The sequence below is a fragment of the Panacagrimonas sp. genome (assembly GCF_965216805.1).
Classification (GTDB): Bacteria; Pseudomonadota; Gammaproteobacteria; order Nevskiales; family Nevskiaceae; genus Panacagrimonas.
Genome location: NZ_CBDCGN010000003.1, coordinates 345,350 through 401,764, shown reverse-complemented (window position 1 = coordinate 401,764; position 56,415 = coordinate 345,350). Strand labels below are relative to the sequence as shown.

At 65.3% G+C, this 56,415-nt stretch carries 56 protein-coding genes (1 of these 56 running past the window's edge); 31 read left to right on the top strand and 25 right to left on the bottom strand.

The window, feature by feature from the left end; translation table 11 throughout:
* Positions 1-73 precede the first annotated feature (73 nt).
* The gene (gene glyQ / locus ACOOHP_RS15045) at positions 74-982 is read left to right on the top strand and encodes a glycine--tRNA ligase subunit alpha (protein WP_420467299.1); all 909 of its coding nucleotides are present in this window, start codon (positions 74-76) and stop codon (positions 980-982) included.
* Positions 983-986: 4 nt separating this feature from the next.
* On the opposite strand, the gene ACOOHP_RS15040 is transcribed toward glyQ, so the two are convergent.
* Positions 987-1,310, bottom strand: coding sequence for a cupredoxin domain-containing protein (locus ACOOHP_RS15040; protein WP_420468723.1), 324 nt, complete (start codon positions 1,308-1,310; stop codon positions 987-989).
* Positions 1,311-1,583: 273 nt separating this feature from the next.
* On the opposite strand from ACOOHP_RS15040, the gene ACOOHP_RS15035 reads away from it, so the two are divergent.
* The 11 genes from ACOOHP_RS15035 to ACOOHP_RS14985 all read left to right on the top strand — a co-directional run bounded on the left by ACOOHP_RS15035 (position 1,584) and on the right by ACOOHP_RS14985 (position 12,841).
* The gene (locus ACOOHP_RS15035) at positions 1,584-1,952 is read left to right on the top strand and encodes a hypothetical protein (protein WP_420467298.1); all 369 of its coding nucleotides are present in this window, start codon (positions 1,584-1,586) and stop codon (positions 1,950-1,952) included.
* An 84-nt stretch (positions 1,953-2,036) separates the two neighbouring features.
* Positions 2,037-2,474 (top strand): hypothetical protein, encoded by a 438-nt coding sequence (locus tag ACOOHP_RS15030; RefSeq protein WP_420467297.1) that lies wholly within the window; start codon positions 2,037-2,039, stop codon positions 2,472-2,474.
* 118 nt (positions 2,475-2,592) lie between these two features.
* Positions 2,593-3,051 carry a hemerythrin domain-containing protein gene (locus tag ACOOHP_RS15025; protein WP_420467296.1) on the top strand — a complete coding sequence of 153 codons (459 nt, stop codon included), beginning with the start codon at positions 2,593-2,595 and terminating at the stop codon, positions 3,049-3,051.
* Positions 3,052-3,226: 175 nt separating this feature from the next.
* Positions 3,227-3,538 carry a hypothetical protein gene (locus tag ACOOHP_RS15020; protein ID WP_420467295.1) on the top strand — a complete coding sequence of 104 codons (312 nt, stop codon included), beginning with the start codon at positions 3,227-3,229 and terminating at the stop codon, positions 3,536-3,538.
* A gap of 252 nt (positions 3,539-3,790) precedes the next feature.
* A complete protein-coding gene (glyS, locus tag ACOOHP_RS15015) occupies positions 3,791-5,866 on the top strand; it encodes a glycine--tRNA ligase subunit beta (protein ID WP_420467294.1) in 2,076 nt (691 codons plus the stop codon).
* A 151-nt stretch (positions 5,867-6,017) separates the two neighbouring features.
* Positions 6,018-8,156 (top strand): VWA domain-containing protein, encoded by a 2,139-nt coding sequence (locus ACOOHP_RS15010; protein WP_420467293.1) that lies wholly within the window; start codon positions 6,018-6,020, stop codon positions 8,154-8,156.
* Positions 8,153-8,617 (top strand): hypothetical protein, encoded by a 465-nt coding sequence (locus tag ACOOHP_RS15005; RefSeq protein WP_420467292.1) that lies wholly within the window; start codon positions 8,153-8,155, stop codon positions 8,615-8,617. Before ACOOHP_RS15010 ends, ACOOHP_RS15005 begins: the two co-directional genes overlap by 4 nt.
* A 75-nt stretch (positions 8,618-8,692) precedes the next feature.
* Positions 8,693-9,424, top strand: a complete 732-nt coding sequence (locus ACOOHP_RS15000) for a VOC family protein (RefSeq protein ID WP_420467291.1) — start codon at positions 8,693-8,695, stop codon at positions 9,422-9,424.
* 41 nt (positions 9,425-9,465) lie between these two features.
* A complete protein-coding gene (locus ACOOHP_RS14995) occupies positions 9,466-10,692 on the top strand; it encodes a hypothetical protein (protein WP_420467290.1) in 1,227 nt (408 codons plus the stop codon).
* Positions 10,682-11,533 (top strand): hypothetical protein, encoded by an 852-nt coding sequence (locus ACOOHP_RS14990; RefSeq protein ID WP_420467289.1) that lies wholly within the window; start codon positions 10,682-10,684, stop codon positions 11,531-11,533. Before ACOOHP_RS14995 ends, ACOOHP_RS14990 begins: the two co-directional genes overlap by 11 nt.
* A 306-nt stretch (positions 11,534-11,839) precedes the next feature.
* Positions 11,840-12,841: a calcium/sodium antiporter gene (locus ACOOHP_RS14985; RefSeq protein ID WP_420467288.1), complete on the top strand. Its 1,002-nt coding sequence runs from the start codon at positions 11,840-11,842 to the stop codon at positions 12,839-12,841.
* A 51-nt stretch (positions 12,842-12,892) separates the two neighbouring features.
* Here ACOOHP_RS14985 and ACOOHP_RS14980 read toward each other — a convergent pair whose 3' ends face one another.
* Positions 12,893-14,878 (bottom strand): ligand-binding sensor domain-containing protein, encoded by a 1,986-nt coding sequence (locus tag ACOOHP_RS14980; RefSeq protein ID WP_420467287.1) that lies wholly within the window; start codon positions 14,876-14,878, stop codon positions 12,893-12,895.
* Between the two features lie 119 nt (positions 14,879-14,997).
* On the opposite strand from ACOOHP_RS14980, the gene gmhB reads away from it, so the two are divergent.
* A complete protein-coding gene (gene gmhB, locus ACOOHP_RS14975; protein ID WP_420467286.1) occupies positions 14,998-15,531 on the top strand; it encodes a D-glycero-beta-D-manno-heptose 1,7-bisphosphate 7-phosphatase in 534 nt (177 codons plus the stop codon).
* A 4-nt stretch (positions 15,532-15,535) separates the two neighbouring features.
* On the opposite strand, the gene folB is transcribed toward gmhB, so the two are convergent.
* Entirely contained in the window at positions 15,536-15,913 is a 378-nt protein-coding gene (gene folB, locus ACOOHP_RS14970) for a dihydroneopterin aldolase (protein ID WP_420467285.1), read from the bottom strand.
* 184 nt (positions 15,914-16,097) lie between these two features.
* On the opposite strand from folB, the gene ACOOHP_RS14965 reads away from it, so the two are divergent.
* Positions 16,098-16,877, top strand: coding sequence for an inositol monophosphatase family protein (locus ACOOHP_RS14965; RefSeq protein ID WP_420467284.1), 780 nt, complete (start codon positions 16,098-16,100; stop codon positions 16,875-16,877).
* A 91-nt stretch (positions 16,878-16,968) separates the two neighbouring features.
* Positions 16,969-18,420 (top strand): aldehyde dehydrogenase family protein, encoded by a 1,452-nt coding sequence (locus tag ACOOHP_RS14960; protein WP_420467283.1) that lies wholly within the window; start codon positions 16,969-16,971, stop codon positions 18,418-18,420.
* Positions 18,421-18,483: 63 nt separating this feature from the next.
* Here the strand turns inward: ACOOHP_RS14960 and ACOOHP_RS14955 are convergent, their stop codons facing one another.
* Entirely contained in the window at positions 18,484-19,131 is a 648-nt protein-coding gene (locus tag ACOOHP_RS14955) for a TetR/AcrR family transcriptional regulator (RefSeq protein ID WP_420467282.1), read from the bottom strand.
* Between the two features lie 250 nt (positions 19,132-19,381).
* Between ACOOHP_RS14955 and ACOOHP_RS14950 the strand changes: the two genes are divergently transcribed.
* On the top strand, positions 19,382-20,713 hold the full coding sequence (locus ACOOHP_RS14950) for a S41 family peptidase (RefSeq protein ID WP_420467281.1): 1,332 nt from the start codon (positions 19,382-19,384) through the stop codon (positions 20,711-20,713).
* A gap of 18 nt (positions 20,714-20,731) precedes the next feature.
* On the opposite strand, the gene ubiB is transcribed toward ACOOHP_RS14950, so the two are convergent.
* The 9 genes from ubiB to rpmH all read right to left on the bottom strand — a co-directional run bounded on the left by ubiB (position 20,732) and on the right by rpmH (position 28,254).
* Positions 20,732-22,348 (bottom strand): ubiquinone biosynthesis regulatory protein kinase UbiB, encoded by a 1,617-nt coding sequence (gene ubiB / locus ACOOHP_RS14945; RefSeq protein ID WP_420467280.1) that lies wholly within the window; start codon positions 22,346-22,348, stop codon positions 20,732-20,734.
* Between the two features lie 118 nt (positions 22,349-22,466).
* Positions 22,467-23,096, bottom strand: a complete 630-nt coding sequence (locus tag ACOOHP_RS14940; RefSeq protein ID WP_420467279.1) for a ubiquinone biosynthesis accessory factor UbiJ — start codon at positions 23,094-23,096, stop codon at positions 22,467-22,469.
* 25 nt (positions 23,097-23,121) lie between these two features.
* Positions 23,122-23,886, bottom strand: a complete 765-nt coding sequence (gene ubiE / locus ACOOHP_RS14935) for a bifunctional demethylmenaquinone methyltransferase/2-methoxy-6-polyprenyl-1,4-benzoquinol methylase UbiE (protein ID WP_420467278.1) — start codon at positions 23,884-23,886, stop codon at positions 23,122-23,124.
* Entirely contained in the window at positions 23,883-24,314 is a 432-nt protein-coding gene (locus tag ACOOHP_RS14930) for a gamma-butyrobetaine hydroxylase-like domain-containing protein (RefSeq protein ID WP_420467277.1), read from the bottom strand. Before ACOOHP_RS14930 ends, ubiE begins: the two co-directional genes overlap by 4 nt.
* Positions 24,315-24,333: 19 nt before the next feature.
* Positions 24,334-25,692, bottom strand: coding sequence for a tRNA uridine-5-carboxymethylaminomethyl(34) synthesis GTPase MnmE (gene mnmE / locus ACOOHP_RS14925; RefSeq protein ID WP_420467276.1), 1,359 nt, complete (start codon positions 25,690-25,692; stop codon positions 24,334-24,336).
* A 16-nt stretch (positions 25,693-25,708) separates the two neighbouring features.
* A complete protein-coding gene (gene yidC, locus ACOOHP_RS14920; protein WP_420467275.1) occupies positions 25,709-27,472 on the bottom strand; it encodes a membrane protein insertase YidC in 1,764 nt (587 codons plus the stop codon).
* Between the two features lie 38 nt (positions 27,473-27,510).
* A complete protein-coding gene (gene yidD, locus ACOOHP_RS14915; protein WP_420467274.1) occupies positions 27,511-27,744 on the bottom strand; it encodes a membrane protein insertion efficiency factor YidD in 234 nt (77 codons plus the stop codon).
* Positions 27,729-28,109: a ribonuclease P protein component gene (rnpA, locus tag ACOOHP_RS14910; protein ID WP_420467273.1), complete on the bottom strand. Its 381-nt coding sequence runs from the start codon at positions 28,107-28,109 to the stop codon at positions 27,729-27,731. Before rnpA ends, yidD begins: the two co-directional genes overlap by 16 nt.
* Positions 28,110-28,119: 10 nt before the next feature.
* Positions 28,120-28,254: a 50S ribosomal protein L34 gene (rpmH, locus tag ACOOHP_RS14905; RefSeq protein WP_420467272.1), complete on the bottom strand. Its 135-nt coding sequence runs from the start codon at positions 28,252-28,254 to the stop codon at positions 28,120-28,122.
* 166 nt (positions 28,255-28,420) lie between these two features.
* Here rpmH and dnaA point away from each other — a divergent pair, with 166 nt between their 5' ends.
* The 4 genes from dnaA to gyrB all read left to right on the top strand — a co-directional run bounded on the left by dnaA (position 28,421) and on the right by gyrB (position 34,604).
* Positions 28,421-29,746: a chromosomal replication initiator protein DnaA gene (dnaA, locus tag ACOOHP_RS14900; RefSeq protein WP_420467271.1), complete on the top strand. Its 1,326-nt coding sequence runs from the start codon at positions 28,421-28,423 to the stop codon at positions 29,744-29,746.
* Positions 29,747-29,983: 237 nt separating this feature from the next.
* Positions 29,984-31,084, top strand: a complete 1,101-nt coding sequence (gene dnaN, locus ACOOHP_RS14895; protein ID WP_420467270.1) for a DNA polymerase III subunit beta — start codon at positions 29,984-29,986, stop codon at positions 31,082-31,084.
* On the top strand, positions 30,966-32,171 hold the full coding sequence (gene recF / locus ACOOHP_RS14890; protein ID WP_420467269.1) for a DNA replication/repair protein RecF: 1,206 nt from the start codon (positions 30,966-30,968) through the stop codon (positions 32,169-32,171). Before dnaN ends, recF begins: the two co-directional genes overlap by 119 nt.
* Positions 32,172-32,186: 15 nt before the next feature.
* Complete coding sequence (gene gyrB / locus ACOOHP_RS14885) at positions 32,187-34,604, top strand: DNA topoisomerase (ATP-hydrolyzing) subunit B (RefSeq protein ID WP_420467268.1); 2,418 nt, start codon at positions 32,187-32,189, stop codon at positions 34,602-34,604.
* A gap of 95 nt (positions 34,605-34,699) precedes the next feature.
* On the opposite strand, the gene ACOOHP_RS14880 is transcribed toward gyrB, so the two are convergent.
* On the bottom strand, positions 34,700-35,158 hold the full coding sequence (locus ACOOHP_RS14880) for a nuclear transport factor 2 family protein (protein ID WP_420467267.1): 459 nt from the start codon (positions 35,156-35,158) through the stop codon (positions 34,700-34,702).
* A gap of 338 nt (positions 35,159-35,496) precedes the next feature.
* Between ACOOHP_RS14880 and ACOOHP_RS14875 the strand changes: the two genes are divergently transcribed.
* Positions 35,497-36,045 (top strand): cysteine hydrolase family protein, encoded by a 549-nt coding sequence (locus tag ACOOHP_RS14875; protein ID WP_420467266.1) that lies wholly within the window; start codon positions 35,497-35,499, stop codon positions 36,043-36,045.
* A gap of 10 nt (positions 36,046-36,055) precedes the next feature.
* Complete coding sequence (locus tag ACOOHP_RS14870; RefSeq protein ID WP_420467265.1) at positions 36,056-36,877, top strand: class I SAM-dependent methyltransferase; 822 nt, start codon at positions 36,056-36,058, stop codon at positions 36,875-36,877.
* Between the two features lie 184 nt (positions 36,878-37,061).
* Here ACOOHP_RS14870 and ACOOHP_RS14865 read toward each other — a convergent pair whose 3' ends face one another.
* The 4 genes from ACOOHP_RS14865 to sufT all read right to left on the bottom strand — a co-directional run bounded on the left by ACOOHP_RS14865 (position 37,062) and on the right by sufT (position 40,734).
* Entirely contained in the window at positions 37,062-38,219 is a 1,158-nt protein-coding gene (locus ACOOHP_RS14865) for an alpha/beta fold hydrolase (RefSeq protein ID WP_420467264.1), read from the bottom strand.
* 49 nt (positions 38,220-38,268) lie between these two features.
* The gene (locus ACOOHP_RS14860) at positions 38,269-39,252 is read right to left on the bottom strand and encodes a CobW family GTP-binding protein (RefSeq protein ID WP_420467263.1); all 984 of its coding nucleotides are present in this window, start codon (positions 39,250-39,252) and stop codon (positions 38,269-38,271) included.
* Positions 39,253-39,464: 212 nt separating this feature from the next.
* Positions 39,465-40,091: a YdbL family protein gene (locus ACOOHP_RS14855; RefSeq protein ID WP_420467262.1), complete on the bottom strand. Its 627-nt coding sequence runs from the start codon at positions 40,089-40,091 to the stop codon at positions 39,465-39,467.
* Positions 40,092-40,185: 94 nt separating this feature from the next.
* Positions 40,186-40,734: a putative Fe-S cluster assembly protein SufT gene (gene sufT, locus ACOOHP_RS14850; RefSeq protein ID WP_420467261.1), complete on the bottom strand. Its 549-nt coding sequence runs from the start codon at positions 40,732-40,734 to the stop codon at positions 40,186-40,188.
* 65 nt (positions 40,735-40,799) lie between these two features.
* Here sufT and ACOOHP_RS14845 point away from each other — a divergent pair, with 65 nt between their 5' ends.
* The 4 genes from ACOOHP_RS14845 to ACOOHP_RS14830 all read left to right on the top strand — a co-directional run bounded on the left by ACOOHP_RS14845 (position 40,800) and on the right by ACOOHP_RS14830 (position 44,243).
* Positions 40,800-41,579, top strand: a complete 780-nt coding sequence (locus ACOOHP_RS14845) for an SIMPL domain-containing protein (protein WP_420467260.1) — start codon at positions 40,800-40,802, stop codon at positions 41,577-41,579.
* Positions 41,580-41,675: 96 nt separating this feature from the next.
* Complete coding sequence (gene purE, locus ACOOHP_RS14840) at positions 41,676-42,197, top strand: 5-(carboxyamino)imidazole ribonucleotide mutase (protein ID WP_420467259.1); 522 nt, start codon at positions 41,676-41,678, stop codon at positions 42,195-42,197.
* A gap of 10 nt (positions 42,198-42,207) precedes the next feature.
* Positions 42,208-43,287, top strand: coding sequence for a 5-(carboxyamino)imidazole ribonucleotide synthase (locus ACOOHP_RS14835; RefSeq protein ID WP_420467258.1), 1,080 nt, complete (start codon positions 42,208-42,210; stop codon positions 43,285-43,287).
* On the top strand, positions 43,284-44,243 hold the full coding sequence (locus tag ACOOHP_RS14830; RefSeq protein WP_420467257.1) for an MBL fold metallo-hydrolase: 960 nt from the start codon (positions 43,284-43,286) through the stop codon (positions 44,241-44,243). Before ACOOHP_RS14835 ends, ACOOHP_RS14830 begins: the two co-directional genes overlap by 4 nt.
* A gap of 49 nt (positions 44,244-44,292) precedes the next feature.
* Here ACOOHP_RS14830 and ACOOHP_RS14825 read toward each other — a convergent pair whose 3' ends face one another.
* The 5 genes from ACOOHP_RS14825 to rpoZ form a co-directional block, all read right to left on the bottom strand.
* Positions 44,293-45,039 (bottom strand): ParA family protein, encoded by a 747-nt coding sequence (locus tag ACOOHP_RS14825; RefSeq protein ID WP_420467256.1) that lies wholly within the window; start codon positions 45,037-45,039, stop codon positions 44,293-44,295.
* 229 nt (positions 45,040-45,268) lie between these two features.
* Positions 45,269-46,093: a transglutaminase-like domain-containing protein gene (locus tag ACOOHP_RS14820; RefSeq protein WP_420467255.1), complete on the bottom strand. Its 825-nt coding sequence runs from the start codon at positions 46,091-46,093 to the stop codon at positions 45,269-45,271.
* 90 nt (positions 46,094-46,183) lie between these two features.
* Entirely contained in the window at positions 46,184-46,972 is a 789-nt protein-coding gene (locus ACOOHP_RS14815; RefSeq protein ID WP_420467254.1) for an N-formylglutamate amidohydrolase, read from the bottom strand.
* A gap of 3 nt (positions 46,973-46,975) precedes the next feature.
* A complete protein-coding gene (locus ACOOHP_RS14810; protein ID WP_420467253.1) occupies positions 46,976-47,350 on the bottom strand; it encodes a hypothetical protein in 375 nt (124 codons plus the stop codon).
* Position 47,351: 1 nt separating this feature from the next.
* Complete coding sequence (gene rpoZ / locus ACOOHP_RS14805) at positions 47,352-47,621, bottom strand: DNA-directed RNA polymerase subunit omega (protein WP_420467252.1); 270 nt, start codon at positions 47,619-47,621, stop codon at positions 47,352-47,354.
* Between the two features lie 156 nt (positions 47,622-47,777).
* On the opposite strand from rpoZ, the gene ACOOHP_RS14800 reads away from it, so the two are divergent.
* Genes ACOOHP_RS14800 through siaD form a run of 5 tightly spaced genes read left to right on the top strand, consistent with a single transcriptional unit; the run spans position 47,778 to position 53,400 of the window.
* The gene (locus ACOOHP_RS14800) at positions 47,778-49,610 is read left to right on the top strand and encodes a thioredoxin domain-containing protein (RefSeq protein WP_420467251.1); all 1,833 of its coding nucleotides are present in this window, start codon (positions 47,778-47,780) and stop codon (positions 49,608-49,610) included.
* 54 nt (positions 49,611-49,664) lie between these two features.
* The gene (siaA, locus tag ACOOHP_RS14795; protein WP_420468722.1) at positions 49,665-51,659 is read left to right on the top strand and encodes a biofilm regulation protein phosphatase SiaA; all 1,995 of its coding nucleotides are present in this window, start codon (positions 49,665-49,667) and stop codon (positions 51,657-51,659) included.
* A 19-nt stretch (positions 51,660-51,678) separates the two neighbouring features.
* Positions 51,679-52,221, top strand: coding sequence for a biofilm regulation protein kinase SiaB (siaB, locus tag ACOOHP_RS14790; RefSeq protein ID WP_420467250.1), 543 nt, complete (start codon positions 51,679-51,681; stop codon positions 52,219-52,221).
* Positions 52,222-52,235: 14 nt separating this feature from the next.
* A complete protein-coding gene (siaC, locus tag ACOOHP_RS14785; RefSeq protein WP_420467249.1) occupies positions 52,236-52,616 on the top strand; it encodes a biofilm regulation phosphoprotein SiaC in 381 nt (126 codons plus the stop codon).
* A 4-nt stretch (positions 52,617-52,620) separates the two neighbouring features.
* The gene (siaD, locus tag ACOOHP_RS14780; protein WP_420467248.1) at positions 52,621-53,400 is read left to right on the top strand and encodes a biofilm regulation diguanylate cyclase SiaD; all 780 of its coding nucleotides are present in this window, start codon (positions 52,621-52,623) and stop codon (positions 53,398-53,400) included.
* A gap of 60 nt (positions 53,401-53,460) precedes the next feature.
* On the opposite strand, the gene rpoD is transcribed toward siaD, so the two are convergent.
* Positions 53,461-55,311, bottom strand: a complete 1,851-nt coding sequence (rpoD, locus tag ACOOHP_RS14775; RefSeq protein WP_420467247.1) for an RNA polymerase sigma factor RpoD — start codon at positions 55,309-55,311, stop codon at positions 53,461-53,463.
* A 72-nt stretch (positions 55,312-55,383) separates the two neighbouring features.
* Positions 55,384-56,415, bottom strand: partial view of a DNA primase gene (gene dnaG / locus ACOOHP_RS14770; RefSeq protein WP_420467246.1) — the 3' portion only. Its footprint extends 711 nt past the window's final position; only the last 1,032 of its 1,743 coding nucleotides appear in the window; its start codon lies off the right edge, out of view; the stop codon is at positions 55,384-55,386.

The window sequence follows — 56,415 nt, the reverse complement described above, 5'->3', positions numbered from 1 at the left end:
CGTCATCTGGCGCGATCCTGGCAGGCGATGGCTTCGTATACTGCCGACCCTTCGAAACTGCGTCGCCACCGACATGACTTTCCAGGACCTCATTCTCAAGCTCCAGGCCTTTTGGGCCGGGCATGGCTGCACCCTCGTCCAGCCCATGGACATGGAGATGGGCGCCGGCACGTTCCACTGGGCCACCTTCCTGCGTGCCCTGGGCCCCGAGCCCTGGAACACCGCCTACGTGCAGCCCAGCCGCCGCCCCACCGACGGCCGCTATGGCGAAAACCCCAACCGGCTGCAGCACTACTACCAGTTCCAGGTGCTGATGAAGCCCAGCCCACCCGATATCCAGAAGCTGTACCTGGCGTCGCTGGAAATGCTCGGCTTCGACCCGCTCACCCACGACATCCGCTTCGTCGAAGACAACTGGGAATCCCCGACCCTGGGCGCCTGGGGCCTGGGCTGGGAGGTCTGGCTCAACGGCATGGAAGTCACCCAGTTCACCTACTTCCAACAGGTCGGCGGCATCGAGTGCAAGCCGGTCTCCGGCGAGATCACTTACGGCCTTGAACGGCTGGCGATGTACATCCAGGGGGTCGAGAGCGTCTACGACCTGATCTGGTCACGCGACCCCAAGACCGGGCGTGAAGTCACCTACGGCGACGTCTACCACCAGAACGAGGTCGAGCAGAGCACCTACAACTTCGAGCACGCCGACGTGGCGACCCTGTTCGAGCGCTTCAACAAGGCCGAGGCCGAATGCCAGCATCTGCTGGGCCTTGAAGTGCCGCTGCCGCTGCCGGCCTACGAGCGCACCATCCAGGCCAGTCACGCGTTCAATCTGCTGGACGCGCGCGGTGCCATCAGCGTCACCGAACGCCAGGCCTACATCCTGCGCGTGCGCACCCTGGCCCGCGGCTGCGCCGAAGCTTATTTCAAGGCGCGCGAGGCGCTGGGCTTTCCGATGCTGGCGCCGCCGCGCAAGGCGGCGTGATCGCCTACTCCACCACGACCCGACCCTTCATGCGGTCGCCGTGGATCGAGCACTGATAGTCAAAAGTGCCGGCCGCAGTGAAGGTGCGCTGATAGGTCGCATCGTGGCGCATGCGCCCGCTGGTGGTGGTGTCGGCGAACACCACGTTGTGATTGGAGCCGTCGTTGTTGACCCAGGTGACGGTGGTGCCGACGGGCACCGTCAAGGTCTCTGGCAAAAACACGTTGAAGCCGATGGAGACCTCATGCGGCCCGGAGGGCGGAACATTCGGCTTCGGCCCACCGGGGATACCGGTCGCAACGGCGAGTGGGCTGGCCGTCAGGGCCACAGCCAAGTACGCAGCCAGGTACGAAACGTTATAACAGGGGGCGGCGAAAGCGCATCTTCACGTCAGGGATCCTCGACAAATGCTCGATGGGGGATGCCCGCTTCATTGCACGGCTGGCTGCGCTGCGCTGCGCCGGTCTGTCAAAGCAAACTCTGAGCCACGGGCCGGCGAACCCGGGCACCCCAGAACCGGCCCCTGCGGCGCGGCCACAATCTTTTACGCCCCGGAGCGGCGCGGCTATGCTCGGGTGGTTCGAGCTGCCGGCCTTTCGTGATGAAACGATTCCTCCACATTCCTGCCTGCGGTGTGGTGTTACTGCTCGCCGCCTGCGCCAGTGCGCCCACCTACGGCCCGGCGGATGATGAAGCCATGGCGCCGGTGCGACAGGCGCATCAGGACTGCCTGCAAACGACCATCCAGGCGCTCATCGACGGCTCCGACGACGTCAACTTCCTGACCCAGCACATCGTCAAGCAGTGTGACGACACCCTGACGCCCGCCGCGGACTATCTTGCCAAGCGCGGCTTCAACAGCTACCAGATCGGGCAGTTCATGCAGCAGCAGCGGCAGATCGGCGCGGATGCCACCGCCAACGTCATCCTGCGGGTCAAGGCGATGCAGAACGACGGCGGCGCGTTCTGACCAGCGCCCGAGAGACGATGATCCTGTTCGGCATGTTCGATTCGCGCTACGCGCGTCGTGTGGCGGCGAGCCAGCGCTGGCTCGATGAGCGGCATGCCGGCTGACTTTCCGCCACGCCGCGCCTTGCGTTGCAGCGCGATCAATCCCGCCGCCTGGCTGTTGACGTGGGCATTGCTGGCGGTGGCCGCTGGCAACCCTTCTGCGGCGGCCGACAAGCCGTTCGCCCAGCACGCCTACGAGCACATGCTGTCGGCGATTGCGTCCAATTCTTTCGAAGACTTCACCGCGCTCGGCGATGTCGTGTTCCAGTCTCTCAAGCGCGAAGAGTTCGACAAGGTATGCCAGCACTTCATCCCGCTGCTGGCGGCGGGACAGCGTTCCACCTATCTGGGCTCGTTTCAGTTGCACGGCATGACAGTGCACTACTGGCGCCTGAGCTTTGCCGGAGAGCGCGACGACTGGCTGGCCAAACTGGCGGTCAAGGACGAGCGCGTGCGCGGCTTCTTCATCTCGCCGCCCTGAGTCGCTCCAACCGCAGTGCGCGGGCGATTCGATATCGCCCATGACAGCGCTCGTTCAGCGCGCAGCGAGTTGGCGTTCGGACAATCGCGGTCCGGCACAGCCCAGGAGCGCCCATCGAATGACCGAAACCATCTACGACGCCCTGCGCGAGAGCCACGAGCGCCAACGCAAGCTGTGCAAGAAACTGCTGCGAACGCGGCCGCGCACCGAGTCGCGCATCGCAACCTTCACCGAACTGCGCATCGAACTGGCCGCCCATGCTGCCGCCGAAGAACGGTATCTATATGCGCCGATCCTGATGGACGACATGGGGCTGTCGTCGTCACGCCACGCCTTGCACGAGCATCACCAGATCGACGAACTGATCGAAGACCTGCAGGTGGTGGATCACGCCGGCACTGCGTGGATGGCAAAGGCCAAGGCCTTGTCGCACAAGGTGCATCACCACCTGCGCGAAGAGGAGAAAAAATTCTTCCAGGTGTCCGGCAAGATTCTCGGCGACACCCAAAAGTCGCAGCTCGCCAAACGCTACCGCAAGGACTACGCGCGGATGCTCAAGACGCTGCAGCAGGGTTGAGCAGATCAACGCCGCGCACGCGCCGCACCCGGCCGCGAAAGACTTTGGGTTGGCGCACCCTAGCCGAAGCCTTCGCCGAGCACAGTCGTAAACATCAGATCAAACTACCCACCGTTGCACTTGGTTCTTGAAACCGACCCTCGTATTTCTGGAATGAATTTCCGTAATTGCAAGGATGATCGCGCGCGGCCTGTACCCCGAAATCGACGATGCACTAACCGAATCACCGGCGGTCGCCCTGCTGGGTCCAGGTCGGGTCGGCAAGACCACCCTGGCGCTGGAACCGACCGGCACGCGGCCTTCGGAGTATCTCGATCTGGAGTCCTCAGCGGACCGCGCCAAGCTCGCCGAGCCGGTGATGTACCTGCAAGCCAAGGAACACCTACGGTATCGCCATCGCCTGCGAGATAGGGACGCTCTGGACCGCACAGAATCTTCCATGGTCCACCCACAACATGGATGTCGCGGCGCTGGATCGCCTGCCTGAGACGCAGACGCTGAGCGACTTCGATCTGGCGCAACTCGAAGGTCTGCTGAGCACCCCACTGCCCGCGACGCTACGGGACTTGGCATTGGCCATGCGTGTACGCAGCATCAAGGGGGAGCAGGAAGGGCTGCGAGGCACTTCGAGCGCGCAGAGCAGTCCAATTCCGGGCAACGACGTTCGTCCAACGTGACGGCCGGCGAGTCGTTCAACGACAATGGCGGACTAAGAATCCCAAACGCCCACTGCTGAACCATGGCCGCCAGCCCGACCCGAGATCTCCTGCTGGAGATCGGCACCGAAGACCTGCCTGCCCGATTCGTCGTGCCCCTGGCCACCGCGCTGTCGCGCGGCCTTGCCGAAGGGCTGGGCAAGTGCGGCCTCGCCGCCGCCAGCGCGTCTATCTACGCCACCCCGCGACGCATCGCCTGCAGGCTTGCCGGGTTGGCCGAGGAGCAGCCCGAGCAGACGGTGGAGCGCCTGGGTCCGGCGCTGTCCGCGGCGCTGCGGGACGGTCAGCCGACGCCCGCTGCGCTGGGCTTCGCCAAATCCTGCGGCGTCAACTTCGACGCCCTCGGGCAGAAGGACGGCAAACTGTATTTCGCCCGCACCGCGCCGGGCCGGGCCACCGTTGCGCTACTGCCGGAAGTATTCGAGGAGACGCTCAAGCAGATGGACGAACTGGTGCCCAAGCGCATGCGCTGGGGTGCCGGCAGCGAAACCTTCGTGCGACCGGTGGAATGGCTGCTGTGTCTGTTTGGAACCGACGTGGTGCCGCTGCAGCGTTTTGGTTTGACCGCGGGCCGCGTCACCTATGGCCATCGTTTTCACGCACCGGCGGCCATCGAGCTGCCCGCGCCCGCGGCGTACGAACCCGCCTTGCGCGAGGCACAGGTGTGGGCGGACGTGGGCGCACGCAAGACGGAGATCCGTCGCCAGATCGAAGCCGCCGCCGCCGAGCTTCAGGGTCACGTGCGCATCACCGAGGATCTGCTGGACGAGGTGACCGCGTTGGTGGAGCTGCCGGTCGCAATCAGCGGCCGCTTCGAATCGCGCTTTCTGGAACTGCCGCCGGAAGTCATCGTGGCCACGGTGGAAACCAACCAGCGCTATTTCACCGTGTTTCGCGACGTGGCGATGACGCAACTCACCGAGCACTTCATCACCGTCTCCAACATCGCCTCGCGCGATGTGACGCAGGTGATCTCGGGCAATGAGCGCGTGGTGCGACCGCGGCTGAGCGACGCACTGTTTTTCTACGAGCAGGACTTGAAGCAGCCGCTGCCGGCCTACGTCGAGAAGCTCGACAGCGTGACCTTCCAGAAGGACCTGGGTTCCACCGGTGACAAGCTGCGCCGCGTCACCGCGCTGGCCGCTGAAATTGCGGGTGTGCTGGGCGAGGACGTCACGACGGTGTCGCGCGCCGCACAACTCTGCAAGGCCGATCTGGTCACCAAGGTGGTCTACGAGTTTCCGGAACTGCAGGGATTGATGGGCGGTTACTACGCCGCACGCTCGGGAGAATCAGAGGCAGTCGCGCAGGCGATCCGCGAACACTACCTGCCGACCCAGCAGGGCACGCCGATTCCGTCCACGCGCACGGGGCAGATCGTGGCGCTGGCGGACAAGCTCGATACCCTGGCCGGTATCTTCGCCATCGGCCAGAAGCCGACCGCGAGCAAGGATCCCTTCGCGCTGCGGCGTGCCGCGCTGGGCGTGTTGCGCATCTGCATCGAAGGCGGACTGGCGCTGGACCTGCGCCAACTTCTGCATTTCGCGCTGTCGCTGCAACCGGCCGGCCAGCGCGACGCGTCGGTGCTCGAGACGCTGCTCGAGTTCGTGATGGAGCGCCTGCGCGCCTGGGTCGTCGGTCAGCCGCAGCAGGGTCGCGCCATCGCGATCGAAACCTTCGAGTCGGTGCGGGCGCTGGCGATCACGCAGCCGCTGGACGTCCATCACCGCGTGCTGGCCGTGCATGGCTTTGTGCAGCACGCGGCAGCACCCAATCTGGCCGCCGCCAACAAGCGCATTCGCAACATCCTCAAGCAGGCCGGCTCGGTGACCGGCGGGATCGATCCGGCACGCTTCGAACATGCCGCGGAACCCGCCTTGTTCGATGCGATGAATGCGCTACCGCAGCTGGCCGGCAGCGGGCGCTACACCGAGCAGTTGGTGAATCTTGCCAGTCTGCGCGAGCCGGTGGACGCCTTCTTCGACGGCGTGATGGTCAACGCCGACGACGAAGCGGTGCGGGCCAATCGCCTGGCCCTGCTGGCGCGCCTGGACACGATGTGCCGCGAGGTGGCCGACCTGTCCTGCCTGCCGGGCTGAGCGCGACGTCATCCTTCGCATCGGTACGGCGATGAAGCTGCGCAGCCGGAAGTGCGCCCCGGCCCGAAGGTGCGGTGTCCTCATTCAGCGGTAGCGGCTCACAGCGCGCTGTGGTATCCCGTTGCCAAACCCCGAATCGGTGCACGGCGCGATGAAAGTATTGAAGGATCGGCCTGGTCTCGCGTCACGGGCCTGCGGCGCCCTTGCCGCCATCGCGCTGGCCGGACTTGCGGCACAAGCGGTATCCGCGGCGGAAGGTGCGCCCAAGGACAGCCTGCTGGTGCTCGACGCTTCCGGCTCGATGTGGGGCCAGATCGACGGCGTCAACAAGATCGTCATCGCCAAGGATGTCGTCGAGGCACTGACCTTCGAGCTTCCCGCGCAGCAACGTCTGGGCCTGGTCGCCTACGGCCATCGCCGCAAGTCGGACTGCAAGGACATCGAAACCCTGGCCGAGGTCGGCACCGACCGCGAGGCGCTGCGCCGGCAGATCCGCAGCCTGACGCCGCGCGGCATGACGCCGTTGTCGGCCGCGGTGCAGCATGCCGCTGACAAGCTGGACTACACGCGCCAGGCGGCAACCGTGATCCTGGTCTCCGACGGTGAGGAGACCTGCGACGCCGACCCTTGCGCGCTGGGCCGCACGCTCGAAGAGAACGGCCTGGACTTCACCGTGCACGTGATCGGCTTCGACGTCACCGTCGAGCAACGCAAGGGCCTGCAATGTCTGGCCGCGGAGACCGGCGGGCAGTTCCTTGCCGCGGACGATGCCGCGCAGCTCGCAGACGCGTTGAGCACGGTGGCGATCAGCACGCCGCCGCCGGAGCCGCCGCCGGCCGCGCCGGCCACGGTGGTGCTCAAAGCCACCATCCTTGACGGCGGACCGCTGATCCAGTCCAAGCTGGACTGGTCGATGACGCCGGCAGATCCCGCACCGCCGACGGATGCGGACGGCGCGTTCACGGGCTTCGAAGCCGGCGGCGTCGGCGTCGTCGAAACCGAGCTGCCCGAAGGCCGCTACCGGCTGCGCGCCACCTGGCACGGCTGGAAAGACGGCAATCCGAAGCAGGGCCAGCGCGAGGTGCAGGTCTCCGCCGGCAAGACCCATGTGTTCACGATCCCGGTGGATCTCGCGCTGCCGGTCAAGCTGGATGCCCCCGCCACGGCCCATGAAGGCGCGGTGATCAATGTTGGCTGGCATGGCCCGGATGACCTCAGCACGATGCTGCTGGTGACCGAACCCGACGCCGCGCCGGACGATGCGATCTTCTTCGTCTCGCCGAGCAAGGTGGCGGCCGCCGAACCGCTCAAGCGTGCGCCGCTGCAGATGCCGCCGCGCGCCGGTCGCTACGAACTGCGCTACACCCTGCGCCAACCGCAGGTAGTGCTGGCGCGCCAGGACATCGAGATCACGCCGCAGAATTTCACCTTGCAGGCGCCGGAGCGCGCCAGCATCGCCAGCCCCATCGACATCGTCTGGGACGGCCCGCTGAGCGAGCACGATCTCGTCACCATCGTGCCCGCCGGCGATACGCGGGACTTCGACAACGCGCGCTACAGCGCGCGCCTGGTCTCGGGCACGCCGGTGCAACTCACCACGCCGGGCGAGGCGGGCGACTATGAGATCCGCTACGTGATGGGCGCGGCCTACACCACGTATCCCGGCATGCAGTACGCGATCAAGGCCACGCGGCCGCTGCGGGTCGAGGACGTCAGCGCCAGCGTGTCGGGTCCTGCGACGGCCGAGGGCGGCGCCACCATTTCCGTGACCTGGACCGGGCCGGACGGCTGGGACGACGACTGGATCAGCGTGGTGCCTGCCGGGGAAGGCTTCAATCGCGACAGCTATGTGGCGCTCAAGCGCGGTGCCAACGCCGCGCCCGACAGCGAGCAGATCCGCGTACCGGCCATTGCCGGCGACTACGAGATCGCCTACCTGGTCAACCCGGGGCGCAAGGTGATCGCGCGCACACCGATCCGCATCGAGGCCTCTACCGCCCGCGTCGAGGCGCCGGCGACGATCAAGGCCGGGCAGGAGATTCCGGTGCGCTATCGCGGCGCCGGCTTCGCAGGGGATCGCGTGGTGATTGCGCCGGCCGATGCCCCCGACGGCAAGATGTGGGGCTACACCGTCAACCACGGGTTTGCGGCCAAGCCGGCGCGCGAGGCCGACGGCGAAGGCAAGATCCCCGCACGCCGCACCGCCGAACCCGGCCAGTACGAGCTGCGCTACGTCACCGGCCTGCAACACCAGGTGCTGGCGCGCACGCCGGTGGAGATCACGCCATGAAGATCGCCGCCGTGATGCTGAGCGCGCTGCTGCTCGCCGCCTGCGGCAAGCCCGCCGGCTCGCCCTGCAGCATCACTGGCAGCGGATTCACCTCCAGCCACGACTGCTCGACGAAGTGCCTGTCACGCTGGGCGGTGAACTGCCCCGACGGCAGCCGCGTCACGCCCGGCGTCTGTGCCGGCCGCGAGGGCTGCGAGCCGGGGTCCTGCCCCCAGGGTCAGGCTTGCTACGCCTTCGATGATCCGTTCGAGGACCGCAGCTACTGCCTGCCCGACAACGTCTGCGGCCAGACTTTGAGCGACGCGGATCGCCAGCGCTGGGAGCAGGATTCATTCACCGCCGCCGCAGCCATGCGCGCGCGTTACGACCGCAAGCGCGCCCAGCACAGTGGCGCGGTGACAGCACCGGGCGAGCCGCCGCACTCGCCGACCGACATCACCGCCGAAGAGCCTGCCCCATGAAGCTTTCTGGCCGCCGCACCGGTTCCGCGCAACGGCCACACGGGCTTGCCATGAACCGGCGGGCCGATCACCAGGGTGTCGGGCGGTGACACGCCAATGACGGTAGAAGCGGTGCATTTTCGCGTGCCGGCCAATGTCGCGGGTTCGCTGTCGCGCACCTACGTGGAAGCGCTGGGGATGCGGACGCTGGGCGCGCTGCGCTTCGGCTATGGCGAGACCGAACTGGTCTTCGCGGATGACGCGCCGGGACCACACGTCGCGGACGACGCCGACCTGTACTGGAAGATCGGGGTGACGGTGGCAGATCTGGACGCCGCCGTGGCGCAGGTGCGCCGCGCGGGCGTCGAGGTGTCATCGCCGTGGTCGCTGGCGGGCATCGGCTATCTGTGTCATCTGCGCGATCCCGCGGGATTGCAGATCGAACTGCTGCAGCGGCGATGGGAAGGGCACGCGGAGCCGAATGGCGAGCATGCCTTCGAGTCGGCGAGGCTGGCGCACGTCAGCCTGCGCGTCACCGCGGGCCATGCTGCGCGGACATGGTGGCGCGCGCTGGGGCTGTTCGAGCTCGATGCGATGGACCTGCCCGGGCGTGCATTCTCACTGTCGTTTCATGGCCCGGTCGCGGCGGTGGCGCCGGTCGGGCCGCTGCGCGCGCGGAGGGAGTGGCTTTGGTCCCGGCCCGAGACGCTGATCGAACTGCAGCACCGGCCGGGACCGGTGCGGGCGTCGCCCGGCACTGGCTTGACGGGTCTGGTGATCGACGGGTCGTGGGTGGGTGCCGAAACCTTGACGACTGCGGCCAACTGATGCGAACCCACGCGAGTCAGGGCCTGCAGCATGGTGTGCGCATGAGATACGCGCGCCGGTTGTTGCTGACGTCGGTCTTGGCGGTTCTCGCGCTTCCCGCAGGAAACGCGCTCCGGGCCGCGCAGGACTTCCACACCACGCCGGCCTACTGGGATGCCCCGCGCGTGTTTCACGCCGGCCCGCCTTCGGCAGAGTTTGCCAACCGCCTGCATCTGATTGAGGTGCCTCGCGCAGCGACGCCGGCCGGCGAGCTGATGGCTTCGCCCGACGGCGCCACGCGATTGTGGGCGCGCAATCCCGATACCACACAACCCGGCCCCTGGGGTGCGGCATTGATCGTCGACGCGCCGGGGGCTCCGCGCCGCAGCCTGCTGATCGAGGACGTCGGCGCGCCGATCGCGCCGCGCTGGCTCAACGAGCGCTTGATCTTTCTGCGCATCGCCTGGGGCCGCGCGGTGTTCAGCGACGTCATCCTCGACACCCGCAGCGGCACGCTGCGCTATCACGAACAGGCGCACGACGGACGCAATGCGTTCGATCAGTACCAGGCGATCTGTCGCGGCGCCTGCCCCTGTGATCCCGAGGCCGCGATGAACCCGGATGATCCTTCGCGCTTCAGCGTCGAGGCGCCACCACCGGCCGCACGTCCCGGCGCGCGGTCGATGATCGGCCTGCTGTTGTTGCCGAACATCTTCGGTCCGCCCGAGACCGGCGGCGTGATTCCAGCCGACGATCCGCAGCCGCTGGCCGTGTACGCCGCACCGGATCCCAAGGCCGAACCGGCACTGCGGCTTTCGGAACTGGCGCACTTCGAATATCGCGAATACACCTACGAAGGCGCCGCGGCCGTGGTCTACGAACAACGTCCCGGCTGGTACGCAATCAGCCTGCGCGAACAGTCGCTGACGCGCGGCTGGGTGCGAGCCGCCGACGCCGGCGAATTCCTGCCGCTGGCACGGCTGCTGCCGAATCGCCTGGCCTACCTCAACGCGCACTGGGACGGGCACCTGTGGTCGCAGCCGGCGGGTGGGCGGCGCACCGGGCAGGTCTCGCGCCTGGTCGAAGGCCACGCACCCGATGCCAGCGACGAGCACGCGGTCAACATTCTCGAGGCGCGCAGCATCGGCGACGGTATGTGGCTGCACGTCGAGACCCTGGAGCATTCGCCCTGCAATGGCGGCACGCCGAACGTGGTCGATCGCGGCTGGATTCCGGCCTACGCCGCCAGCGGTGAACTCGTCGCCGGGTATTACAGCCGTGGCTGCTGAGCGCGCCGCTTCGAGCGTGATCCTCGCGCTGCTGCTGGCGCTGTGCGCGGCGCCGGTCTGGGCCTGCCGCTGCGTGCCACAGTCGCTGGCTGAATACTTCGAGCGCGCCGACGTGGTGATGCAGGTACGCATCGACCACGTCGAGATCGTCGAGGACGGCGACGGCCGCACCCATCGACGCGCGCGGTTCACGCGGCTGCACGATTACAGGAATGGCGCCGGTGTCGACAGCCTGCGTACCGCCGTCGACGGCGCTGCCTGCGGGCTGGACCTGAAGCAGGGCGCGCGCTACTGGATCTTCGGGACGCTGGCGCCGGGCAGCACACAGGTGCGCAGCGGGTGGTGTGACGGCAGCCGACCCGCCGAACAGGACTTTACCGACGTCGCCGCCGACGCCGTGCACGCCGCGCTGCTCGAACGGCGTCACGCGCTGGACTGCCCGTCACCCGCACCGGCCGAGATCGCGGCCCGGCTGCAGCTCGCAACGGTGCCGCGTGCCGATGCGGCGATCACGGGGCCGCGCTCACCCAACGGTGCCTACGCGTTCACGCTGGAGAATCCGTCGCAGGTCCAGCGCCCGCCTCGCATCGCGAAACTGCTGATCGACCACGAGCGCGATCAACTGCTCGAACTGCGCCTGCACGGCGTCACCGCCGCGGCGAGCGCGCTGTGGGTCAACGAAAAGCTGTTGCTGGTGCGCGTGCCCTGGAGCCCTCACCTGCGCAGCGAAGTCCTGGTCGACGTCGAACGCGCCGCGATCCTGTCGGTGTACAGCGCCGCGCTCGATGACGTCGGCCGCGTGCAGCGCTGGCTGGATGCGGACTGTCGGGGAATCGAGTAGCCCGCGGACATCCTGTTCACGTCGTTGTCGGTCTTCGGCGATCCGCAATGGCGTTGAGGGTGGCCAGTGTGCTTTGGCGCGATCCGTCATATCGGGGCCGCGAAGCGGAATCCGGAATCCAGGTCCGAGGTCTGGTCAAGCCTCGGATTCCGGAAGCGTTCCCAGGCCTTGCGACTGGATTCCGGATTCGCCGCTGGAATCAACGCAGGCGCCCTTGATTGCCGTGCCCGGCCGGCCCCAATCCGCCACCCGGGAACCTCCGGGACCGGGCATCCTACGCGCCCGAATCCTTTTTCCTCGCCCGACATGCTGCCCGAGATTGCCGCCATCCTCGCCGGACTGGTTCTGCTGGTCTGGAGCGCCGACCGTTTCGTCGAGGGTGCCGCCGCCGCCTCGCGACACGCCGGCATGCCCTCCCTGCTGGTGGGGATGGTGATCGTGGGCTTCGGGACCTCGTCGCCGGAGATGGTGGTCTCGGCCATGGCAGCGCTCGACGGCAATCCGGGCCTGGCGCTGGGCAACGCGCTGGGTTCGAACATCGTCAATGTGGGTCTGGTGCTGGGTGTCACCGCGATGCTCGCGCCGATCGCGGTGCGCTCCGAGATCGTGCGGCGGGAGCTACCGCTGTTGCTGGTCATCGGCCTGTTCGCCGGCTGGCTGTTCCTGGACGGGGCGTTGACGCGGGTCGAGTCTGTCGCGCTGCTGGCGGGTTTTGTCGGCGTGGTCGGCTGGTCGATCCACACCGCGCTGCGCGGTCGCGCCGACGCCTTGGCTGACGAGATGGATGCCGAACTTGCCGTGCCGCGCATGCCGCTGGCACGCGCGATCTTCTGGCTGGTGGTCGGCCTGTTGTTGCTGATCGCCAGCTCGCGCCTGCTGGTCTGGGGGGCCGTCGGCGTCGCCGAGACTCTGGGCGTGAGCGACCTGGTCATCGGCCTGACGATCGTCGCCATCGGCACCTCGCTGCCGGAGCTGGCGGCGAGCATCCTGGCAGTACGCAAGCAGGAACACGACATCGCGCTGGGCAACGTCGTCGGCTCCAACATGTTCAACCTGCTCGCGGTGGTAGGCATCGCCGGCAGCATCGCGCCCATGGACGCGCTGCCGCCCGAACTGATGTGGCGTGACTGGCCGGTGCTCATGGCGCTGAACGTGGTGCTGCTGGTGATGGCCTACGGCTTCCGTGGTCAGGGGCGCATCAATCGCGCCGAGGGGGCACTGCTGCTGATGGCATTCGCGACCTACAACGCGGTGCTGGTGCGCTCGGTGATGGTCACCGCCGCCACCGCCAGCGGGGCTACGGGCTGAGGCCTTTTGCGGAGCGGCCCGCGGCCGCCGTCGCACCGCGGCACCACCGTCTCAGCGCATCAGCCGCTCGCGGTCATAGATCGCCACGCGGCCATCGCTGGCCTGCAGCCAAACGCGGTCTTGCGCATCGTGCCCCACCGCCACCAGGCGATCGGCAAACAATCCATCGCGGGTGTTGCGATTGCCGAAGCCAATGCCCGACTGCCAGGTCACGCCGGCACCCCAGTAGGCATGGGTCATCCACAGCCGACCGTCGGCGTCGGCGCTGACCGAGTGGACGAAATTGCTGGGCATTCCGAGGTTGTAGCGGTCGAAGCTGCGGATGTCGTCCGGCGCATTGACCAGGCTCAGACCCGCGTTGGTGGCCACGGCGATGCGGCCATCGTCTAGCACCCGCAGGTCGTTGGCCGTCCGCGAGGCCAGATCGTTGAACATTCCGCGATACGGCAACTGGGTCAGCGAGCGCCCGCGTTTCCTTGGAACGATGGCCTCCCAGCGCTTGCCGTCGAAGCGGTGCAGCCCGGCCTTGGCAGGCGCGCCGCCGCGAGCCGCGCGCGGGTAGCTGGCCACCCAGAGGTGGCCGGTGGCATCGCCGTCGATGGCCTGGATCGGGTTGGCGGCCAGGCCGGCCTCACGCCCGTGCGCCCGCCAGCCGTCTGCCTGCTGTTCGAACACGCCGAGATGACGGCTGCCGAGCCACCAGCGACCGGTGTGGTCCCGGTACAGCGCGGTGACCATGCTGTCCGCCAAGCCGGGCGGTAGCGCCAGCGTGCGCACCTGTCCGGTGTCATGTAGCCACACGCCGTCATTCCTGACCGTGCCCCAGATGCCCGCCGCTGCGCGATAACCCGGCGCGGCCGGACAGACCTGGCGGCGATCAAAGAACACCGTCCTGTCGATGCCGCCCCCTTCGCGCGCAATCTGCCCGGATTCAGACGGCCCGCCCAGCGCCTGCGTCGACGCTGCGCAGGCGTCAGCATGAATCTGCACGCCATCGTCGATGACCGGCCGCTGCCGCGTCTGCGCCAGCGTGCGCACCCGCGCAGCCTCGACGCGGTAGGCACCCCTGCCGTAGATCGCCAGCCACAGTGCGCCCTCGGCGTCGATGGCCAGATCCGAGACGCTGTCGTCCGGCAGGCCGTCGGTGTAGCCCAGCAGGCGCCAGCCATCGTCGGTCGGCACCGCAACGCCGGACTGCCAGGTCGCGACCCACAGCCGCCCTTCGGCATCGCGCGAGAACCCGCGCACGCCTTCGCCGGCCAGCAGACGCGTGCGCACACTGCCGTCGGGCTCGAGCACCACCACGCCGGTGCGGGTGCCGACCAGCAGTGCACCGTCGGGCTCGGGGGTCAGGGCGGTGATCGCGCCGTCGTCCTCGCCGGCCTGCCAGCGCGGCTCGAGCCTGCCGTCCAGGTAGCCGAACACCGCGCGGTCGCTGGCCACTACCAGCGTGCCGGCGGCGTCGGTCGCCAGTGCGCGCACGCGCAAGCTGCCGTCGTCCAGCCGCTGCAGGCGATCCTCGTCCGGCACGTGCCGCCACAGGCCGTCGCCGCCGACATAGACCTCGGCATTGACCACGGCGATGTCGTGAATGCGCCCGGTCGGCGCCATCTCGCGCGTTGAGATCAGGCGGATGTCTTCGTCGCCGTCGGTGCGTAGCACGGTGCCGTGCCAGCCGCCGATCCACAGCACACCGTCCGCTGTCACCTCGGCGGTGTTGAAGGCGCCGAAGTCTGCGCCGGTCTGCTGGCGGACCCGGTGCAGGCTCATCACCGGCGTGCGCCGGCCGTCGGCCGCGGCAACGCGCAGCACCGAATACTTGCTGGTGACCCACAGGTCGCCGTTCGCCGCCGTGTCGATCTCCATCGCTTCGGAAGACACGCCGTCGATGCTGCGCATCGCCCACCACAACTGCGCGCGCTGCAGCCAGATCGAGGCGTAAGCACCGGGCTGGTCGAAATAGCGCGGGAACAGCCAGGCGCCGGCGAGGATCGCCAGCAACGCCACCAGCAGCAGCGGCGACGGTCGATTCTTCATGCGTTTCCCCCGGCCCCGGCGGTCGCTGACGGCCGCGCAGGTTCAAGTTGCTAGCATAGCTTCGACGAATCCGGTGCGGTTCCCTGCGGCCGGGCTTCGGATACCAGGGAGAGCGGAAGGTGAAGCTGGTGATTCTGGACCGGGATGGCGTGATCAACGAAGACTCCGACGACTACATCAAGTCGGCGGACGAGTGGGTGCCGGTGCCGGGATCGGTGGAGGCCATCGCGCGCCTGTCGCAGGCCGGCTGCAAGGTCTTCGTGGCCTCCAACCAGGCCGGGATCGGCCGCGGCTTGTTCGATTACGACGCCTTCGCCGGCATCCAGTCACGCATGCTACAGAAGGTCACCGAACTCGGCGGCCAGATCTGCGCCACCGTGTTTGCGCCCGAACACCCGGACCACGCCACTGAAATGCGCAAGCCCAATCCCGGCATGCTGCGCGACATCGCCCGTCGCATGCAGATGAGCCTGGACGACGTGCCCTTCGTCGGTGATAGCTGGTCGGACATCCAGGCGGCCCGCGCGGCCGGGGCGAGCCCGGTGCTGGTGCGCACCGGCAAGGGGCGCCTCACCGAATCGGCCGGGCATGACCTGACCGGCGTGCCGGTGTACGACGATCTTGCCGCATTCGTTTCCGACTGTTTGCGTTGAGCGATCAGTGCGCGCCGCAGGCTGCGTAGTCTTCGCGGCGGCGATCAATCTCCACCCCAACGCCCTTGACATCGGCGATCGCGCCGGGCTTGTCGATGCTCAGGCGCAGCGACAGGATGGCAAAGCGCTCGAACAGCGTGCGCGCAATCGTTTCCGCCAGCGTTTCCAGCAATTGCGGTTTAAGTGTGATGGCAATCTCGCGCACGGTGTCGCTGACCGCGGCGTAGTCCACCGCGTCGCGCACATGATCACTGCTGGCAGCCTGACGTGTGTCCAGACCCAGCTCGAGGTCGAACACCAGCGGGCGTTGCAGGGTTCGCTCCCAGTCGTAGATCCCGATGATGGTGTCGATGCGCAGACTGCGGATGAAGATCTTGTCCATAAGGCGTCGGTCTCTCGTGGCGCGTCCGGGGTCCCTGGTCCGCGAGGCGGGAATGGGCCGCCGCTCGCTAAGGCGTGTAGGCTGGGATGAGGTCGGCCACCTGCCTGCATGACCGCCGCTGATTGTAGGTGCTGGCGGCACGGCACTACGATGCCGAACCGTTTTCTCCGCCAACCATCAATCGATGTCCAACAGTCCTTTCCTGCAAGCCGCCATGGACGCTGCCGATGCGGCCGGCGAGATCATCCGCAATGCCTATCGCGGCGCATTCAATGTTTCGATCAAGGCGGACGCCAGCCCGGTCACGGAAGTGGATGTGGCCGCTGAACAGGCGATCCGTTCATTGCTGACCGCCCGTTTTCCCGATCACGGGTTTTACGGCGAGGAAACCGGCCGCGCGGCGATGGAGGCCGACTACCTGTGGCTGGTGGACCCCATCGACGGCACCAAGTCCTTCGTCCGCGGCTATCCGATGTTCTCGGTGCAGATTGCGCTGATGCATCGCGGTGAATTGATCCTGGGCGTCTCCAGCGCGCCATGCTGGAACGGCGGCAACGGCGAGCGGGCCTGGGCCGAGCATGGCGGCGGCGCATTTCTGGACGGTCAACCGCTGCGCGTTGCCCAAACCAGCGCCCTGGCAAAAACCACGTTGTCGACCGGCAACCTCGCCAGTCTGGCGCAGTCGCCGGCGTGGTCGAATCTGGGTGCGCTGATACCGCAATTGCAGCGCATCCGCGGTTACGGCGATTTCCTGCACTACCACCTGCTGGCCAGCGGCAAGCTCGACGCGGTGATCGAATCCGACGTGAATATTCTGGATATCGCCGCGCTCACCGTGATCGTGCGCGAAGCCGGCGGCACCTTCACCGACCTGCGCGGGCAGCAGGTGGGCCTGGATACGACCAGCGTGCTGGCGACGGTCCCGGCGCTGCACCGACCGCTTCTGGAGACGATCGCTTACTGACGCCGCAGCCATACGGTCAGTCTCGGGGCCGGGCGTATACTCGCCATTAAAACGGTCGTTCAACTCGACCGATGAGGAACAAGGAGAGCCCATGAATACCGCCGTTTCCTACCTGCCCACCGCCCTGAATTCCGGCAGCGCCAATGAGGCCGAAATCCGCAAGGTGTTCGAGCGCCAGCGTGATACCGCTATCCGTCTGCGCACCTCGACGCGCCAGGAACGCCTGGTCAAGATCACGCGCCTGCGGGATGCCGTGCTGGCACATCGTCAGGCGATTCGCGACGCCGCCTTCCAGGACTTCCGCAAGCCGCCGGCTGAGGTCGATCTGACCGAAGTCATGCCCATCGTGATGGAAGCCAACGATGCACGCCGGCATCTGGGCAAATGGATGAAGCCCAAGGGCGTGTGGCCGACGCAGATGATGTTCGGCACCAAGGGTTATGTGCAGTACGAGCCCAAGGGCCGCACCTTGATTATCTCGCCGTGGAACTACCCGGTGAACCTGACGTTCGGCCCGCTGGTCTCCGCCATCGCCGCGGGCAACACCTCCATCCTCAAACCGTCGGAGATGACGCCGCATCTGTCTGCGGTGATGGTCAAGATCGTGCGCGAGATTTTCTCCGAAGACGAGGTCGCGATCTTCGAAGGCGAGGCAGATGTCTCCACCCTGTTGCTGTCGCTGCCGTTCGATCACATCTTCTTCACCGGTTCGCCAGCGATCGGCAAGGTGGTGATGGCGGCGGCGGCCAAGCATCTGACCAGTGTCACCCTGGAGCTCGGCGGCAAGAGTCCGACCATCGTCGATGAGTCAGCCGACCTCAAGCTCGCCGCCCAGACCATCGCCTGGGGCAAGTACACCAACAACGGCCAGACCTGCATCGCGCCCGATCACGTCTACGTGCATGCTGCGGTCAAGGACGAGTTTGTGCGGCTGGTGAAGGAGTACATCGCCAAGGCTTATGGGGAGGGCGGCGCGGCGCAGCAGTCGCCGGCACTGGCGCGGGTGGTCAACCTGCGCCACACCCAGCGGATCAACGCGCTGCTGCAGGATGCCAAAGCCAAGGGCGCCAAGGTGCTCAGCGGCGATGCGGTGGACGAAAAGGACTGCTTCATCGCGCCGACCCTGCTCACCGACATCCCGCGTGATGCACGCATCATGCAGGAAGAGATTTTCGGGCCCTTGCTGCCCATCATCTCCTTCAGCAACCTCGACCAGGTGATCGGCGAGATCAACGCCATGGAAAAGCCGTTGGCGCTCTACGTTTGGAGCCGCAACCAGCGCAACATCGAAGCGGTGATGCAACGCACCTCGTCCGGCGGCGCGTGCATCAACCACGCCGTGGTGCACTTCCTGCACGGCAACCTGCCGTTTGGCGGGGTCAACAATTCCGGAATCGGCAGCGCGCATGGCGAGTACGGCTTCAAGGCCTTCTCGCACGAACGCGCGGTGGTGCGTACGCGCGTCCTGCTCGCGCGCATGTTCTTCCTGCCGCACAAGTCGTGGACGCAGAAGATCATCGATCTGATGATGAAGCTGGTCTGATCGCCGGCGCTCGAAAAAGGCGCGGCGCCTTGCGGGGGCCGCGCTTTTTCGTGTCCGCCAGCCTCAGCTGCCAGTTCTGCGCAACGGCACCACGCTGGGATGCTGCACGACACCTGCGGCGCCGGGCACCTCGGCGGGGATCAAGGTGCGAATCAGAAAACGCAGGTAGTCGTTGAAATCCTGGCCTGGCGGCAGCGCGTCCGGATTGTCGCGGCGCATGCGCACGGTGCCGATGAAGGTGGAGTACGCCAGGGTGGCCCAGTTGCGCGCCGACACTGCGTCCAGTCCGAGGCCGCGGTAGCAGGTTTCGATGTAGTGCCGCCAGGCTTCGGCAACCCGCAGCACGCTGGCGCGGGCAACCGCGTGCTTGGAGCCGGACAGTGCGAGCAGAATGCGCTCGGATCGCTGGTCGGTGTTGGCCGCGGAGCGGAACAGGGTGTGGATGCGTTCGCGCGGATGCGGCTGCTGTTCGGCGCGCGCAATCATCTCCACCGTTTCGTGGTGCTCCCAGACTTCCAGTGCCCGTGCCACCAGCGCATCGCGATTCGGGTAGTGCCAGTAGAAACTGCCCTTGGTCACGCTCAGGCGGCGCGCCAGCGGCTCGACAGCCACCGCCTCGATTCCACCGCCGGCAATGACGTCCAGCGCGGCTTCTGCCCAATCGGTCGCGGAAAGGCTCTGCCGGTGCGCAGGCGAAGGAATGTTCGACATCGCGGGAACTCGCATGGGGATCGCTTGATCCGACCCGATCACGGTACGGCCACGTATGGAGCAAGTCGTTAGCGGCGATGACGCAGGGGCGTGTCGCCCCGGTGATCCTCCGGCGAAATCGCCCTACATCCGCACTGGTCGCGGGTATCGCGAACCCCGTTGCCCATAAAAGGTCAGTAAAGGTCTGTGTTATCGTCAATTTCGACGCTTTATTCCCGCTTTGCTCGGCGGCACCGGAGTCCGCAGCGCCATGTCCCATCGTTTTCGCACTTCTCTGGCGCTCGCCGCCGGTGTCCTTATCGGCGTCGGTATCACGCTGACCGATGGCGTTTTCGCCAACAAGGACAAGTCCACAGAACCTCTGCCGCTGAAGGACTTGCAGGTGTTTGTGGAGATCCTCAATCGCATCAAGAGCGACTACGTGGAGCCGATCGAGGACAAGGTGCTGCTGGAGAACGCCGTGCGCGGCATGCTCACGGGACTGGATCCGCATTCGGCCTATCTGGACGCCGAGGAGTTCAAGGAGATGAACATCTCCACGTCCGGCAAATTCGGCGGCCTGGGCATCGAAGTGCAGCTGCAGAACGGCTTCGTGCGCGTGGTGTCGCCCATCGACGACACCCCCGCCGCGCGCGCCGGTATCCAGCCAGGCGATCTAATCATCAAGATCGACGACACGCCCACCAAGGGCCTGAGCCTGAGCGATGCGGTCAAGAAGATGCGTGGCGATGCCGGCAGCAAGATCGAGCTGACGGTGGTGCGCGAGGGCGAAACCGCGCCGCTGGTGGTGTCGATGGAGCGCGCAATCATCAATGTCGCCAGCGTACGCGGGCGCATGCTGGAGCCGGGGATGGCCTATCTGCGCGTGTCCAGCTTCACCACCGAGACCGGCGCCTCGCTGGACAAGGAACTCAAGAAGCTCAAGAAGGAATCCGACGGCAAGATCAAGGGCTTGGTGCTGGACCTGCGCAACAACCCCGGCGGCGTTCTCGACGCCGCGGTGAGGGTGAGCGACGTCTTCATGGAGAAAGGCACCATCGTCAGCATCAAGGGCCGCGAGCAGGACTCCCGCCGCGAGTTCAGCGCCACGCCGGGCGACGAATTGTCGGGGCGACCGATCGTGGTGATGATCAACGGGGGTTCGGCCTCGGCCTCGGAGATCGTCGCCGGCGCGCTGCAGGACCAGAAGCGTGCGGTGGTGCTGGGCGAAAAGAGCTTCGGCAAGGGTTCGGTACAGACGATCATGCCGCTGCAGACCGAATCCGCGATCAAGCTCACAACGGCGCGCTACTACACCCCCTCAGGCCGCTCGATCCAGGGTGACGGCATCGTGCCCGACATCGCCGTGCGCCCGCTCAAGGTGGCCAAGTCCGAAGAGGGCGATGTGTTCGAACCGCTCACGGAAGCCGCTCTGGCCGGGAGTCTCGCCAACGAAAACGGCCCTACCGACGAAGAAGCCGAAGCGGCGCGCAAGAGGCTACTCGAAGAAGAGACCAAGCTGGCCGAGTCGGATTACTCGCTCTACCAGGCTTTGAATCTGCTCAAAGGTCTGAGCATTGTGAGCACCGCTCCGGGCGGATGATCGCAGCGCGACCCGGGGTCAGCCCCTGGGTTCGCGCAACCCCGACCAGGCCAGCCAGGCACCAAGCGCGCCCAGGATCCAGCTTGGCCAGGGCAGGTCCAGCCAGCGCCCGACGCCGGCCGCGGCGGACACTGCGACGACGGCGGCGCCGAGCAGGCAGGCGGCACCCAGCGTCGCGCGCATCTGGCGCTGGCTGTTGCGGCGCATCTCGGCCTTCAGCGGGTCCAGCGAGCGCACTCCCAGGCCCAGGCCTTCGCCGCGCTCCAGCCGCTTGATCGCCTGGTTGGCCAGTTCCGGCAGCATCTCGGCCACGTGAGGGCCCTCGCGCCGGACGCGGGCCAGCATGGCGCCGGGACCGAGTCGGTTCTTCATCCAGTCTTCCATGATCGGCTTGGCGGTCTTCCACAAATCCAGCTCGGGATAGAGCTGGCGCCCCAGCCCTTCGACCTGCAGCAAGGTCTTTTGCAGCAGCACCAGCTGCGGCTGCACCTGGTACTTGAATCGTCGCGCGATCTGGAACAGGCGCAGCAGGAAGAAGCCGAAGGAAATGTCCTTGATGGGTTTGCCGAAGATCGGCTCGCACACGGTGCGGATGGCGGACTCGAATTCCTCCACGCGGGTGCCGGCCGGAATCCACTCGCTCTCCACATGCAATTCGGCCACGCGCCGATAGTCGCGGTTGAAGAAAGCCAGGAAATTTTCCGCCAGGTAGCGCTGGTCCTGCGGCGTCAACGTGCCGACGATGCCGAAATCCACGGCCAGGTAAGCGGGGACTGCGGGATTGGCCGCATCCACGAAAATGTTCCCAGGGTGCATGTCCGCATGGAAGAAATTGTCGCGGAACACCTGCTTGAAGAAGATCTCGACGCCGCGTTCGGCCAGTACCTGAAAGCTCACGCCCATCTCGCGCAGACGTTCCAGCTCGCGGATGGAAATGCCGTAGATGCGCTCCATCACCAGTACGTCGGCGCGGGTGTAATCGAAGAACACCAGCGGGTGATAGATCAGCGGGCTGCCCAGCCAGTTGCGGCGCAGCAGCGCGCAATTGGCGCCTTCGCGCATCAGGTCCATCTCGTCGATCAGTGACTTGGCGTACTCCTCCACCACGGCCCTGGGCTGGATGCGCCGGCCCTCCGGGTGCAGGGTCTCGGCAAGCGCGGCAAGTGCACGCAGCACTTCGATGTCCTTGCGGATCGCGGCTTCCGCACCCGGGCGCAGCACCTTGACCACCACCGCAAAGCCGGGATCGTCCGGCGCCTGCGGTTTGAGTCTTGCCGTGTGCACCTGGGCCACCGAGGCCGACGCCAGCGGCACTTCGTCAAATTCGTTGAACAGCTGGTCGACAGGCTTGCCCAGCGAGGTCTCGACAATGCGCCGCGCGTCGTCACCCGGAAACGGCGGCACCCGGTCCTGCAGCTTGGCCAGTTCCAGCGCCAGCTCCGGCGGCAGGATGTCCGGTCGCGTCGACAGCGCCTGGCCAAACTTGATGAACACCGGCCCCAGCTCTTCCAGTGCTAGCCGCAGACGCACTTCGCGCGGCTGATCACCGCGCGGCCGGCCGTCGACGAATTCACGCAGGCCATAACGCTGCACCACGCGCCAGATGACCCACAGCCGCGCGCTGCGTCCGAACATCAATAGAGGTCTCGGGAAACGGGTCCACCATCCTTCTCCCGAATGGCGGGTGGGCGGGCGCGGAAGGCGATGCCCCGCGCACGGGTCGTGACCGGCTGAGCAATCAATTGCATGGCCGTCAGTCGGGCTTGCCAGCGCTGTTCGCGGCGGCTTCGAGGCGCCGCAGCCGGGCTTCCAGCCGATCCAGGGATTCGCGGGTCCGATCGACTTCGTCCATCCAGCCATCGACGTCGCGGCCGCGGGCAAGATCGTAGGTCTCCTCGCGCAAGTACTCGGCGCTGTGGTCGGCAAAGCGGCGGGTATTCTCCCGGCTCCATCCGAACAGTCTGCGCAGGCCGCCCAGCACGCGATGTGCGGCAGCGCCGCCCAATAGCGGGGCCAGCCACTCTTCCGGGTCGAAGCCGACACGCCGCACCATGGCGCGGAAGCGGTTCAGCAGTTCGGCGTCGCCCTCAAGCTGCAAACCGGCGGGCAAGCCGGCATCCGCCGAGCCGAGCTGGCGCAGCGCGGCCAGCAGCGCACCGGCACTGCCGCTGACGCGCACATCCGGTGTCGTGGCCGCTTCGGGCATCACGCGCACGCCGGCGGGCATGAACTCCAGGCACAAGCCCACGCCGGCTGTCGGCAACATGAATTCGATGCTACGACCGTCCAGCGCGGCGCATTCTTCCAGCACCGCCGGTTCCAGCCGAAGATAACGGTTGAGCGCGACTTCGGCCGCGCCGCAGAACAATGCCGGCGCGCTCACCAGGCCGCCTCGAAGATTCCGGTATTCACGGGTCCAGACGAAATCCGCGATGCACCGCAACGATGCCACCGGTGAGGTTGTAGACCTGCGCGCGCGCAAAGCCGACGCTCTCCATCATGCCCTTGAGCGTGCCCTGATCCGGATGCATGCGGATGGACTCGGCCAGATAGCGGTAGCTGTCCTCGTCGTTGGCCACCAGCTTGCCCATCAGGGGCAGCAGCTTGAACGAGTATTGGTCGTAGATCCGCGACAGGCCCGGCACTACCGGTTTGGAGAATTCCAGCACCAGCAGGCGACCACCGGGCTTGAGCGCGCGATACATCGAACGCAACGCGGCGTCCTTGTCGGTGACGTTGCGCAGCCCGAAGCCGATGGTGATGCAATCGAAACTGCCTTCGGCAAACGGCAGGCATTCGGCATTGGCCTGCACGATGGGCAGATTGACCACGCCCTTGTCGGCCAGCCGACGACGACCTTCGCCGAGCATCGCCGCATTGATGTCGGACAGCACCACCAGCCCGCGCGGCCCGACCTGCCGCGAAAACTCCCGCGACAGGTCTCCGGTACCGCCCGCGACATCCAGCACCTTTTCACCGGCGCGCACACCGGCGAGGTCGATCACGAAGCGCTTCCACAACCGGTGCACGCCCAGCGACATGAGGTCGTTCATCACGTCGTACTTGGATGCGACCGAATCGAATACGCCGGCCACGCGGCGACGCTTGTCCTCCATCGGGACCTGCTGGAAACCGAAGTGCGTGGTGGTGCCGGGTTTGCGCGCGTCGCTCACGAATTCGAGCCTGGTTTCTGCGGGGGTCTGGGCGGCGTGTATTTCCGCGGCGTCAGTGCCGCGAGTGTAACCACCTCGCTATCGCGGGACATGCCCATCTTGGCCAGCCGTCTTTCGTACTCGGCCCAGTAACGCGAATGGTTGCGACCCAGATCGTCGAGCACGTCCCAGGAGAACAGACCGGTGTCGTGGCCGTCGTCGAACACCAGCTTCACCGCGTAGCGACCGACCGGCTGCACCGCGGTGATAGCGACGGGGCGCTTGCCGCCAACCAGGACCGGCTTGCCATGGCCCTGCACCTCGGCCGAAGGGCTGTGCACGCGCAGATACTCGGCCGGCAATCGATATCGGGTACCGTCGGCGTAGCCGATCTCCAGCTCGCGGGAGCGCTTGTGCAGCACGATGTCGATGGGGCGAGGAGCGTTCATCGCTGCATTGTGAGCGCGTCTACTTTCCGATGCAGAACCTGGAGAACACGGCACCGAGCATGTCGTCGGTCGTCACCCGGCCGGTAATCTCGCCCAAGGCCTCGTGCGCCAGGCGAAGCTCCTCGGCGGCGAGTTCGACCTGCGTGCCGGCGGCCAGTACGGACCTTGTCTCGGTCAGGTGCGCTTGCGCGCGCCGCAGCGCATCGAGATGACGCCCGCGTGCGCTGAACGTGCCTTCGACCTGGCCTTGCACGCCGGCAAGCCGGCGGATGGTCTCACGCAGGCCGTCCAGGCCGGCACCGGTCACGGCCGACAGTCGCAAAGCTTCGACGCCGGCGCGTTCCGAAACACCAGCGGCCCGACCGCTGGCATCGATTTTGTTGAACACGATCAGCCGGTCGATCTCATCCGGGATCTGCCGGAACAGCGACTGGTCCCGATCGGTCCAACCGATCTGGTCGTCGACCAGGAACAACACCAGCTCGGCTTGTCGCAGGGCGACCCAGGCGCGGCGGATGCCCTCGGCCTCCACCTGATCTTCGGTGTCGCGCAGGCCCGCGGTATCGACTACGGTGACCGGCAGGTCGTCGATCAGCAGATGCTCGCGCAGCACGTCGCGCGTGGTGCCAGGCCGGCTGCTGACGATGGCGGCCTCGGTGCCGGCCAGCGCGTTGAGCAGGGTCGATTTACCGACATTGGGCTGGCCGACGATGGCGAGGTGGATGCCATCGCGAAGCCGGCGCCCCTGGGCGGCACGACCGAGCAAGTCCTCGAACGCGAGCGCGGCTTGCTGCAAGCGCGTGTCGAGTTGGGCGTCGGCCAGCCAGTCGATGTCTTCGTCGGAGAAGTCCAGCGCCCCCTCCACATAAACCCTCAGTTCCAGCAGGGTTTGCGCAAGGTCCTGCACGCTTCGCGAAAACACGCCCTCCAGCGAACGATGCGCCGCCTGTACCGCGGCGCGGCTGGCGGCATCGATGAGGTCGGCGACCGCCTCGGCCTGGGCCAGATCGAGGCGATCATTGAGAAAGGCGCGTTCGGAAAATTCCCCAGCCCGCGCCGGGCGTGCGCCAAGTTCGCAGGCCGCCTGCAGCAGCAGGTTCAGAACGACCGGACCACCGTGACCCTGCAGCTCGACCACGTCCTCGCCGGTGTAGGAATGCGGACCGGGAAACCGCAGTACCAGGCCGCGATCCACTGCTGTGCCGGTTGTATCGCGGAACACGCGCAGCCGCGCCTGTCGGGGCGCGACCTCCGGGCCGGTCATGCGGTCGGCAATGTCGAATGCACGCGGGCCGGACAGGCGCAGGATGCCAATGGCGCCGCGACCGGCTGCGGTGGCGATCGCGGCGATGGTGTCGACGCGGCGATCGGCGCTCACGGCTACTCGCGCGCCATCACGCCGGCTTGGCCCTGCCCAGACCTTCGCCAGCGAGCTTGCGGTTGATGAACCACTGCTGCGCCATGCCGATGAGGTTGGACACCAGCCAGTACAGCACCAGCCCGGCCTGAAAGAAAGCGAAGAATGCCGTCATCATGATCGGCATCACGTTCATGATCTTCTGCTGCATGGGGTCCATGGTGGCGGTGGCGCCGGACCACTTCTGCTGTACGTAAAAGCTGATGCCAAACAGCACCGGCAACACGTAGAACGGGTCGGGCGCAGACAGATCGTTGATCCACAGGGCGAAGTCGGCCTGGCGCAGCTCCACCGATTCCAGCAGCACCCAGTACAGCGCGATGAACACGGGGAACTGCACCAGCAACGGCCAGCAGCCGGCCAAGGGGTTGAAGCCCTCTTTCTTGTAGAGATCCATCATCGCCTTGGACATGCGTTCGCGGTCGCCGTCGTAACGCTCCTTGATGTCCTGGATACGCGGCGCGAACTTCTTCATCTTGGCCATGGAGCGGTACTGCGCTTCCGACAGCTTGTAGAACAGCGCTTTCACGACCAGCGTGAGCAGGATGATGGCCACGCCCCAGTTGCCGGTGAAGGAGTGGAATTTTTCCAGCAGCCAGAACAGCGGCTCGCAGATGGGCGTGAGGATGCCGTAGTCGATGGTGTAGTCGAGGCCCGGTGCGATGGCATCCAGGCTGGCGCCTTCCTGGATCTGGCCGTCCGCATCGACCCATTTGACGCCGTCCTGCAGACGCGGTCCGACGTAGAGGTCACTGACAAAGCGTTGGCCGCTGCCGGCTTCCACGCTGACGCCGGTCGCAACGTACTGCGCGGTATAACGGCCATCGCGAGCGGGCTTGGCCGAATAAACACCTTCGCTGTCGCGCGGAGGCAGAATGGCCACCACAAAGTAATGCTGCAGGATCGAGATCCAACCGTTCTTCTGGCGTGTCTCGAAAGCATCGTCGTCGAGGTTGTCGAGTTTGGTCTTGACGAAGCGGTAGTCGTCGCTGCCGGGCTTGTTCTCGTAGAAGCCGATGCCCAGAAAGGTCATGACGAACTTGGGCAGATCGCCGACCAGGCCCTCGTTGCGCACGAATCGCGTGTACGGGCTTACCGTGAGCGCCTCGGCACTGCCGTTGTCCAGCCCGTGCTCCAGGCCGATGCGATAACTGCTGCGGCCGAAGCGATAGGTCTTGCTGACCTTCACGCCGTCGGCCCGCTCGTGTTCGAGCCGCACCTCCAATACGTTCGAACCCTCGGCCAACCGATACTCGGTTTGCGCGGCGCGATACGGCGTATCGCCACTGGCCAGGGCCTCCCCGGTCCCGGCCAGGCCGGACTGGAACACCGCGTACTGCAAGCCGCTGTCGCTGAGCAGGGGCAGCGCCACGTCTGGCTGGTCCTTGGACAGCGGGTAGTGCTTGAGCTCGAGAGAGCGAATCTCGCCGCCACGCAAGCTGATCTTGGCGCGCAGCACGTCGGTTTCGACCGTCAGCATCTCGTCCGCCGACGAAGCGTCGCCAGTGGTCCCGGCGGTGACATCTGCAGCGGGCGCGGCAGGCACCGCCGTCGGAGTATCGCTGTCGATTTCCCGACCTGCGCCGGGGTCCGTTTCGGCGGGCACGGTCACCGCGCCGTCGAGGCTCGCCGTGGTGGGCGTCGGTGCAGCCTGCTTGCCGTAGTCGTCCTGCCAAGCCTGATACATGAAGAAGATCGTCACTGCCAGCAGGGCGATCAGAATGATTCGACGGTTTTCCATGTCGACGCGTTCTCGTTGTCGTTACGGCTAGGCCGGTGTCAGCGCGGCCGCGGCGGAAGTGGTTCCGGGACTGGGTCCACGCCGCCGGGATTCAGGGGATGACAGCGCGCCAGGCGCCGCAGGGCGAGCCAGCTGCCGCGCGCAGCGCCATGGCGCTGCAGGGCCTCGACAGCGTAGCGGGAGCAGGTAGGGTAAAAGCGGCACTGCGCACCGAGCACGGGGCTCAGCACCTTCTGGTAGACCCGGATCAATGCAATCAGGATGCCGGCCATCGCTCGCGTAGACGTCCCCAGTATTCCGTCAGTTCGGCCGCCAGTTGGCCTGCGGTGACCTTGCGCGCATTGGGCGTCGCCATGATGACCACATCGCAGGGCGGCAGGCCGCTCTGCTGTCTGAAGCTTTCCCGCACGATTCGTTTGAATCGGTTGCGGGCAACCGCCAGGGGCAGGGCTTTCTTGGCCACCGTCAGCCCGAGTCTAGCTGCGCTGCCGCCACTGCTCGACTCGAATGCCGTAAAGCTCGGGCTGCGCCGCCGTCGGCCGCTTCCTATGACCTGCTTGAACGCCGCAGGTGTCAGCAGTCGAGCGCTGCGAGGAAACCCGGCGATCGTGATTTTGTTCCCTGGCGCAATCGGCAATTATCGGCAATTACGGGCAGAGGCGGGCGCGGCCCTTGGCACGACGGCGAGCAATCACCTTACGACCTCCGACGGTCGCCATGCGGGCGCGAAAGCCGTGTGTACGCTTACGGCGCAACGCGTGCGGCTGATAGGGGCGTTTCATAGTCGGGCTCAGCAGGGAAAAAGGGCGCGGAGTTTAGCGGCCTAACGGTGCGCGGTTCAATATGCTTTGCTGCGCCCCGGCAGTTGGTGTAATCCGCAGGGCCTGTGGATAAGTATCAGGTCAGCGTATAGAATAGCGGCACTCCCTTCTTTTCCACCCCGGTGCTATGGCGCTTGCCGAAGATCACGGTTGGACGCAATGCGTTCAAAGACTTGAAGCGGACCTGGGCGCGGTCGAAGTCAATGACTGGATTCGGCCGCTGCAGGCACGGCGCGAGGGCGATCGGCTGGTTCTGATCGCGCCCAACCGCATGACCATGGTGCGGGTACGCGAGGAATTCAGATCGCTGATCCAGCGAGCGTGGATGGCCTGCGAAGGCGAGGACATCGAGGTCGACGTGATGGCGGCTAGCGAAACGCCCGTCGCCAATGCGGAGGATCTGTCGAGCAACGTAGAGGCCGAGCAGATCGTTGCCCAGAATCGTCTCAACCCCTTGTACAACTTCGAATCTTTCATTCAGGGAAAATCCAATTTCCAGGCACGCGCTGCCGCCCAACAGGTCGCTGAGTCTCCGGGGGTCGCCTACAATCCACTGTTGATCTACGGCGCCTCGGGCCTGGGTAAAACCCATCTGATGCACGCTGCTGGCAACGCGCTGTTGAGGCGCGGTCCCAACATCAAAGTCGTGTACGTACCGTCCGAGCAGTGGATGAATCAGTTCGTCTCGGCACTACGGCACAACACCATCGAGGACTTCAAGGCGGTTTACCGGTCGGCCGACGCACTGCTGATCGACGACATCCAGTTTTTTGCCGGCAAACCGACAACTCAAGAAGAATTTTTTCATACTTTCAACAGCTTGATGGATGGTCGCAAGCAGATCATCCTGACCTGCGATCGCTTTCCCAAGGATCTCGACCGCCTCGACGACCGGTTGAAGTCGCGCTTCTCTTGGGGGCTGACCGTGTCGGTCGACCCGCCCGATCTCGAGACCCGCGTTGCCATCCTGCTGTCCAAGGCCGAACAGTTCGGCATGAGCCTGAACAACGAAGTGGCGTTCTTTGTCGCCCAGCACGTGCGTTCCAACGTGCGCGAACTCGAGGGTGTATTGCTCCGGTTATCAGCGGGTATGCGTTTGCAAGGCGAGGCAATCACCGTGGATTTCGCCCGCGCTACCCTGCGCGACATGCTGGCGCATTATGAGCGCAAGGTGACCATCGACAACATCATGGCGACCGTAGCCAAGTACTACAACATTCCGATGAAGGACCTGCGCTCGCCGCGCCGCTCACGCATGCTGGCGCGACCACGACAGGTGGCGATGGCCTTGGCCAGAGAGCTCACCGAGCACAGCCTCCCTGACATCGGCAAGGCCTTCGAAAAAGATCACACCACGGTCCTGCACGCCGATCGCAAGGTCAAGGAGTTGCGGCAGACCGATCTGCGTATCCGCGAGGACTACGAGAATCTGCTGAGGCAATTGAGTTACTGAACAAGCCGGGGAAAAGCCCTCGGTCGAGTTGTGGGTAGTTTGTGGAACGCGTGGACTCTGTTCTTGACACACAGCTTATCCACTGGCGGCACCAAGGCGGCAAAGGGTGATTACAGAACTCTTTTTTTCATTCAAGATTATGAAAATGTTATGTTTATCGAGTTCTCTCAACAGCTGTGCAGCCGCTTACTATTAGTCTATTCAGGATATAAAACCTCTTAAGAATCGGGTGATGCCATGAAGATTCAGGTCGGGAGAAACGAGTTGTTGACCGCCTTGCAGGCCGTGGTCGGCGTGGTCGAGCGCCGTCAGACGCTACCGGTGCTGGCCAACTTCCTGTTCGAAGCGCGCGAAGACGAGTTGATCGTCACCGGTACCGATCTGGAAATGGAGCTGGTGGCTAGAGCGCAGGTACAGAATCTGGCACCCGGCAAAGTGACGGTTCCGGCGCGCAAGCTGTTCGATATCTGTCGAGGGTTGCCGGAAGGCGCGGACATCACGCTCGAGGCGAGCGCCGATAAAGCGACCTTGCGCTCCGGCAAGAGCCGTTTTTCCCTGGCGACACTGAAGGCGGACGAGTTTCCGGCGATGGGCGCCGTCAGTGGGGGCAAGTTGCTGGTCCTTAAGCGGGCAGAACTCAAGTTGCTCCTGGAGAAAACTCAGTTTGCGATGGCGCAGCAGGACGTTCGCTATTACCTGAACGGTTTGTTGATCGACGCCAACGCCAAGCGCTTGCGAGCGGTCGCGACAGACGGCCACCGCCTTGCTTTCAGTGAGTGGGTCGGAGACACCGGCCTGAGCGAGAGCGTGCAGGCGATCCTGCCCAGGAAGTCGGTGCTGGAATTAAGCCGGCTTTTGGATTCTTCGGATACCGAAGTCCGGCTGACCATCGGGCAGGGTCAGGTGCAGGTCGATATCGACGTCGTGCGGTTGACCACCAAGACCATCGACGGCCGCTTCCCGGACTACGAAAGAGTGATCCCCGATCACGGGGACAAACAGGTCACCGGCGACCGGGAGACCTTGCGTCGCTCGCTGGCTCGCACCGCAATTCTCTCCAACGAGAAGTTTCGTGGCGTGCGGCTGCAGTTGACCGAAGGTGTTCTCAAACTGCAGACACACAACCCAGATCACGAAGAAGCGGAGGAGGAGATCGAGGTCGGCTACAACGGGCCCGAACTCGAGATCGGTTTCAACGTGAATTACCTGCTGGACGCTCTTGGCGCGATCAGCGGGAGTGAAGTCATGCTGGAACTCAAGAATTCGGATTCCAGCGGCTTGCTCTATCAAGCTGACGATCCGTCCAGCAAGTACGTCATCATGCCGATGCGGCTGTGAAATGCCGGTGACGCTGCTGAAAGGCGAGAACCTGAGGCTGTATCGGCGGTTTGAAATCCAACCGCATCCGGTGCTTAACCTGATTGTCGGCACCAATGCCGCCGGCAAGACCAGCTTGCTGGAAGCCTTGTTTGTCGCGGCTCGTGGGCGCAGTTTTCGGGCTCAGAACCTGGCGGAGCTGTGCGGCACGGACCGACCGCAATGGCATGTGTTCGTGGAAGTCGGAGACAGCCGCAGCAGCCATCGGATTGGGCTGGGCTGGAGTCGGGAAGGGACCGAAGTGCATTTGGACGACGAGCGTGGCGCCAGATTGGCCGACGTGGTTCACGCGCTGCCTCTGCAACTGATCGATCCGCTGGCGCACCGACTGCTCGACGAAGGACCGGCCTACCGGCGGAGCTTTGTCGACTGGGGTGTGTTCCACGTGGAACATCGGTTCCTCGATTGCTGGCGCCGCTATCAGCGCGCGCTCAGACAACGTAACCGTGCCCTGCGCGAACAGATGCCCGTCAAGGCGATTCAGGCGTGGGATGAGGAGTTAGTCCAGAGCGGCGAGGAGTTGAACGAAATGCGTGCTCGCCACGTGCAGGCAGCGGCGCCCGGACTGGAGAAGTGGGGACTTCGGCTGCTGGAGACCTCCAGCGTCCGCTGCGACTGGCAGCAAGGGTGGCCAACCGACGAAACCTTGCGCGATTCGCTGCGGCGTAACCTGGAACAACATCAGCGAGTGGGTAGTACGGTGCAGGGGCCACACCGGGCCGAACTTCGAATCAGTCTGGCGGATACCCGAGCCAAGGGCAGAGTCAGCCGAGGCCAACAGAAGATGCTGATCGCTGCAATGGTGCTGGCGCAGGCGGAGTTGCTGGTGCAGTCGGGGACCGAACCGCCGGTATTGTTGCTGGACGACTTTGCCGCGGAGCTGGCGCCCGAGTTCCAGGCGCGTCTGGCGGAGGGTCTGCGAACGTATGCCGGACAGAAATTCATCACCGCCTTTGAGGTGCCCGAGGGTTTTTCCGACTCCGGGCAAAACGGGACGATGTTCCACGTGGAACAAGGGCTGATCGAAGCCCGACATCGCCTGCACTGACACGAAATCATCAAGATGACCGAAAACACAGAAAATTCCGCGATCCAGGGCTCTTACGATTCCACCTCCATCCGGGTGCTCAAAGGCCTGGAAGCGGTCCGTCAGCGACCCGGAATGTATATCGGCGACACCGACGACGGCACCGGCTTGCACCACATGGTGTTTGAAGTGGTGGATAACTCCATCGACGAAGCCCTCGCGGGCTGGTGCAGCGAGATCCAGGTAATCTTGCACAGCGACAACAGTGTCAGCGTGCAGGACAACGGTCGCGGTATCCCCACGGATATCCACAAGGAAGAAGGTCGGTCGGCGGCCGAGGTCATCATGACCATTCTTCACGCCGGCGGGAAATTTGGTGGTAGCGGTTATAAGGTTAGCGGCGGCCTGCACGGGGTAGGCGTGTCGGTGGTTAACGCGCTGTCGGATGTTTTGCTGTTGGATATACACAGAGAAGGCCAGCACCACCATCAGGAATACCGCATGGGCGAACCGCTGGCGCCGCTGGCGGTGGTGGGTTCATCGGACAAGCGTGGCACCACGATTCGTTTTCACCCCAGCCCGACGGTCTTCACGAACATCGAGTTTCACTACGACATCCTGGCCCGACGCCTGCGAGAGCTGTCATTCCTGAATTCCGGCGTGCGCATCGTGCTGAAAGAAGAGGCCAGCGGACGCGAAGACGTCTTCGAGTACAAGGGCGGTATTCAGGCCTTCGTCGAATACCTCAACAAGGCCAAGACCCCGATACACAACGCGATTCTCAATGTCGCCCACGAACAGGATGGCGTGATGGTCGAGGCTGCATTGCAATGGAACGACAGCTACACCGAAAACGTTTTTCCGTTCACCAACAATATTCCCCAGAAAGACGGCGGCACCCATGTCACCGGATTTCGCAATGCGCTGACGCGAGTGCTGGGGGACTTTCTCGAAAGCGAGGGCATCGCCAAGAAAGAGAAGATCACCATGATCGGCGATGACGCCCGCGAGGGGCTCACGGCGGTTCTGTCGGTGAAGGTACGCGATCCCAAATTTTCCAGCCAGACCAAGGAAAAGCTGGTGTCGTCGGAGGTCACCCCAGTGGTGTCGAGCGTGATCGGCGAAAAGCTCAAGGAATATCTGCTGGAGCACCCTAAGGAGGCCAAGCTCATCGCAGCCAAGGTGGTCGAGGCGGCCCGCGCTCGCGAGGCGGCCCGCAAGGCCAAGGAGCTCAACCGGCGCAAGAGCGTTCTCGATATCGCCGGCCTGCCCGGAAAGCTGGCCGACTGCCAGGAAAAAGATCCCGCGAAATCAGAGATTTTCCTGGTAGAGGGCGATTCTGCCGGCGGCTCCGCCAAGCAAGGTCGTGACCGCCATTTCCAGGCGATCTTGCCGCTCAAGGGCAAGATCCTGAATGTGGAGCGCGCGCGGCTGGAAAAAATGCTGTCTTCGGCCGAGGTCGGCACTCTGATTACGGCGTTGGGCTGCGGCATCGGCAAGGAAGACTTCAAAGTCGAAAAGCTGCGCTACCACCGCATCATCATCATGACGGATGCCGATGTCGATGGTGCCCACATCCGCACGCTGCTGCTCACCTTCTTCTACCGGCACATGTACAGCCTGATCGAGAACGGCCACGTCTACATCGCGCAGCCGCCGCTGTATCGAGTCAAATCGGGCAAGCAGGAAGCCTACGTCAAGGACAACCACGAGTTGTCGGAATGGATGCTTAAGGCCGCGCTGCATCACGCGGAGTTGATTCCCGCCGCCGATGCGCCCGCTATCGACGGTGAGCGCCTGCATCAACTGGTTCGAGACCAGGCGGAGGTGGCCGAAAATATCGAGCGCCTGACCCGACGCTACGATCTCAAGGTCCTGCAGCAATTGTTTGCCCTGCCCCCGATACCAGCGACTGCGGAAGCGCTCGGTGACTGGGCAGAAAATCTTAGTAAGCTAATGAATAACAACGATAATTTAGGTATTCACCAAGTCCGGGCCGGGATCGGAGCCGACGGGCCGACCATCCAGGTCACGCGCCGGCTGCACGGTACCGAACACTTCATCAACTTTGGCGCCGATTTCTTCGGCTCGCACGACTATCGCCGCATGTCCACCTTGCGCGCTGCCGGGCAGGGCCTGATCGGACACGGTGCGGAAGTGCGGCGCGGCGACAAGGCCCGCGCGGTGGCGAGTTTTGACGAGGCCTACGATTGGTTGCTCGGTGAAGCCCGGCGCGGCCTCACCGTCCAGCGCTACAAAGGTCTGGGCGAGATGAACCCCGAACAGTTGCACGAAACTACGCTGGACCCCGCCAATCGGCGCCTGGTGCGCGTGCAGGTCGAGGACGCCGTGGCGGCCGATCAGATGTTCACCACCCTGATGGGAGAGCAGGTCGAACCGAGGCGCGACTTCATCGAGCGGTTTGCGTTGCAAGTGGGCAATCTGGACGTTTGAACCCGCAGCGGACGCAATCTTCCCCACCGGTTCCGCGCGCGGCAAATCCGATCGCCAGCACCTTTCGCCGCCAGGCGGCTACCGGCGACATATCGCTACTGGTCCTGTGACGAACCCAGGCCTCCGGGCGTGACGACGTCGAGCACTTGCTCGATGCCCGGCCAGCGCGAGGGATCGAGATAGGTGCGGTCATCGACGATCTTGCCGTCCTGGATGGTGAGAATCGCAATCCACGGCGAATAGAAGTCCGGTCGCGCGCGATCAAGCACCACAGCCTCCACGATCACGCGCTCGTCATCGAGAAAATGCAGATGGTCGATGCGCATGTAGCGACCTGGCGCGCCTTTCTTTACCCCCGCCTCCACGCTAAGGAACTGATCGTGTCCGTGCGCCGAGGCGCCGGTGAACCAGACGTTGGCATCCTTGGCATAGTTCTTCAGGACGAACCCTTCGACATCGTCACTGTTGTACAGGTCATGCCAGCGCTGTACGACCTCGAGCATGGCGCGCTGGGCGTCGGACTGCGGGGCAGCGGTGGAGCGGGTCGGTTTCATCGGAGCACCTCCTGGTTTCGGATCGGGAGAAGATAACAAACCCGACCGTAGCGCCAATTGCTACCGATGCCGGTACCGTCGTCTTACGTCCACGGACCGGATTTTCCCTGATCGGCCCGGTGTCAGGATTCCGTTTTCACCGACGCATCGAGCTCGCCGACCGCGTCGGCGGACGACTGCGGCGCATACGGCGCGACACCTCGCACCGACACTTCGATGGTCATACGCCTCGGTGACGATACATCAGGGCGTACCCTAGGCGACGCCGGGTCGCGTCTCGCGCAACCTTCGGCACGTAAACCTGGATCACCCAACCGAATTCCTATCGGAGCAGAAAATTGAAACGTGCCCTCGTCGTCATCGACGTGCAGAACGAATACTTCCATGGTGCCCTGCCGATCACCGGCCGCGACGATTCGCTGGGCAAGATCTGCCGGGCGATGGATGCGGCGGCAGGCGCCGGCATTCCGCGCATCGTGGTTCAGCACACCATGCCCTCGCCCGATTTGCCGATCTTTCAGCGCGACACGCCGGCGTGGGCGCTGCACCCGGAAATTGCAGCGCGCGGCGGCGAGCACAAGGTCGAAAAGAATCTGCCTGGCAGTTTCACCAATACCGACCTGGAAGCGTGGTTGCGCAAGCAGGGGGTGGAGACGGTGGTGGTGTCCGGCTACATGACGCATATGTGTTGCGACACCACCGCGCGCGAAGCGGTACATCGCGGCTTCAAGGTGGAATTCCTGTCCGACGCCACCGGCACCCTGCCGCTGGACAACGCAGCCGGCAAGGTCAGCGCCGAGGAACTGCAGCGCTCGATTCTGTGCGCGCAGCAGCATCTGTTGAGCGAAGTGATTTCGACCGCCGACTGGTTCAAGCGCATCGGCTGAGGGGATGAACATGCGCATCGGAAAAAACCGGTTGATCCCGCTGGTCATGATGGCCTTGCTGCCGATCGCTAACGTGATGGCTGCGCCCAGCCTGGATGAAGTGCTGGCCGGCGAGCACCGCACCGAGGCGCAGCGTGCGCGCGATGTCTACCGGCATCCCAAGCAGACGCTGGAGTTCTTCGGCATCCAGCCTGCGCAGACCGTGGTGGAGATCTGGCCGGGCGCAGGCTGGTACGCGGACATTCTTGCTCCCTATCTGCGCGAGTCCGGCCAATACATTGCCGCTGGCTTCGTCGTGAGCGAACCCGGCATGCCGGATTGGGCCGCCAAGGTGATGGCGGACTTCAACGCGCGTCTGGCCGCCAAGCCGGAGGTTTATGGCAAGCCCGAGGTCACCGAATTGGGGCTGGGCACGAAATGGCAGGCCGCCGCTCCGGGCAGTGCCGATCTGGTGCTGACGTTCCGCAACGTGCACAACTGGATGAAGTCCGGTACCGAGGTAAAGATGTTCGGGGCCTTCTTCGCTGCGCTCAAGCCCGGCGGCGTGCTCGGCGTGATTGAACACCGGGCCAAGCCCGGCGCGACCATCAAGCACATGATCGATAGCGGCTACGTCACCGAATCGCACGTGATCGCGCTGGCCGAAGCGGCAGGCTTCCGACTGCTGGAACGCGCCGAGATCAACGCCAATCCCAAGGACACCGCAGATCATCCCGCGGGTGTGTGGACCCTGCCGCCAACTCTGCGGCTGGGTGACACCGACCGTGCGAAATATCAGGCCATCGGCGAGTCCGACCGCATGACGCTGAAGTTCGAGAAGCCCGGCGCGTGATGGCCGCTGGGCAGGGCTTCTTCAATCGGAGTTAACGACGGTCCGCCACGGATTTCACGGATCAGCACGGATCAAAGCATCAAGCTGCTGAGCATCCTTGCATCACCACCTGGGTGGCTTGATCGGCGCTGACAAATCTCCGTTTTTCAATCCGTATCGTCCGCGGCAAATGCTTTGCCGAGCTTCAGAGCTTGCGGAAGAACGCGCGAATATCGTCGACCAGTGCTTCGGGCACTTCCATCGGCGCAAAGTGCCCGCCGCGCTCGAAGTGGGTCGAGTGCTGCAGGTTGTAATTGCGCTCGCACCAGCGCCGCGGCATGTTCGCCACCTCGTGATCCAGCACGCCGATGCCGGTGGGTGCCTGCACCACTGGCTTGCGGTCATGCGATGCCTTCCAGGGGTTATGCACGCACTCGTAGTAATAGCGCGCCGAAGTACCGTAGCTCTGCGTGACCCAGTACAGGGTCATCACCGTGCACAGCTCGTCCTTGCTGAAGACAGATTCCACGTCGCCGTTGCTGTGACTCCAGGTGCGACGCTTCTCCACCAGCCAGGAACAAAGCCCGGCGGGGCTGTCGTTGAGGGCGTTGGCCAGGGTCTGCGGCTTGGTGGTCTGGATCGCCGAATAACCACTTTCCTCGGCGAAGAAACGCAGGTTCCTGGCCAGAAGTGCCTGCTCGTCCGGGTCGTAGTCGGCCGGATCGCCGTCGGACTCCACAAACAGGTTCAACGGCAGCATCAGGTGAAAATAAACGCCGAGCACGCGGTCGGCATACTTGTGGCCGAGCTGCGCCGTGATCAGTGCGCCCCAGTCGCCGCCCTCGGCATAGAACCTCTCGTAACCCAGTTGCGCCATGAGTTGAACCCACAGGTCCGCGGTGCGCCAGAAATTGATGCCGGTGGTTTGCAGCGGCGTGGAAAATCCAAAGCCTGGCAGCGACGGCACGATAACGTCGAACGCATCGTTCGGATCGCCGCCGAACGCGGCCGGATCGCTGAGGCGGCGAATCACTTTCTTCAGGTCCCAGAACGTCCACGGCCAGCCGTGACTGAGGATCAGCGGCTTGGGGTTGGGACCCTTGCCGCGCTCATGGATGAAATGGATCGGGATCCCGTCGATGCGGGTGCGGAAATGCGAGAACGCATTCATCTCGCGCTCGGCGGCGCGCCAGTCGTAGTCTTTTTCCCAGTAGGTGCAGAGTTGCTTCAGGTAAGCAGTGCTGGTGCCGTACTGCCACTGGTCGTTGCCGAAATCCTCCGGCCAGCGCGTGCGCGCCAATCGCTCGCGCAGGTCGACCAGAGTCGACTCGGGAATATCGATCTTGAAGGGTTCGATGCTCATGCGGCTTCTCCTCGCTCCTTGATGGTTTGCGGCGCGGCAATGGCCGGGTTCAGTCCGAGCAGCAGGACTCCAGCACGGCGGCTATAGCGTCGCGATCAAAGCCCTTGTTCACGCCGATGAGGACGAGCTCGGTTCGAGGCGTCTGCACGCCCCAGGTGCCGCCATCGACGTAGGACTCGAAGCTGCCGACCTTCTGGTACAGGGTGGTCAAGGGATAATTGCGGAAATTGACGAAGCCCTTGGCGCGATACACGGTTTCCGACAGCGATTTCATCACGCGGATGAAATCCACCCGGCGCACCGAGCGCTCGCTGCGAAACACCATGGACTCGAACGGGTGTACGGTGGTGTCCATGGTGGGTTCAGGCCGAAATGCCAACTGGCCTACGCGGTTATCGCCCAGCAGCACTTCCAGCGGCACCGCACCGTCAGTGGTTTCGAAGATTGATGCCGTTGGCATCAGGTCCAGAATCATCTCGCGGACGTTGGCGGTCAGCTCGGGGCCTGCCGCCTGCACGCGATTGAGCACCACCATGAAGGCGCCGCGGATCTGTCGATTGAACAGCTCGGTGTAATCGGTATCGCGCGCGTCGAGCGCGTGCTGCGCATCCACCACCGTGACCACGTTCTCCAAAAAGATCCGTCGGCGAATCTTGGAGCCGTTGAGCGTGCAGATGATGTTTATCGGGTCCGACACGCCGCTGGTCTCGATCAGCAACTGTTCGGGTGCCGGTTCGGAGGCCAGCAGTTGTTCGATGCCGGCCACCAGATCGTCGCGGATGGTGCAGCACACGCAGCCGTTGGCCAGCTCCATCTGCTGGCCTTCGACTTTCACGACCAGACGGGCATCGATGTTGAGTTCGCCGAAATCGTTGACCAGCACCGCCAGACGGCGCCCGTCGCCTTGGGTCAGGAGGTGGTTGAGCAGGGTGGTCTTGCCGGCGCCCAGAAAGCCGCCGAGCAGGGTGATCGGCAGCATTTTTGTGCCGCTGGCCTGCTGGACTTCGGGGAATCGTGCGAGCGGATTGAGCATGGATACCTTCAGGAAACCGTTGGGCCCAGGTCACTGCCGAGGGCGCCGCGACCGAGGCGCCGCGTACCTTGCAGCGGGATCGGTCCTGCGGCACTACCCCGTGGTGTAGGCGGCCGGCGGTACAGCGTACGTTGACCCCGCGACACCGGATGGCCATAGGAGGAGATCACAGGGTAACCGCAGCTGCGCGAGTCGAGGCCCGCGGGCGCGCCCTACTTCTGTCGCCAGGCGCCGTTGGTTTCCAGCACCCACCAGCCGGCGGGTGCCCGCTCGATCCAGCGATCGGCGAACACGCGCCGGATCTGGGTTTCCCATTGCGGCTGACCGTTGGCCATGGCGATCTCGCGATAAAGCGACGCCCGATCGGCGTTCTCGTTAGCGATCCAGGCCCGGACCTGATTGCGGCTGGACAGCGGCACCGCTGCCGCGTCGCGCAGAGCGATATACCCGTCGGACCCCAGACCGAGCGCGCCGGATTCGTAGTGCGGTGCCAGCAACGGGAAACGTGCTTCCATGGCATCGGTAAGGCGCTGGATCTCCGGCGAGTCCACCTGCAGATCGGGTTCCTCCTGGGCCTGCGCCGAGGACATCGCGAAACCGAGCACCTGCAGCCCGGCAAATCGCAGTCGATCGTCGAGGTCGTGCAGGAACGAGGTCGGTTCTTCAGGCGCGGGCTCGCGCACCGCAGGGGCGGGCCGGGCTCGACCGCCCCAGACCTCGTCGATCACGCGATCGGCAGCCTGCTGGGCGGCGGCGGCCGGAAAATAAACATTGATCGTCACGCAGGCCGTGGCAACGAGCACCAGGGGCATCGCGAGCAAAGGCAGTAAGCGGGACATGGCAACGATCCGGTCTATCGGTGGTAAACAAGACAAAAGTGTAGGCCGCGCGCCCGTACCCGTTATGAACCCGGGAGGCGACGACCGGCCGGGTTCACATGAAACCCACCTGCAACTGCGCGGCCTCCGACATCATGTCGCGCGACCAAGGCGGATCGAAGGTCAGTTCGACGTCGGCCTCAGTGATGCACGACACCTGCAGCACCTTGGATTTCACGTCCTCCACCAAAATGTCGCCCATGCCGCAACCCGGCGCCGTCAGGGTCATGCGCACCACCGCCTTGCGGTTGCCGTCGGCCAGCGCTTCGATCTTGCACTCGTAGACCAGGCCCAGTTCGACGATGTCGACCGGAATCTCGGGGTCGTAGCAGGTATGCAGCTGCGACCACACCGCCTTCTCGATCTCCGCGTCGCCGGCGTCGGCCGCCAGTTGCGGACCCAGCACGACCTCCTTGCCCAGGCTATCGGCGTCTTTGCCATCGATGCGGAACAGATGTCCCTGCACCAGCACGGTGAAGCTGCCGCCCAGCGCCTGGGTGATCTCGGCTTCGGCGTCCTGGGGCAACTCCACCTTGGTCCCTTGCGGGATCAGCACACCGATGACATCGCGGGTCAGCCGCACGGATTCGTGGGCACTGGACATGAGCAGATCGCTGCGGAAAAGGGACGTTATGGTAAACCCCGGACCCGGCAGCCGCATCCGCGATGGTGGCTGCGCCGTCCGCATCGCTGCATCATGCAAGCCCCAAGGCGATCTCCAACACCATGAACCCGATCCGCATCCTCAGCTTCCTCGGCCTCGCCCTGTTCGCGTCGGCAGCCCTGGCCGACGCCGCCGGTTCGCACCGGCATGTCACCGTCGACGGTCAGGGCGAGGTCAGCGTCGCTCCCGACCGCGCGCGCCTGCGCCTGGGTGTCACCCAGGTCAGCGCCGATCTGCTCATGACCGAGTCCCAGGTCAACCAGGTGGTGCGCGATTTTCTCACCGCCGCTCGCTCGCTCGGCCTGCGCGACGACCAGATCGATTCCACCGGCGTCAACATCCAACCAGAATACGTGTGGGACGAAAAGGAGCGCAACAACCGGCTGGTGGGGTACCGGGTCAGTCGCGACATCGAGGTGCGGGTGCTCAAGCTCGACTCGCTGGGCGAGATCATGCGCCGTGCCACGGCCGCCGGCATCAACCAGATGCAGCCCCCGCAACTGGAATATTCCGAGGCGCGCGAGATCCAGCGGCAGGCGCTGGTGCGGGCCGCCCAGGATGCCCGGGCGCGCGCCAAGCTGCTGGCCGAAACCCTGGGCATGACCCTGGGGCCCCTGCATCGCCTGCAGGCCACCGAGACCCCGCCGTCGCCGCCGATGCCCAAGATGATGGCGATGCGCGCCGACATGGGTGCCGAGAGCGGCAATGCCGAGCTGGGCCTGTCGACCGGCGAGTTGCGGTTCAGCGCCAGCGTGCAGGCCGAGTTCGACCTGCTGCTGCCCTGAGGCCACGCGCAGGGATTGCCGCTGCCCGCCGGGGCTGCCCCGGTGTTGGCCGCGCAGGGGCAGTGACATAATTCCGTTTTGACGCCCCCGTCCGCCATGCCCAAGACCCGTTCCGCCCGCCCTGCCGCGCCGTCGCCCCTGGTAGGCATCATCATGGGCTCGCGCTCGGACTGGGACACGATGAGCGCTGCCGCGCAGATGCTGACGGACCTGCAGGTGGCGCACGAGGTCCGCGTGGTGTCGGCGCACCGCACCCCGGACCTGCTGTTCGATTACGCCGGCAACGCGGTGCAGCGCGGCCTCAAGGTCATCATCGCGGGTGCCGGTGGCGCCGCCCATCTGCCGGGCATGTGCGCCGCCAAGACCCGCCTGCCGGTACTGGGCGTGCCGGTGCAGTCCAAGGCGCTCAGCGGTCTGGACTCGCTGCTGTCCATCGTGCAGATGCCCGCCGGAATCCCGGTCGGCACCCTGGCCATCGGCCGCGCCGGCGCCGTCAATGCCGCGCTGCACGCCGCTGCCATCCTGGCCCTGAGCGATGCGGTGCTGGCACAAAGGCTGGACGCCTGGCGCGCGCAGCAGACCGCCAAGGTGCTGGACGACGTGCCGCTCGAACTTTGAGCCCACGCAGATGAAGATCGGCATTCTCGGCGCCGGACAACTCGGGCGCATGCTGGCGCTGGCGGGGTATCCGCTGGACCTGGACTTCGTGTTTCTCGACCCCGCGGTCGAGGCCTGCGCCGCGCCGCTGGGCGAGCACCTGCACGCCGAATACACCGACGACACCACCCTCGCGAAGTTCTGCGCAGCCTGCGATCTGGCCACCTACGAATTCGAGAACGTGCCGGCCGCGGTCGCCGAGTTCGTCGCCGCCCGCGTGCCGCTGTATCCGCCACCGCAGGCCCTGTCGGCGGGGCAGGACCGGCTTGGCGAAAAGCGCTTGTTCGACCGCTTGAACATTCCGGTGCCGCGCTACATGCCGGTGGCGGCGCGCGAGGCGCTGGACGTGGCGGCCAAGAACGTCGGCCTGCCCGCGGTGCTCAAGACCCGCCGCATGGGTTACGACGGCAAAGGCCAGGCGGTGCTGCGCCAGGACGGGGACCTGGATGCCGCCTGGCAGCGCCTGGCCGGTCAGCCGCTCATCCTGGAGGCCTTCGTGGCGTTCGAGCGCGAGCTTTCCTGCATAGCGGTACGTGGACGCGACGGCGATATGGCGTTCTACCCGGTGGTGGAGAACGTCCACCGCGACGGCATCCTGCGCACCTCGGTGCCGCAACACGACGATCCCCTGCAGGCACTGGCGCAGGACTACACCCGCCGCGTCGCCGAGCACCTGGACTACGTCGGCGTGATCGCCTTCGAGTTCTTCGTGGCCGACGGCCAGCTCTACGCCAACGAGATCGCGCCGCGCGTGCACAATTCCGGGCACTGGACCATCGAGGGCGCCGAGGTGTCGCAGTTCGAGAACCATCTGCGTGCCATCGCCGGCCTGCCGCTGGGTTCCACCGCGCTGCGTGGACACTGCGTGATGTTCAACCTCATCGGTCAGCCGCCGGACGACAACGACATGGCGCGGGTGCCGGGTCTGCACATCCATCACTATGGCAAGACGCCCAAGCCCCAGCGCAAGGTCGGTCACGCCACGCTTACGGCCGAATCTGCGGTCCAACTGGTACGCCGCCGCGCGCTCATCGAGCCCCTGATCCGGTGACCGCCATCGACCTGCAAGCCCGCGAATACGGCATCCATAGCCTGGATTCCGGCTACGTGCGCCCGCGCCTGGATGCCATCCACCTGATCGTGCATGAGGGACGCGCCGCCTTCGTCGATACCGGCACCGGCCACTCGGTGCCCTTGATGCTGGCGGCGCTGGCACATCTGGGCCTCGAGGTGGACGCGGTGGATTACGTCATCCTTACCCATGTGCACCTGGACCATGCCGGCGGTGCCGGGCGGCTCATGCAGCATCTGCCGCGGGCGCGGCTGGTGGTGCATCCGCGTGGTGCGCCGCACATGATCGCACCGGCCAAGCTGTGGGCCGCCACCGTTGCGGTGTACGGCGAAGAACGTGCCCGGCACGACTACGGCGAGCTGGTGCCGGTCGCGCGCGAGCGCGTGACAGAAGCCACCGACGGATTCGCGGTGGAACTGGCGGGCCGGCGCTTGAGTTTCCTCGACACGCCGGGGCACGCCCGGCATCACATCTGCGTGCACGACCATCATGCCCATGCGTTGTTTACCGGAGATACCTTCGGGCTGTCTTACCGAGAGTTGGATCGCGGCGGCCGCGCCTTCATCTTCCCCACCACCACGCCCACGCAGTTCGATCCCGAAGCACTGCGCGCCTCGGTGGACCGGGTGCTGGCATGCTCACCGCGGGCGATCTATCTGACCCACTACAGCGAGATCACCGACATCGCGCGCCTGGGCGCCGACCTGCACCGGCTGATCGATGCCCATGAGACGCTGGGCCTGCAATGGGCGCAATGCGACGATCGCGCGCAGCGCGAGGCCGGCCTGACCGCCGGCGTGCATCGGATCGTGGTGGACGAGGCGCGTCGCAGCGGCAGCGACGAAGCGCTGTGGGTGGAAACCTTCGTCAACGACATTCCGCTCAACGCCCAGGGGCTGGGCGCGTGGCTGGACTACCGCAATAAGACCGTCTGAGTGGCGCGGTTTGCAGCGGGCACGGCCGCTACGGATTTCGGACAGGTTTTCAGACCCCCAGCGCCTTGCCCGTCTCCAGCCACAGTTCGGCAAAGGCCAGCAGCGCGGCGTCGTCGCTAGGCGCAAACGCCGCCAGCGGCGTGCGGCGCTCGCCCATGCGCTCCACGCTCGACGAATACGGCACCACTGCATTCATGCGCTGGGCCATCAGCGCTGGCGGGTCCTCCAGCAGCTCGCGATGCAGCCCGCGGCGGCGGTCTGCCATGGAATAGAACGGACGCAGTTTCCGGGACGGCAGGCCGTCTGCCTTGAAGTGGTCGCACAGCTGTTCGTAAGCGCGCAAGGACAGCCAGGTCGGCACCACCGGGGCCAGCACCAGGTCGGCCGCGGCGAAGACATTGTCGGCCAGGTGCGACAGGCTGGGTGGGCAGTCCAGAACCGCCAGCGCATAGGTCTCCGAGAACGGCTTGAGCAGGCGGCGCAGCGCCTCTCGAGGCGGTTCCACCTTCTTGAGCATGATGTCCAGGTAGCGGTAGGAGAAATCCGCCGGAATCAGGTTGAGGTTCTGGTACGGCGTGGGCTTGACCAGTCGCCCGACCGGGGTTTCGCCCGCCAGCACTTTCTTGGTTTTTTCGGCGCCTGGCTCGCCCCGCAGATACCAGCTGGAGGCGCCTTGCGAATCCAGATCCCACAACAGGGTGGGCAGACCGCTGGCCGCCGCGAAGTAGGCCAGGTTGACCGCCGCTGCGGTTTTTCCCACGCCGCCTTTGATCGCATGCACCGCAAGCACTTTCATGGACTGATCCCCCGCTGCAGTGGGTGCCGGCAGGACGGGTGCCGGGCCCGAACCGCAATCTAGCGCAGCCGGTCGCCACCTGTCCCAGAACCTGCCCATAAACCTACTGCGCTCGGCATTTCTTATCCGTACGGTGATCGAAATGCTCACGTACTGCTATGTACGCTGCGGGGTCGACGCGCCGCCGAACGCGAACTCACCGATGCTCGCTACGGTTTTGGACAGGTTCTTACGTCGGCGCCGGCACGGCGGGCACTTCGTCGGTCCACACGCGGAAGGACTGCAGGGTGTTGTCGCCAAACGCGGTGCTGATCGCCACATCGGCGGCATCGCGACCGCGTGCCATCAGGACGCGGCCGATGCGCGGCTGGTTGTTGCGCGCATCGAAGGTATACCAAGTGCCGGCCAGGTAGGCTTCGAACCAGCCGGAGAAGTCCATCGTCGCATACGGCGGCGGCATGCCGATGTCGCCGAGATACCCGGTGCAGTAGCGCGCCGGGATGTTCATGCAGCGACAGAACGCAATGGCCAGATGAGCGTAATCGCGACATACACCGACGCCGTCGTTGTAGGCCTCCAGCGCGCTCTTGCGCGCATCGGCGTGCTCGTATCCAAACCGGATATGGGCCTGCACGAAATCGCAGATGGCCTGCACCCGCGGCCAGCCCAGCGGCGTGTTGCCAAACAGACTCCATGCGACGGCGGTCAGACGGTCGGTTTCGCAGTAGCGACTGCCGAGCAGGAACACCAGCACTTCCTCCGGCAGCCCCGCAACCTCGTGTTGCCAGGCCTGCGGCACCACGGGTTCGGGCTCGCCGGAGTCCTGCACCAGCGCGTCGGCGGTGAGGGTTAAGCGACCCTGCGGCGCGATCAGCCGCGTGCACCAGTTGCCGAAACCGTCCCGGTACGCAGACATGGGCACCGCCGGGTGCGCGATCAGATGATCGGGGCGGATCAGGTCGGAGGCTCGGCTGTAATGAATGCTCAACGCCAGGATCATCGGCGTGGGCTTGGGAAGCTCGTAAACCAGTTCGTAGCCGACCTGAATCTGCATGGTGAAACCTCTGCGTGAGCAATGGGCTGAGAATCGGCGTCCGCCGGCCGCGTACTGATCACTGCACCGATCGTGCCGTGCGCCCGCGCGTCAGCCGGCGTCCAGCGTCTGCGCGACCTGTCGCAGCAGGCTCGCGAGCCGGCCGGCCCAGCGAGTCTGTCCGGCCTCATCGGCGATCAGGTCCTGGCGAATCTCCAGACCCAGATGCGCAATGCCGCGGCGTTCGCCGTGTTCGGGCAGCGTGTAGTCGAATTCGTCGTCGATGGCGTAGGGCTGGTTGTCGCCGACGATCAGACGCTCGTCGCGGCGCAGCGCCTCCAGCACCGGCGTCGCCAGTCGCGCGTCCTTGCGATACATCAGGCCGATGTCCCAGGGCCGCGTTACACCGCGCAGGCGCGGCGTGAAGCTGTGCACGGCGACCAGAAGACTGCGGCGGTGCTGTGCGCGGCGTCGATCCAGAATCTGGCGCATGCGATCGTGAAATGGCACGAACAGCGCTTCGGCCCGGGCGGCGCGTTGCGCTGCGTCCACCTGCTGGTTGCCGGGGATGACGCCCCACTCCGCCTCGACCGCGATCGAATCGCTGGCGGTCAAGGGGCGATTGCAGTCGATGGCCAGGCGCGAATACTGGTGCAGCAGCGCGCAGGCCTGCAGGCGCTGCGACAGCAGGCGGGTGAGGTGGCCGGCGCCGATGTCCCAGGCCACGTGGCTTTGCAGCGCGGTATCCGACAGGCCCAGGTCGCCCAGCGCCCGCGGCAGGCGGTTGGCGGCATGTTCGCAGCTCAAGACGAAATCCGACCCGCCGTCTTCCAGCAGGGTTTGCGTCGCATCCGGCTCACCGGTCGCGATCAGACGGAGTTCGCCGTCGCGCGCAGGCAAGGGTTAATCCTCGAAGTCGATGGACGACACCGCCGAAAGGATGCGGAGCCGCTGCTTTTCGCGCTCCTGCGCCTGGCGTGCGATGCGCTCGCCGGTCTCGCGTTCTTTGCGTTGCAACGATTCGTTGGCCTGCCGAATGTGCTGCTTGATCTTGCCGATGGCGCCGACGATGGCGCCCAGCTCGCAGCTCAGGGTCATGATGTCCTGCTCGATGCCGACCGCTGGATGCGGTTCCTGATGCTGCTCGGAGAACGCGCGGCGCCAGGCCGGACTCGGGACTTCGCTCAGGGTCAGGCGGAACTCCGGCAGACCCTCGTTCTTGACCGCAGCCGGGTGCTCGGCGTCGAGCCAACCCTTGAGACGGATGGGCGCGATCATTTCAGGCATCCGCGAGCGGATCGAGGTCGTCCAGCCGCATGCCGGGGTTGTCGGGCGAAGGCACCGGCAGATCGGACTCGTCCATCACCGAGCGGTCGATATGGCCATCGGCGATTTCCAGCAGCGACAGCACGGTGGCCTTGTGTACACCGACCGCGAACTGCGAAGGCGCCCCGCGCGCCAGCTGGCGTGCGCGCTTGGCCGCGATGGCGCACAGTTCGAAGTGGCTGGGGATTCGATGCAGGCAGTCTTCCAGCATTGCACGCGCCATGAGGGTTCCAGTGAAACGCCGCAAGAGCACGGTCAGCCAGTGTAAGCCCATTGGCATGCGAGCATGTTCGAGGTTGGTTGCAATGATTGGAATCCCGATGCGCGGCGCGCGCGTATGCAGTGCTCGGAATCATCGAACGGACCTGAAATGCTTCGCGTGATCGTATTGGCTGTGTGGCTGTTGTCGACCGGCCTGGTGTCGCCACCCGCGGTTGCCGCCATCGCCTGGCAGGACTGGAGCGCCGCCACCTTCGCGTCTGCGCGCGAGCAGAACAAGCCGGTATTTCTCTACCTGGAAGCGGTGTGGTGCCACTGGTGCCACGTGATGCAACGCCAAACCCTGGCACGGCCGGAAGTGCAGGCGCAACTGGCGCAGCATTTCGTCGCGGTGCGCGTCGATCACGATGCCGATCCGGGCCTGGCCAACCGCTACCGCGACTACGGATGGCCGGCGCTGATCTTCCTGTCGCCGGGCGGCGTCGATCTGGTCAAGCGCGCCGGCTACATCGCACCGGAAAATTTTTCGCGCCTGTTGCAGTTGATCGCGCGCGATCCCACGCCGGAGGCTCAGGCGCAGGTGTCGTCACCACCGGCCGGGCCTTCGCAGCTGCAGGCTGGCGCGCGCGAATATCTGTTGCGCAGACACGACGAAAGTTTCGACCCCGAACTCGGCGGTTTGCGCACCGCGCAGAAATTCATCGACCGCGACAGTGTCGAGTACGCCTTGGAACACGCCACCGAGAATGCAGGCGAACGTCGCAAAGCCCTGCTGACCCTGGACGCCGCGCGTGCGCTGATCGATCCGGTCTGGGGCGGCGCCTACCAGTATTCGACCGGACGTGGATGGAACCATCCGCACTTCGAGAAGATCATGCGCGTACAGGCCGGTTACCTGCGCATTTATGCGCTGGCCTATGCGCGCTTCGGCCGCCCAGCCGACCTGCGCACTGCGGGCGACCTGCAACGCTATCTGTTCGACTTCCTGCGCTCGCCGGACGGCGCGTTCTACGTCAGCCAGGACGCCGACGTGGTGCCCGGCGAAAAGTCGGCCGGCTACTACGCGCTCGACGATGCGGCGCGCCGCGCACGCGGCATGCCGCGCGTTGACCGCAATCGTTACGCCGATGCCAACGGCCTCGCCGCCGAGGCGCTGGCGGTGACCTACGCCCACAGCGGCGACACTCAGGCGCTGCAGGCGGCGGTCGGCGCGCTGCAATGGACCCTGCGCGAACGCCGCGGCGAGGGCGGCCTGATGCGTCACGGCGACGCCGCCGATGCCAGCCCCCACCTCAGCGATTCGCTGTTCGTCGCGCGCGCCGCGCTGAGCCTGTACGAAGTCACCGCCGATCGGACCTGGCTGGCGGAGGCCGAATCGTTGGCCCAGGCCATCGATCGCAGCCTGCGCGCCCCGGAGGCCGGGTACCTGACCGAGGGGCCGGTGGCGGGACTGCCGGTGGTGCCGCGTCCGGATCTGGCCGAGAACATTGCCGCCGCGCGCTTCTACAACCGGCTTGCGCATTACAGCGGCGAAGACGCGCATCGCCGGCGCGCCCTCCACGCGATGCGTTTTCTGGCCGGACACGCCGCGCGCCAGGAAGATTTCGAGGAAGCCGGCATTTTGCTGGCCGATGACGAGCTGGCGCGCGACCCGATCCATCTGACCGTGGTCGGCGCCAAGTCCGATCCCGCTGCGCAGGACCTGTTCGCCGCGGCGGTCGGCACCGCGGGCAGCTACCGGCGCATCGAATGGTGGGATCGCAGCGAAGGGCCGCTGCCCCATGACGACGTGCCTTACCCCAAGCTGTCGCGTGCCGCAGGCTATGTCTGCAGCGACGGCCGTTGCTCGCGCCCGAGCTACGAGGCGCCGGACTACCGGCGGCAGATCGGGCGTCTGGCGGGTTCCCTGACGCCGAACGCCGAGCGGGGCGCTACAAACGCAGCGACGGGCACGTATGATCCCGCGCCGGGTTTTGCGTCCACGGTTTGGTGATTGCCTGTACCGCCTACAATGGATCTGGCGGGTACAACTTGTTGCAAAGGGGATCTGGCGTTGACCCTGGGCTTGCGCGATAAGACTTTGCTGGCGCTGAGCGCGGCCTTCGCGGTCGCCCTGATTACCGCCGTCGCCGTCGGCTGGCAGGTGCTGGCCGGCCTGCAACAACACTTTGGCGAAACCTTTGCGCGCAATGCGACGCTGCTGTCCAAGCAGCGCATCCTGGCGCCGGTATCGCGCGAACTGGCCCTGTCGCAGCGCCTGGCGGCCTCCGAAGTCACCCGCCGCTGGCTGCTGTCGCCGCAGGACCCGGCGCTGTCCGATCTGTTTTTCGCAGAGGTCGAAGGCTACCGGCGCGACTTTGCCGACCGCTCCTACTTCGTGATCTCCGACGCCACCGGCGACTATTACTACAACGACGCAAAGGGCGAGCCCAGCCGCGCGCCGCGCTATCGCATCGACCGCGACAAGCCCCAGAACGCCTGGTACGAGGCCACCCTGGCCGCCGACATCGATGCTTCGATCAACGTCAACCCGGACGCCTATCTCAAGGTGACTAAGGGCTGGATCAACGTCATCGTGCGCGACGGCACTCGCGCCATCGGCCTGGCCGGCACCGGGCTCGATCTGACCCGCTTTCTGGCGGATTTCGTCGCCCAGCGCGATCCCGGCGTCACCCCTATGATCGTCAACGCCCACGGCCACATCCAGGCGTATCCCGACGCCAGCATGATCGCCTACAACACCGGCGCCAGCACCGAGTCCGACAAGACGCTGTTCCGCCTGCTGGCGCCTGACGACGAAGCTGCGGTGCGCACCGCGCTGACGGCCGCGAGCGCGGCGCCGCAGACGGTTCCGATCGTGGACGTACGACTGGACGGTCGACCGCAGTTGCTGGCGCTGTCCTATCTGCCGGAGCTGCGCTGGTACGTGCTGACCGCGGTGGACCTGAGCGCTGCACAGGTGTTGGATCTGCAGGTGCTGCAACCGGTGGCCGTGGTCGCGGGCATCTCGCTGCTGGTGCTGCTGTCCGGCTTCGCGTTCGGCACCAATCGTCTGTTGATCCGGCCGTTGTTGCGGCTCAAGACCTCCGCGCAGCAGATTGCGGCGGGACGTTACGACGTCGACCTGCCGCAAGCTCGCGGCGACGAGATCGGCGATCTGACCCAGGCCTTCGGCAGCATGGCCGAGCGCGTGCGCCATCACACCGAATCGCTGGAAACCACGGTGGCGGCACGCACTGCCGAACTGGTCGAGGCCAACCGCCGGATGGCCGACGCCCACCGCAAGATCGGCGATTCCATCGACTACGCCAGCCTGATCCAGCGCGCTCTGTTGCCCGAGCGCGAGCTGCCGGCTTTCTTCGGGTCGGACTACCTCACGTTGTGGAAGCCGCGCGACGTGGTCGGCGGCGATTTCTTCATCGCCCGTCGCGACGACGCCGGCATGCTGGTCGGTGTCGTCGACTGCGCGGGCCACGGCGTACCGGGCGCATTCATGACCATGCTGGCCTGGGCGGCATTGGTTCAAGCCATGGAGCGCTGCGGACTGCGTGATCCCGCTACCCTGCTGGCCGAGTCCGACCGTCACGTGCGGGCCATGATCGGCGACGCGCCGCAAGGCCTGACGCTGGCGGTGAACATGGACGCCGGCCTGGTGTACGTGGACCGCGACTCGCGACGCGCCGTCTTCGCCGGCGCCAGGATGCCGCTGTTCTGGTATGCCCAGGGCAACAGCACGCTGGAAGTACAGGAAGTGCGCGGCGGCCGTCGCGCACTGGCCGACAAGCGCCCAGGCGACTACGCGAACGTCGAGCTTGCGCTGCCGCCGGCCACGACGCTGGTTCTGACCAGCGACGGCATCCTCGACCAGTCCGGCGGCGAACGTGGATACTCTTTCGGTACGGCCCGCTTCAAGCAGATGTTGCGCAGCAGTGCCGATCTGGCCATGTCGCAGCAGGGCGTGGCCTGGGAAAGAATTCTGTCGGAATATCGCGGCGCGCACGTGCAGCGCGACGACATCACCGTATTGGCCGTGCGCGTATGAACCTTTCGGAGGCGCTGCGATGAACGATCTGGACCTGTTTGCCCTGCGCGAGACCTACCATCGCCAGCGCATCATGCTGTGCTTCAACGGGCCGATCTCGCGCAGCCTGATCGAAGAGATCGGCAATGCCCTGCGTAATTACCTGCAGCGCGAACAGGCGCACCCGTCGGAGGCCCTGGACGTGTTTTCGGTCTACATCGAGATGACCCAGAACATCCGCCATTACGCCAGCGCGCGCGGCTACGACGAGTACCGTTCGGCTGCCACTGTGGTGATCGGCCGTAACGATGCCGGCCGCTACATGGTGTCGGCAGGCAATGTGGTGGACCGCGCCGACGGCGAGCGCCTGATCGGCCGTATCGGCGAGCTGTGCGCAATGGACAAGGCCGAGCTCAAGGCTGCCTACAAGACCGCACTGCGCGCCGCCAAGCCCGAGGGGGCCGCCAGCGGGGCCGGTCTGGGCCTGATCGACATGGCGCGCAAGGCCAGCGAGCCGATGGATGCCAGGCTGCGGGAGCTGGACGCACAGCATGCGTTTTTCAGTTTGCAAGTGGTGATTTGAAGGACACCCAGACGATGGACGATCTGAACATCGCACCGACCCAATCCACCCCTGCCGTCCGCACCGGGCACGCCGCCGGCGTGATGGAGCTGCGCGGCGACTCCTATCCCGAGAACGCCTTCCAGTTCTTCGAACCGGTGTACCGGTGGGTGGACGATTTCCTGACTGCGGGCGCCGGACCGCTGCTGCTCAAGCTGCATCTGGTCTACATGAATACCAGCAGCGTCAAGTCGATGATGGACATCTTTGATCGGGTGGAAGACGCGCACAAAGCCGGGCACGAGGTTGCGCTGAAGTGGTACTACAACCCGGAGAACGAGCGCGTGGCTGAGCTTGCAGCCGAGTTCAAGGAGGACTACGCCTTCCCGTTCGAAATCCTGCCCGAGGCTTCCTGAGTCCGTGGCCCGCGATATCGAAAAAGAAATCGAAGCCCTGCTCGCAGCGCGCGAACATCTGGACAACCCGCTGCGTGCGCCGCTGGCGGCGATGCTCAAACTGCACCGCGATCAGCAGCGCAAGTTCAATCGCGCCGCCCGTATCGCCGACCTATATCAGAGCAGCATGCGCGACACCAATGTGTCGCTGTCGGATCGCTTCGGCAAACAGGTGCGCCAGATCGAACGCATCATGCGCGTTTCGGACCGCTATCAGCGCATCATGCGCGACCTCAATCAGGCGCTGGAAGAAGCGTCCACGCAAGATCTGCTGACCGGGCTGGCCAACCGGCGACACCTGCTGGAACGGATCAAAGCCGAATCGGCCCGACGCACGCGGCGCAAGGTCCCGTTCTGCATTGCCATGGCCGATGTCGATCATTTCAAGGGCGTCAACGACCGTTACGGGCACGAGGCCGGCGATCTGGTGCTTGTCCAGGTCGCTGCCAACATGCGCGCGGGCCTGCGCGAAGCCGACCTTTGCGGCCGCTGGGGCGGTGAGGAATTTCTGTTGCTGCTGCCCGATACCCACCTCGCCGATGCGGTGATGCTGATCGATCGGATACGCGAGCGCATCGCCGCGCAGTCGGTGGTGGGCGACGGCAAACTGGTCACCGTCACCACCAGCTTCGGCGTGGTGGAACAGCACGTCAAGGAATCGGTGGCCGACACCATCCGTCGCGCCGACGAGGCGATGTACATCGCCAAGCACAAGGGGCGTAACCGGGTAGCCTGGGTCGAATAGGCCGTGGCAAGCTGCGCCCCCGTAAAAAAGCCCCGCATGCGGGGCTTTTTTGCTGCGACCTTATTCGTCCAGGAAGCTACGCAGATAGTTGGCTCTTGAAGGATGACGCAGCTTGCGCAAGGCCTTGGCCTCGATCTGCCGAATCCGTTCGCGGGTGACGTCGAACTGCTTGCCGACCTCTTCGAGCGTGTGATCGGTATTCAGGTCGATGCCGAAGCGCATGCGCAACACCTTGGCCTCCCGCGGCGTCAGGCTGGCCAGAATCTGGTGGGTGGCTTCGGCCAGCGACTGCGACGTGGCCGACTCCAGCGGCGACACCGCGTTGGTGTCCTCGATGAAATCACCGAGATGCGAATCCTCGTCGTCGCCGATCGGTGTCTCCATCGAGATCGGTTCCTTCGCGATCTTGAGCACCTTGCGGATCTTGTCCTCGGGCATCTCCATCTTCACCGCCAGCTCTTCCGGCGTCGGCTCGCGGCCCATTTCCTGGATCATCTGGCGCGAGATGCGGTTGAGCTTGTTGATCGTCTCGATCATGTGCACCGGGATGCGGATGGTGCGCGCCTGATCGGCGATCGAACGCGTGATGGCCTGGCGGATCCACCACGTGGCGTAGGTGGAGAACTTGTACCCGCGGCGGTACTCGAACTTGTCCACCGCCTTCATCAGGCCGATGTTGCCTTCCTGGATCAGGTCCAGGAACTGCAGGCCGCGGTTGGTGTATTTCTTGGCGATCGAGATCACCAGACGCAGGTTGGCCTCCACCATCTCCTTCTTCGCGCGGCGGGCCTTGGCCTCGCCCACGTTCATGCGGCGGTTGATGTCCTTGATCTCATCGATGCTGATGAGATTGTCGCCCTCGATCTTGGTGAGCTGCGCCAGCAGTTCCTCGATCTCCTGCTTGCGCAATGCCAGGGTGGCGGAATACTTGCGCTTGGCGCGGATGGATTTTTCCAGCCACTCGGTGTCGGTGGGCGCGGCGCCGCGATACTTGGACAGGAACTCCTCGCGGGTCATGCCGGCTTCGACCACACACAGCCGCATGATCGAGCGTTCGATCTGGCGGATGCTGTCAATCTTGTCGCGCAGGTTGCGGGTGACTTCGTCGATGATCTTCGGCGACAGCTTGAAGGTCATGATCAGGTCGGCCACCGCCTCGCGCTTGGCCTGGGTTTTCTTGTCGGCCGCGCCGTACTTTTCCAGCGCCGCCCAGGCCTTGTCGTAGCGCTTCTGCAGCTCTTCGAAATTGAGCCGGCACTCTTCCGGATCCGGACCGGTCGGCTCGGCTTCTTCTTCCTCGCCGTCGTCGGACTCGTCCTCGTCTTCCTCCTCGTCGGCGGCCACGACCGCGGGCGGCGGTTCCGGCGCTGCCGGTTCGGCATTGGGATCGAAGAAGCCGGCGACCACATCGGTCAGGCGCCGCTTGCCCTCGCCGACGGCCTCGTAGGCCTCCAGCATGATGGCGATGGTTTCGGGGTAGATCGCCATCGCGTAGAGCGCCTCGTTGAGACCCTCCTCGATGCGCTTGGCGATGCGGATCTCGCCCTCGCGGTCGAGCAGTTCCACGCTGCCCATCTCGCGCATGTACATGCGCACCGGGTCGGTGGTGCGGCCGAACTGGTCGTCATTGGAGGCGATGGCCGCCGCGGCTTCCTCCGCGGCTTCTTCCTCTTCTTCCGCGGTGGCAACTACCGCGGGTTCCGAGAACAGCTGCTCGCCGCGATCCGGCGCATCTTCGAGCACCGAGATGCCCATGGTGCCGATCATGCTGACGATGTCGTCGATCTGCTCGGAGTCCACGACTTCCGGCAGATGGTCCGCCACCTCGGCGTAGGTCAGATAGCCCTTTTCCTTGCCCAGGGCGATCAAGACCTTGATTTGGGACTGCTTTTCTGCGGCGTTGTTGCTCATGATCGGCCTGGCGAGGGCCCGGAGGCCCGATGAGTGGCGAAGAACTGCGCATTTTACCGGATGGCGCCGGGGTTAGACCAGCGGCCGGCCCGACAGTTGAGCCCGAATGGCCTGCCATTCCGCCAGTTCCGGACCCGATAATTCGCGCATTTGCGCTTCGCCCTGCAACCACTCGGTTCGCAGGTGCAGGGCCTTGCGCACGAGTCGAGACATGGTGTCGGCGAACTCGCGTTCAATGCTGGCGTCGTCGAGCAGCGGTTCCAGCCGGCCCAGGCGCTCCAGCGCGGCGGCCTTGGGGGTGTCGCGCCAATGCTCGTGCAGCTGGCCGCTGTGGGCGTTCGGGTTTTCCAGAAAAAACTCGATGGCTTCCACCAGGATGCCGATGCCCGGGATGCGCGCCTGTGCGAGCAGCTCGATGCCGGACAGGGTTTGCGCCAGCGCCGGCCGTTCCAGCAGCAACTGCAATCCGCGCTTGATTGCGCGCACCTGTCCGGCGTCGAAGCGGGCATGCGGACGCTCGATTGGTGTGGTCGGCGCAGGGCCGGTCGCAGGGTCGAGCAATTCTTCGCGACGAATTCGGGTCAGGCGCGTCAATTCGTCCATCAACAGACTGCGTAGCGGGCTTTCGCGCATCCTGGCCAAGTGCGGCTTGGCGAGGCCCGCCAGCTTGGCGCGTCCGTCCAGCGTCCCCAGTTCGGCCTGCTTGCCCAACTCTCCCAGCAGGAATGCCGTAAGGGGCAGCGCGCTGTCGATGCGCTGGCGGAACGGCTCGGCGCCGATCTCCTGCACCAGGGAATCGGGGTCGTGACCTTCGGGCAGGAACATGAACACGCACTCGCGTCGTTCGTCCACCTCGGGCAATGCCTGCTCCAGCGCCCGCCAGGCGGCGGCGCGGCCGGCGCGGTCGCCGTCGAAGCAGAACACGACCTTGGAAGTGGACTTGAACAATAGATTGAGATGTTCGCGCGTGGTCGCAGTGCCCAGGGTCGCCACCACTTCCGAAATGCCGTGCTGTGCCAGCATCACCGCGTCCATATAGCCCTCGACGACCACCAAATAAGGCAGCGCACTCTTGCGCGACTGCTTGGCCTCGTACAGGCCGTA

What these genes read in the sequence shown, in the direction of transcription:
- ACOOHP_RS14950 (WP_420467281.1), top strand. Translation starts at nt 19,382, where the DNA reads ATGTCCCATCGTTTTCGCACTTCTCTGGCGCTCGCCGCCGGTGTCCTT.
- ACOOHP_RS14865 (WP_420467264.1), bottom strand. Translation starts at nt 38,219, where the DNA reads ATGAGCATCGAACCCTTCAAGATCGATATTCCCGAGTCGACTCTGGTC.
- ACOOHP_RS14835 (WP_420467258.1), top strand. Translation starts at nt 42,208, where the DNA reads ATGAAGATCGGCATTCTCGGCGCCGGACAACTCGGGCGCATGCTGGCG.
- rpmH (WP_420467272.1), bottom strand. Translation starts at nt 28,254, where the DNA reads ATGAAACGCCCCTATCAGCCGCACGCGTTGCGCCGTAAGCGTACACAC.
- ACOOHP_RS14955 (WP_420467282.1), bottom strand. Translation starts at nt 19,131, where the DNA reads ATGTCGAACATTCCTTCGCCTGCGCACCGGCAGAGCCTTTCCGCGACC.
- ACOOHP_RS14980 (WP_420467287.1), bottom strand. Translation starts at nt 14,878, where the DNA reads ATGAAGAATCGACCGTCGCCGCTGCTGCTGGTGGCGTTGCTGGCGATC.
- ACOOHP_RS14855 (WP_420467262.1), bottom strand. Translation starts at nt 40,091, where the DNA reads ATGTCCCGCTTACTGCCTTTGCTCGCGATGCCCCTGGTGCTCGTTGCC.
- yidD (WP_420467274.1), bottom strand. Translation starts at nt 27,744, where the DNA reads ATGGCCGGCATCCTGATTGCATTGATCCGGGTCTACCAGAAGGTGCTG.
- ACOOHP_RS14880 (WP_420467267.1), bottom strand. Translation starts at nt 35,158, where the DNA reads ATGAAACCGACCCGCTCCACCGCTGCCCCGCAGTCCGACGCCCAGCGC.
- gyrB (WP_420467268.1), top strand. Translation starts at nt 32,187, where the DNA reads ATGACCGAAAACACAGAAAATTCCGCGATCCAGGGCTCTTACGATTCC.
- ACOOHP_RS15010 (WP_420467293.1), top strand. Translation starts at nt 6,018, where the DNA reads ATGAAAGTATTGAAGGATCGGCCTGGTCTCGCGTCACGGGCCTGCGGC.
- yidC (WP_420467275.1), bottom strand. Translation starts at nt 27,472, where the DNA reads ATGGAAAACCGTCGAATCATTCTGATCGCCCTGCTGGCAGTGACGATC.
- ACOOHP_RS14860 (WP_420467263.1), bottom strand. Translation starts at nt 39,252, where the DNA reads ATGCTCAATCCGCTCGCACGATTCCCCGAAGTCCAGCAGGCCAGCGGC.
- purE (WP_420467259.1), top strand. Translation starts at nt 41,676, where the DNA reads ATGCCCAAGACCCGTTCCGCCCGCCCTGCCGCGCCGTCGCCCCTGGTA.
- ACOOHP_RS14960 (WP_420467283.1), top strand. Translation starts at nt 16,969, where the DNA reads ATGAATACCGCCGTTTCCTACCTGCCCACCGCCCTGAATTCCGGCAGC.
- ACOOHP_RS14870 (WP_420467265.1), top strand. Translation starts at nt 36,056, where the DNA reads ATGCGCATCGGAAAAAACCGGTTGATCCCGCTGGTCATGATGGCCTTG.
- rpoZ (WP_420467252.1), bottom strand. Translation starts at nt 47,621, where the DNA reads ATGGCGCGTGCAATGCTGGAAGACTGCCTGCATCGAATCCCCAGCCAC.
- dnaN (WP_420467270.1), top strand. Translation starts at nt 29,984, where the DNA reads ATGAAGATTCAGGTCGGGAGAAACGAGTTGTTGACCGCCTTGCAGGCC.
- ACOOHP_RS15025 (WP_420467296.1), top strand. Translation starts at nt 2,593, where the DNA reads ATGACCGAAACCATCTACGACGCCCTGCGCGAGAGCCACGAGCGCCAA.
- ACOOHP_RS14810 (WP_420467253.1), bottom strand. Translation starts at nt 47,350, where the DNA reads ATGATCGCGCCCATCCGTCTCAAGGGTTGGCTCGACGCCGAGCACCCG.
- ACOOHP_RS14985 (WP_420467288.1), top strand. Translation starts at nt 11,840, where the DNA reads ATGCTGCCCGAGATTGCCGCCATCCTCGCCGGACTGGTTCTGCTGGTC.
- ubiB (WP_420467280.1), bottom strand. Translation starts at nt 22,348, where the DNA reads ATGTTCGGACGCAGCGCGCGGCTGTGGGTCATCTGGCGCGTGGTGCAG.
- siaC (WP_420467249.1), top strand. Translation starts at nt 52,236, where the DNA reads ATGGACGATCTGAACATCGCACCGACCCAATCCACCCCTGCCGTCCGC.
- glyS (WP_420467294.1), top strand. Translation starts at nt 3,791, where the DNA reads ATGGCCGCCAGCCCGACCCGAGATCTCCTGCTGGAGATCGGCACCGAA.
- ACOOHP_RS14820 (WP_420467255.1), bottom strand. Translation starts at nt 46,093, where the DNA reads ATGCAGATTCAGGTCGGCTACGAACTGGTTTACGAGCTTCCCAAGCCC.
- ACOOHP_RS14825 (WP_420467256.1), bottom strand. Translation starts at nt 45,039, where the DNA reads ATGAAAGTGCTTGCGGTGCATGCGATCAAAGGCGGCGTGGGAAAAACC.
- glyQ (WP_420467299.1), top strand. Translation starts at nt 74, where the DNA reads ATGACTTTCCAGGACCTCATTCTCAAGCTCCAGGCCTTTTGGGCCGGG.
- siaB (WP_420467250.1), top strand. Translation starts at nt 51,679, where the DNA reads ATGAACGATCTGGACCTGTTTGCCCTGCGCGAGACCTACCATCGCCAG.
- ACOOHP_RS15030 (WP_420467297.1), top strand. Translation starts at nt 2,037, where the DNA reads ATGAGCGGCATGCCGGCTGACTTTCCGCCACGCCGCGCCTTGCGTTGC.
- dnaA (WP_420467271.1), top strand. Translation starts at nt 28,421, where the DNA reads ATGGCGCTTGCCGAAGATCACGGTTGGACGCAATGCGTTCAAAGACTT.
- ACOOHP_RS15020 (WP_420467295.1), top strand. Translation starts at nt 3,227, where the DNA reads ATGATCGCGCGCGGCCTGTACCCCGAAATCGACGATGCACTAACCGAA.
- ACOOHP_RS14995 (WP_420467290.1), top strand. Translation starts at nt 9,466, where the DNA reads ATGAGATACGCGCGCCGGTTGTTGCTGACGTCGGTCTTGGCGGTTCTC.
- ACOOHP_RS15005 (WP_420467292.1), top strand. Translation starts at nt 8,153, where the DNA reads ATGAAGATCGCCGCCGTGATGCTGAGCGCGCTGCTGCTCGCCGCCTGC.
- ACOOHP_RS14965 (WP_420467284.1), top strand. Translation starts at nt 16,098, where the DNA reads ATGTCCAACAGTCCTTTCCTGCAAGCCGCCATGGACGCTGCCGATGCG.
- folB (WP_420467285.1), bottom strand. Translation starts at nt 15,913, where the DNA reads ATGGACAAGATCTTCATCCGCAGTCTGCGCATCGACACCATCATCGGG.
- rpoD (WP_420467247.1), bottom strand. Translation starts at nt 55,311, where the DNA reads ATGAGCAACAACGCCGCAGAAAAGCAGTCCCAAATCAAGGTCTTGATC.
- sufT (WP_420467261.1), bottom strand. Translation starts at nt 40,734, where the DNA reads ATGTCCAGTGCCCACGAATCCGTGCGGCTGACCCGCGATGTCATCGGT.
- ACOOHP_RS15035 (WP_420467298.1), top strand. Translation starts at nt 1,584, where the DNA reads ATGAAACGATTCCTCCACATTCCTGCCTGCGGTGTGGTGTTACTGCTC.
- ACOOHP_RS14930 (WP_420467277.1), bottom strand. Translation starts at nt 24,314, where the DNA reads ATGAACGCTCCTCGCCCCATCGACATCGTGCTGCACAAGCGCTCCCGC.